The sequence below is a fragment of the Stenotrophomonas sp. 8(2023) genome, from assembly GCF_030345295.1.
Lineage (GTDB): Bacteria > Pseudomonadota > Gammaproteobacteria > Xanthomonadales > Xanthomonadaceae > Stenotrophomonas > Stenotrophomonas muris.
Genome location: NZ_CP128404.1, coordinates 2355438 through 2409891, shown reverse-complemented (window position 1 = coordinate 2409891; position 54454 = coordinate 2355438). Strand labels below are relative to the sequence as shown.

Below are 54454 nucleotides of genomic sequence, written 5' to 3'. Positions count from 1 at the left end.
ACGTCACCCGGGCTATATGGATCATCTACAGGAGGCTGCGCCGGTCGAACGGGCGTTGGGAATGCGGTGTTCTATCGATATGCCTGGGAAGTGCCAGAGCGCAGTGCGGTCTGCGCGCGCAATCCGCGTGCTACCACCGATTCCGTCGCGAACTATCTGCGATTCTCCATTGGCTATCACCTTGAAACCCCGAATCCGTTGCAGGCGCAGGATGGACAGTACAGCGGCAGCGTGACGTACACGGTTGGCAACGGGCAGCAGATCGACCTGGGGCAGGGTGACTATTCCGACTCGGAGCTGACACTGCAGCTGTTGTTGGACGTGGTCCACGACTTCAAGGTGCGTTTTGCAAGCGAGCGTCCAACCGTCAAGCTTGCCCCGGAAGGAGGCTGGGCACAGTGGAACGATCATGGCCTACCCCCGGCACGCCTCTATCAGGAGCTCCCTTTCTACCTGACTACGTCGATGGACTTCAGCATGAAGCTGCGCTGTGAGCACGACGCGGGCAATCGCTGCGGCATTCGCAATCAGACGCTTGGGCAGGTTGTACCGGTGGATGTGGACGTCACCTTGCCCGGCATGCGCAATCTGCGCGATGGGCGCCCGGCGCAGGACACACCGCTGTTACCCGACGACGCACAGGCGCCGCGCTTCACGCCGGATGGCTATCTGATGCAGCGGCGGTCGACCTTGCGGTTCACCGCAGGGCGGGACGCCGTAACAGAGATGCTGAAGGCGCCAGGCTCGCATTGGGAAGGCAACATGACCGTGGTGTTTGACGCCAACCCGTAGTCGCACGCAGGAGTGTGTTGCGGGGGTGCCGGCCAGCGGCCGGCACTACCCCAGGCGTTCAGAACCGGTCGGCAAAGGCATCCGTCGCCCGCACCAGCGCATCGACCGTGGCCGGCTCGTTGGCGCTGTGGCCGGAGGTCACCATCTCCAGGCGCGCTTCCGGCCAGGCCTTGGCCAGGTCCCAGGCGCTGCGCGGCGGGCAGATGATGTCGTAGCGCCCCTGCACGATCACGCCGGGCAGGTGGCGGATGCGATCGATGTTGCGCAGCAGCTGGTCCGGCTCCAGGAAGATGCCGTTGCGGAAGTAGTGCGCTTCAATACGGGCCTTCGCCAGCGTATCCAGCGGATCATCGGTGGATTCGGCATCCACGTCGTGCTGCAGGGTGGCCGCATTGTCTTCCCAGCCCAACCAGGCCTGCGCGGCTTCGATACGGGTTGCTTGATCCGGGCCATCCATGCGCGCCCAGTAGGCCGCGATCATGTCGCCACGCTCGGCTTCCGGGATATAAGCCTCGTAGCGGTCCCAGCGCTCCGGGAAGATCCAGCGCGCACCGCCATCGGCCTCGGCGAACCAGCGGTTCTCGATCTCACGACCGAGGAACACGCCACGCACGATCAGGCCGGTGGCGCGTTCCGGATGCGCCTGCGCGTAGGCCAGCGACAGCGTGGAGCCCCAGGAGCCGCCATAGACCAGCCAGCGCTCGATGCCCAGGTGCTCACGCACCTTTTCGATGTCCGCCACCAGGTCCTGCGTGGTGTTGTCGCGCAGCTCGCCGAACGGCGTGGAACGGCCGCTGCCGCGCTGGTCGATCAGCACGATGCGGTAGCGCGCCGGGTCGAAGAAGCGCCGATGGGTCGGCGAGATACCGGCGCCCGGGCCACCGTGCAGGTACACCACCGGAATGCCCTCCGGCGTGCCGCACTCTTCGATATGCAGCGTGTGCAGATCGCTCACCGGCAGGGCGAATTCGCGGTAGGGCTCGATGGCCGGGTACAGGGTGCGCATGGCGGGTGTCTCACAAGCAGGGGCGGCCAGCATAGCGCCGCCATCTACGGCTTGCAGTGGCGGGCTCCTGCGCGGCGCTGGAAATGCGCTGGCCGATGCGCATAAGCTTCCGCGATGCAAGCGACCACGACCGGGACGTCCACGTTCAACCTCAGCCTCGGCAGCGGCGCGCGCGAGCTGTTGAAGTGGATCGCGCTGCTGGCCATGACCGGCGACCACGTGGCCAAGGTGGTCTTCGGGGGCTACGTGCCGGTGGTCAGCGAACTGGGGCGTATCGCCTTCCCGCTGTTCGCGCTGGTGATGGCTTGCAACCTGGCCCAGCCGGGCGCCGACCTGCGCAAATCGATGCGCCGGCTCGCGCTATGGGGGCTGATCGCGCAGCCGTTGCACGCACTTGCGTTCGGTTCCTGGCTGCCGCTCAACATCCTGCTCGCCTTCACCCTGGCGGTGGTGGCCGTGCATGCGCTTGCGAACAATCGGCCTGTGCTGCTGTTGCTGGCTGCCGGCGTGCTGCCGATGTTCGTGGACTACCAGTGGGCCGGCGTTGGCGCCGTGCTGCTGGCTTGGATCGCGTTCCGGCATCGGGCGTGGTGGCCGCTGCTGGTCGCGCTTGCGGCGGTGTGCTGGGCCAACCACAACGGCTGGGCGGTGCTGGCCGTTCCGGTGGTGCTGCTGGCCGCGCGGGTGCCGTGGCAGCTGCCGCGCTGGCGCTGGCTGTTCTACGGCTACTACGTGGGGCATCTGGCGGTGCTGGCGTTGATTGCCCATCTGCTTGTGTAATGTCGGAACTGGCGTGTCGCGCGTCTTGAAAGCCGGATGCGGTCAAGGAACGCGTGGTGCCGATGCGGGTGGGGAACGCCGCCGTTGGCGTGGCGCAAGTTGTTGAATCTTCGGCTCGATTGTCGATATGCGACAATGCTGCCACTGCGTGAACGTTGCTGTCTTGGCACTTGGGTTGTTGGCGCCTGCCACCCCGTTGTGCACATGATGGGGTGCCACCGAAAAAGGGTGGCCGGGGCCTGGAAACCCCGTTGAGTAAGTGCTGTTTACGCTTGCCAGCCGGCGTCGCCTTGCGCGGCGTCGGCTGGCATTCCGTTCGCGTTCCATGGCGGGCGGTGCGTGGAGGTGGGCGCAAGCCCACCGCCCGGGTATAGCACTGACTCACGGGATTTCCAGCCACGCACCGTCCGCCGCCTTGATTGTTAAGGTTGGTGGTCCCGCATGCCTTGCACGGAGACCTGCCATGAACGCATCGGAGTTCCCCCATCAGCACGCCCCGGCCAATGCCGATGAAGGCCACGACATCCCGCCCGATCCCAACAACCTGACGGCCCTGCTGCATCGCATCGGGTTGGGCGCGGCTGCCGACGGCCAGCCCTGGCCCGAGCGCCATCAGCTGCCGGGCCGGTGCCTGGCGTTGGCCGACGCCGACGGTGCACTGGCCGGGCTGCGTATCGTGCAGGAGATCCTGCTGGCGGCCGAACGCGCCCGCCAGAATGGCGGCCCGGAACAGTACGTGGGCGATCGCGTAATGGAAGGGCTGAAGCTGGCGGCATTGGCGTTGACCAGCCACGCCATCTATCGCCTGCATCCGGAATGACACGTAGATCCACGCCATGCGTGGATGCCGTTCGCGGATTGCCCGACGTCCTGTAGAGCCGAGCCTATGCTCGGCTCAGCGGACGAAACGGAGCCGAGCATGGCTCGGCTCTACAGGGGTTCCACGCCAGCTTAGAAATCCATCGTTGCCGACACCAGCACCGTCCTCGGTGCACCCAGCGCCAGGCTCGACAACAACGGCATGCCCCAATACGACTTGTTGGTCACGTTGTTCACGCTGGCCCGCAGCGCAAGCGATCGACCCGCCACGGTGGTGCTGTAGCGCGCCCCCACGTCGAACAACGTACGCACCGGCACCGACAGGCTATTGTCGGCACTGATGTACTGCCTCGACATCGCCGTGGCATTGCCGGTCAGGGTCAGGCCCTGCAAGGTCGGCACATCCCATTCCACGCCCAGCTTGGCCTGCCGCTGCGCCACGGCGGTGGCGATGCGTCCTTCATTCACGCCACCGGCCGTGCGGGTCAGCTTCGGCTGTACGTAGGCCACGCCGCCGAGCAGGCGCACGCCATCCAGCGGTGCGCCGAAGAAGCCCCATTCCACGCCGCGGTTACGTTGCTCGCCGCCAAACGAGAAGATATTCGTGACCGGGTCGGTGTAGCTGTTCGGTCGCTTGATCTCGTACACGCTGAAGGTGTGCGCGAAGCTGCCCAGGTCCAGCTTCAGGCCCAGCTCCTTCTGCCTGGTGCGGAACGGTGCGAACACATCGCCGGCATTGGCGGCGGTCATCGGCGCGGTGGCGCCCTGGCTGAGGCCTTCGATGTAGTTGGTGTAGAGGGAGATCGTGTCGGTGGCTTTCACCAGCAGGGCCGCTGCCGGCGTGGTGGCGCTCTCGTCGTAGCGCGAGGTGCGTGCACCCGTGGACACGTTGAAGGTCTCGCTGACCACCTGCTGGCGGCGCACGCCCAGCGTCAGCTGCACGCGGTCATCGGCGAAGGCGAGGGTGTCGGCGAAGCCGAGGCTGTCCAGCGTCAGCTCGGTATGCGAGATGTGCGGCGCCATGAACGGCGCCGCCGGGCCCCACACTGGGTTGTACACATTGGTGGTCCAGTCCCAGCCGGGTACGCTGCGCCGGCCGTAGTCGTTCTGGGTGTGCTGGTAGTGGGTCACGTTGGCGGCCCACTGGTGGCCGACGTTGCCGGTGTGGAAGGAACCGCGCAGGCCGGCATCTGCGGACTGCTTCCTGATGTCGAAGGCGAGCTGGCCGATCACCGTGGTGAAGTTGCCGGCTGGATTGAGGATCTGCGCGCTGATCGAACCGTTGTAGCGGTAGTCGGTCCTGCTGGTGCCGTACGCGAGGTAGGCCATCACGCTATCGTTGACATCCAGTTCTCCGCGCACCATCGCGCCCTTGTCCTGGCTGTCCACGTAGGCCCAATCCGGGTTGATCAGCGTATCGCCGCGTGGCGGGCGCGGAATGGCCACGCCCGGTGCCAGGCCGACGCCACGCGCCGGGCCGTCAACGCGGTCGTCGGCGCTGTACAGATCGGCCGACAGCCGCATACGTTCGCCGCGCCAGTCCAGTGCCAGCGAACCGAGCTGTACCTTCTTGCGCTGCTTGCCGACGGCGCCGTCACCATCACGGTAGGCACCGTTGAAGCGGATGCCGAACTGCCTGTCGGCGCCGAGGCGACGGCCCATATCCACGTGAGTGCCGAACTGCGCATCGGAGGCGAAGTTGGCACTGACCCGCAGCAGCGGTTGCTCGCTTGCGCGCTTGGGCACCAGGTTGACGCTGCCACCGACCGAGCCGCCCGGCGGCATGCCGTTGAGCAGCGCAGACGGTCCCTTCAGCACCTCGATGCGCTCGAACATTTCCGGCGAGGTGCGGTAGTAGGGCGCCATGCCGCTGAGGCCATTGAACGTGGTGTCGCTGGTGTTGGAGGCAAAGCCGCGGATCGCGTAGTTCTCGCTCCAGGCACCGGTGACGCCGTTGCTGAACACCGTGGGGTCGGTGGCGGCAATGACGTCGGTCAGGTCCTTGGCCTGGCGATCGCGGATGAAGGACTCGGTGTAGCTGATCGTATTGAACGGCGTGTCCATGAAATCCTTGTCGCCGAGCAGGCCGACGCGGCTGCCGGCAGCCACTTGCCCGCCCGCATAGTCTGCAGTGACCCGGCGTTGTTCCTGCACCTGTACCGACGGAAGGGTGGACGGCGCGGCGTCGGCCAGCGCGGCGAACGAGGCCAGCAGCCCCAGCGCGAGGGCGGACACCCGGTAGCGCCGGACCATGCCCGGCGAATACATCAGGCCGGAGGATGCGGCGGCAGCGCGATGCTGTGCAGAAGTGAAGTTGAAAACGGTCATGCCAGAGTCCTGTGAATCGCAGGCGCGAGCGCGCCTGGCGCGCTGCCGACGGCAAGCACGGGGAAAGGGCGCAGCGCAGGGTTGTTGGCTGGGTGGGGACCTGGCGGGAGGTGAGCCATGGGCTCGGTTACGGGTGCGCGGCGGACGCGTTCCGAATTAGTTGAGTAAAGTAAACTAAATCAATCGAAGCGGACAAGAGGGTCCCTTTGCTGGCACCCTCAGCAGGGTATGGACGCGCACCGTAAGAGCAGGCACCGTATGAGCACGCACCCCGATCCAACGGCGCCGACCCGTGGCCGCCCGCCCACCATCACCCCGGAGCGTCTGGCCGACATCGGCATCCGCCTGGGCCTGCCCAACCTGACCATGGCCAACGTGGCCGCCGAACTGGCGGTGACCCAGGCAGCGCTGTACAAGCGCGTGGCCAACCTGGAGGCGTTGAAGCGTCTGGTGGCGGAGGCGGTGTTCCAGCGCTGGCAGATTCCGCGCGCGTCGGTCGACGCACCAGGTGGGCTGGAGGCCTATCTGATGGGGTTCGTGGAGTCGCTGTGCGAAGTGGTGAAGGCGCATCCCGGGCTACCGCCCTACCTGCTGCGGCGCACGGTGGCGACCGCGCCGATGCTGGAAAAGATCGCCTCGCACCAGGCGCACGTGGCCGAGGTGTTCGGCCTGCCGGTGGACAAGGCGCGCTGGCTGCTGGCCACGATCGCGTTCTACTGCATCGCCGGTGCCGACACCATCTACGCGATTGCGGATGACGAAGAAGGGCAGGTGATCACCGAGTTCAAGCAGGGCATGCGGGCCCTGGTGATCGGTTCGCTGGAGGTATCGCGGCTTCGGTAGATGCACGCCATGCGTGGATGATCGCGGCCGTTCACCATGACGCCAGCCAGGCGTGGCCTGGCTCTACTGGACGGATCGCGTAGTGTCGAGAATACAATGCGGCCATGCCTGCCACGCCCACTCTTGATGACCTTCGCCGCTACGCGGTGGCGCGCACCCTGTTCAAGCCGACCACGCTGCTGACCGCGATCCGGCGGTTGGGCTTCGTGCAGGCCGACCCGATCCGCGCACCCGCTCGCGCGCAGGACCTGACCCTGCGCCACCGGGTGAAGGACTACCGCGCGGGCGATCTTGAGCGCCGCTACACGCGTCTGCCGGTGGAAGAGGATTGCCTGGTGAACTACGGCTTCCTGCCGCGCGAGCATCTGGCGCTGATGCACCCACGGGTTTCCAAGCGCGAGTGGGATGCCGAGACCCATCGCCGTGCGGCCGACGTGCTGGCCTTTGTGCGCGAGCGTGGCAGCGTGCACCCGCGCGAGGTCGACCAGGCGTTCGCGCATGGGCGGGTGACCAACTACTGGGGCGGCACCAGCAACGCCAGCACGCATCTGCTGGATGGCATGCACTACCGCAGCCTGCTGCGGGTGCAACGGCGCGACAGCGGCACGCGCATCTATGCGGTGGCCGATCATGCCGAGCCCGACTCCAGCGAACAGGCGCAGATCGAACGTGCCGCCGCCCTGATCGACCTGGTGGTGCGCAAGTACGCGCCGCTGCCCTCGGCCAGCCTGACCTATCTGGTGCGCCTGCTGGGCTATGGCGCGCCGCACCTGGCCGAGCAGACCCGCAAGGCATTGGCGCTGGCCAAGCAGCAACTGGCCAGCTGCACGCTGGAAGGCACCACCTGGTACTGGCCGGCGGACGAGAATCCGCGCTCGCGCCGCCATGCACCGGATGAGCAGGTGCGCCTGCTGGCGCCGTTCGACCCGGTGGTGTGGGACCGCCGCCGCTTCGAGCTGTTGTGGGATTGGGTGTACAAGTTCGAGGCCTACACGCCTGCACCGAAACGCCAGTACGGCTACTACGCACTGCCGGTGTTGTGGCATGAGCAGGTGGTGGGCTGGGCCAACTTGAGCGTGCGCGAGGGTGAGTTGGTGTCGAGCGTGGGCTATGCCGGCAAGTCGCTGGCCCGCGACAAGGTATTTCGTGGCGCGCTGGACGACGAGCTGCAGCGCATGGCGGAGTTCCTGTAGCGCCAAGCGGCGCATGGGTATCTATCGATCCCGGTAGCCGCCAACCTGGGTTGGCGCTGGCTCCCATCGGTGCCCACCAAGGTGGGCAGCTACCAGAGCAACACCGCTCAGGCCTGGTAGCCACCAACCTGGGTTGGCGCTGGCTTCCATCGGTGCGCGCCAAGGTGGGCAGCTACCAGGGCAACACCGCTCAGGCCCGGTAGCCGCCCACCTTGGTTGGCGCTGGCTCCCATCGGTGCCCACCTTGGTTGACGCGGGCTTCCATCGGTGCCCACCAAGGTGGGCATCTACCAGAGCAACACCGCTCAGGCCCGGTAGCCGCCAACCGTGGTTGGCGCTGGCTTTCGTCGGTGCCCACCAAGGTGGGCAGCTATCAGAGCAACACCGCTCAGGCCTGGTAGCCGCCAACCGTGGTTGGCGCTGGCTTCCGTCGGTGCCCACCAGGGGGGCAGCTACCAGGGCAACACTGCTCAGGCCTGGTAGCCGCCAACCTTGGTTGGCGCTGGCTCCCGTCGGTGCGCGCCGAGGTGGGCAGCTACCAGAGCAACACCGCTCAGGCCCGGTAGCCGCCAACCTTGGTTGGCGCTGCTCTCGTCGGTGCCCACCAAGGTGGGCACCGACCGGTCAAGCGGCGCCCTTGTGGTCCGCATCGTCCATGCCGGGGCTGACGCGGCGGCCGATATCCTTCAGCCGCGCAAGCTGATCCACCATTGACGGCGCATCGTCCAGGCTGCCGACGAAGGTCCACAGGTAGGTCATCACCGCGTAGACGTGGCCCGGTGTAACGCCTTCACTGGTGGCAAGGCGACCGATGGTCAGCGCGAACAATGCCGCGGCAGCCAGGCCGATCACCACATAGGCGCCGGCCTCGCGGTCGGACAGCAGGATCCGCAGGCGCGACAGCGTGGTGTAGTGGCGGCGCAGCACCGAGGGGCTGACCCGGTCGACCAGCCGGATTTCGTGTTCCAGGCGGTTGTTCAGTCGGCCGTGCAACTGCTCGTTGCGGCGTGCGAACGAGGGCAGCACCAGCAGGGCGCCGAGCAGGGTGGCCAGGCCAGCGGCACCGACCATCGGCTCGATCGCCAGCAGCATGGCCACTGCACCGAACATCGATGCCAGCGCGGTGGCGATGATCGGCACGTGCTTTTCAAAGAAGTCGACGAACTCGCGGGCCAGCACCACGCGTGCCGCCGAAGTGGACGTCGCCTGGCCCAACCGGCGCTGCGCCTGCACCACGCTCACTGCCAGATCGGCATAGATGCGGGTGAAGGTGCGCGTATCCACCGCCCGACGGGCGGCACCCACCAGCCAGAACAGCAGTACCACGCCGGCATAGGAGATGGCATGGCCGATGTTGCCGCTGATGATCGCGTCTACCGCGAAGCCGGCGAACAACGGATAGGCCAGCAGCAGGGTGTTCTCCAGCGCCACCAGCGAGAACGTGCCGGTCAGCTGCCAGGGGTAGGTGCGCAGGATGGCCTTGAGCGTGGCGGCCGCATTCTGCTGGCCGATGCTGCCGGCGGCGGCCGCTGGATCGTAGGGGTGTTGCATGGGATGCCTGGGGGGTTCGGGGACAGGGCAGGGGACGGATGCCTGCCATCTGCCGGGTAGCGCCCAGTATCTGCAGCCCTTTGGAGCGGGCATGGAGGGATGATGGAGATTGCGTGGAGAAATCGGCGGCGTTCAGCCACGCGCGTGGTGCCCACCAAGGTGGGCTGCTACCAGGGCAGCGTCTACGGCCTCAACGGCGCACGTGCACCGGCCAGCGGATCTCGAACGAACTGCCGCCACGCTCGGTAGCTCGGCACTGCGCCGTTCCGTGATGGGCCACGGCAATCGCACGCACGACCGCCAGGCCGAGACCTGAGCCCCCACTCTGCCGTGAGCGCGACACATCGGTGCGCTGGAAGGCTTCGAAAATGCTGTCGCGCAGGTCGTCCGGCACGCCGGGGCCACCATCTTCCACGGCCACCGCGCAGTGCCCCTCAGCGAGGGTGACGCGCACCCGCAGCGGGCAGGGGATGGCATGGCGACGGGCGTTCTCCAGCAATGCCAGCACCGCCTGGCGGATGCGGGCCGGATCGCAGTCCGCCAGCGACGGCCGCGCGTCCAGGCTCACCGAGAAGCCACTTTCGGTCAGCGCCTCGGACATCGCCTCCACCACCGCCGCCACCTGCACGCTGACGTCGCTGCGTTGCAGGCGCAGATCCAGGTGGCCGCTCTCGGCCAGGCTGACCACGCGCAGGTCCTCGATGATGCGGGTCAGGCCCTCCAGCTGGGTGAGCATGCTGTTGAACTGCTCGGGGCCCGGCTCGAATACACCTTCGGCGATGCCTTGCAGGCGGCCACGCAGGATGGTCATCGGCGTGCGCAGTTCGTGTGCGATGGCCGCGTTCCAGAACACGCGGTTCTCGGACATCCGGCTGAGCCGCTCGGCCATGGAATTGAAGTCGTTGACCAGCGTGGCGGCCTCGGCCATCGAGGTGTCGCCGCCGCGCGCGCGCGCCTCCAGGCCACCGCTGGCCACGCGACGCAGGCTTGCGGCCACCGAATTCAACGGGGTGATGATGCGCCGGGTCAGGCGAGACGCGATCAGGGTGGCCAACGCCACCACCACGGTGGCGGTCAGGCCGATCCACAGCCACTCCAGCCCGGAGGGCATCATGGACTTCGGCTCGTCATACCAGCGCGGATAGAACACCTCCAGCAGGTAGTAGAACAGGTAGAAGCCGCTGATCGACAGCACCGTCGAACACAGCGAGGCCACGGTGATCGACAGGCTGATCTGGCGGCCGATGCTCTTGCCTTTCGCAGTCATCATTCAGTCCAGGAAGCGGTAGCCGACGCCACGGATGGTGGCGGGAATGCCGATCACGCCGACATCCTCGAGCTTGCGCCGCAGCTTGCTGACATGGCTGTCGACGGTGCGCTCCTGCGCATCGCCCTCGGGCAGGCAGGCGTGCAGCAGGTCCACCCGCGCATGCACCTGGCGCGGCGCGCGCGCCATGTGCACCAGCAGCCGGAATTCGGTGAGGGTGACGTTCAGTGCGTGCGCCTGCTCGCCGTTGCGGACCGTCACTTCGTGGCTGCGCAGGTCGATCTCGAACGGGCCCTGGCGGATCAGCCCGGTGGGTTCTTCGGCCACGCTGCGGGCACTGCGGCGCAGCACGGCCTGGATGCGTGCAACGATCTCAGCGGGATTGAATGGTTTGGCCACGTAGTCGTCAGCGCCCACACGCAGGCCGGTCAGCTTGTCCACGTCCTGGTCGAGCGCGGTGAGCATGATCACCGGCGTGTTGCCGCGACGCCGCAGTTCGCTCAGCACCTGCCAGCCATCCAGCTTGGGCATCTGCACATCCAGCAGTACCAGGTCCGGGCGCAGCTGGCGGTGGCTGGCAAGCGCCGCCTCACCGTCGGCGGCGCGTGCGCTGCGCAGGCCCGAACGGGCCAGGTAGGCACCGAGGATGTCGGCGATCTCGCCCTCATCTTCGGCAATCAGCACCAAGGGCGGCTGTCGGTTACGGAGTTGGTGTTTCATTGCGAGCGGCAGGTTCGAGGCCAAGGGCGGGCAGGGCGGGACAGGGACGGGGTCATCGTCGGCGTTCCCTGGCCTGCGCCTCTTCGTTGGCCGCCCAGGCCAGCGTGGCCAGCACCAGCGAGCGCTGCAGGCTGGGGTCCACCGAACCCGCGCCGCGCAGCTGCTGCAGCGTCAGGGTAGACACCGCGGCAGGCAGCGCGTTCCAGCGCGAGGCCATGGGGGTGGCGTTCACCCGGGCCTGCAGCCGCGAGGCCATGCCCACGATGGCGCGCAGGCGCACTGCCAGCAGGGCGGCGACCACGGCGGTGGCGGGCGCAAGCAGCAGATGCAGGTTGACGTTGGCGGCCGGAGGTGTTGCCGACCAGAACGCCAGGCCGATCAAGGCCAGCGATGCGAGCGACCCGGAGCGGCGGGTGCGTCCGGGCCCGTCACTGCGGAACCCCAGCAGGGCGGCGGCCCCGAAGCCGGCCAGCAACGGCAGTAGCGGATACGGTGCGACCCACATCCATGTGCTGGTCGATGCCAGCACCAGTGCGATCAACCACGGCGAAGGCGCACACCACGCCAGGTAGGCACGGCGCACATCGATGGGTGGCAGGTCCGGGTAGGAAAGGGGCACGGCAGGCTGGCAGTCGGCGAGGCCGCCGAGGCTAGCGACCGTTGATGGAGACTTGGTCGAGATTGTGTCGAGATTGCGTGGAGCCGCGCCATGGATTCAGCGGCCGACGCGGTCCCTGAACGGCGGTCGCGTCTCCATCCAATCTCCACAGCGGCTCCAAGAAACATCCACCTGGGGCTTCCAGACTGCGGCCCTGGCGGTCGCACCGGGCGACTGCACGCACCCCCGGAAGTTTCGATGAACAACCGCAGGACCTGGATCATTGCCGCAACGCTGGCCGTTCTTGCCGGCGGCGGTTGCTGGTGGGCGTTTGCCGATGGCGAGGATGCCGCGTTGATCACCGCACCGGCAAGGGTCGCCGGTCTGGAAAAGACCGTGCAGGCGGTCGGCCGGGTCAATCCGAAAGAACTGGTGGCCGTGGGCGCGCAGGTCTCCGGGCAGGTCACGCGCCTGCATGTGGTGCTGGGCCAGCACGTGCAGGCCGGCGACCTGATTGCCGAAGTGGATTCACAACCGCAGCGCATTGCCCTGCGCAGTGCCGAAGCCGCCGCCAACGCGCTGCGTGCGCAACATGCGGCCAGCCAGGCGCGCTACCGCCAGGCCCTTCGCACGTACGATCGCCAGTCGCAGCTGGTGGCGTCGCGGCTGGTCTCGCAGGAAGGCTTCGAAGCGGCACGTGTGGCGCGCGATGCGGCGCGCGCGGATGCCGCTGCGTTGCAGGCGCAGATCGACCAGGCGGTGACCCAGGTGGAAACCGCCCGCATCAACCTGGGCTACACCCGTATCGTGTCGCCGTCCGAGGGCTACATCGTGGCCATCGTCACCAAGGCGGGGCAGACGCTGAACTCGATGCAGACCACGCCGACCATCGTGATGCTGGCACAGATGGACACGATGACGGTGCGCGCCGAGATCGCCGAGGCTGACGTGGAACTGATCGCACCCGGCCAACCGTTGTGGTTCTCGACGCTGGGACCGAGCGGGCGCCGCTATGAATCGCACCTGCAGCAGCTTGAGCCAGCGCCGTCGTCGATTGCCGACGCGTCCAGCGGCAACAGCGGCGGATCGGCGCAGACGCCGAAAGCGGTGTACTACGCGGGGCTGTTCGACGTGGCCAATCCGGGCTTGATGCTGAAGCCTTCGATGACGGTGAAAGTGACGATCCAGCTGGCACGCGTGGCCAATGCACTGCAGGTGCCGCTGACCGCCCTGGGCGAGTCCGACGACAAGAACGGCAACGGCGCAACCGTGCGGGTGGTCGATGCGAAAGGCCGCGCCCACGAGCGCGCTGTGACTACCGGCCTGCGCACCGCCACCGCCGTGCAGATCCTCTCTGGCCTGGAAGCGGGCGAGAACGTGGTGGTCGGCCAGGCGGCCAGCGGTGGCGATGCCGAACCCACCAGCCTGCTGGGGATGTGAGCATGGCCGACGCACTGCTGGAATTGAAGGGCGTATCGCGCGCCTATCGCTCGGCCGCCGGCGAGGTGGTGGTGCTGAAGGAGGTCTCGTTGCGCATCGATGCCGGCGAGTTCATCGCCATCATCGGCCCCTCGGGTTCGGGCAAGTCCACGCTGATGAACATCCTGGGCTGCCTGGATCGGCCGACCGAAGGCAGCTACCGCGTGGAGGGGGCTGCGACCGAGCAGATGTCGCCTGACCAGCTGGCGCGCCTGCGCCGCGAGCACTTCGGCTTCATCTTCCAGCGCTACAACCTGATGGAGAACCTCAGTGCCACCGAGAACGTGGCCTTGCCCGCCGTCTATGCCGGGGTGGAGGCCGATGCGCGCACCACGCGTGCCCGCCTGCTGCTGGAAACGCTCGGCCTGGGCGAGCGGACCGCGAACCGGCCCAGCCAGTTGTCCGGCGGCCAGCAGCAGCGCGTCTCCATCGCACGCTCGCTGATGAACGGCGGCGCGATCGTGCTGGCCGATGAGCCGACCGGCGCGCTGGATCATGCCAGTGGCAGGCAGGTGATGGCCGAGCTCGAGCGCCTGCATGCGCAGGGCCATACCGTGATCCTGGTCACCCATGATGCGGCGATTGCTGCCCACGCGTCACGGGTGATCGAGATCGCCGATGGGCGTGTGGTGGCGGATCGCCAGGAGCGAGGCCCTTCGGTGCGGCAGCGTTCGGACGCACCGGCGCGCACATCCACGGCGGCTACCGAGCGGCGCGCCCGCATCGATGCCGTGCGCGAGGCGACGCGCATGGCAGTGCGTTCGATGCTGGCCCATCGCCTGCGCACCCTGCTGACCATGCTCGGCATCATCATCGGCGTGGCCGCGGTGGTGACCGTGGTTGCGCTGGGCAAAGGCGCGCAGGCGCAGGTCGAGGCGCAGATAAACGCGCTGGGCGCCAGCACGCTGGAGATCTTCCCGGGCGCCGATTTCGGTGACCCGCGCTCGGCGGAGATCGAGACGCTGGTGGTAGGCGATGCCGATCACCTGGCCGCCCTGAGTTACGTGGACAGTGTCAGCCCCAACCTCAGCGGTTCGGTAGCAGCACTGCAGGGCGGCCGACGAGCCAATACGCAGGTACTGGGCGCCGGTGCCGATCTGCCGCGCGTGCGCGGGCTGCGCCTGAGGGCCGGCCGGTTTTTCACCGATGCCGAGGTGGAGGCGCATCGGGCAGTGGGCGTGGTCGACCAGAAGGCAGCGAAGGCACTGTTCGCTGGCAACCCTATCGGCAGCACGGTGCTGCTGGGCGGCATGCCGGTCGAGGTGATCGGCGTGGTGGGTGCCAATGCATTCGCCGGTGGGGCCACGCCAACCGTCTACGTTCCCTATACGTCGGCTGCCTCCCGGCTGCTGGGCAGCCAGCGCCTGGAGAGCATCACCGTGCGCGTACGCGACAACGTACCCACCAATGCCGCCGAGGCCTCGCTGGGCGCCGAGCTGGAGCGCCTGCATGGTCGTCGCGATTTCTTCATCTACAACTCGGACCAGATCCGCAAGGCGGTGATGAAATCCAGCCAGACCATGGCGGCGCTGGTCTCGGCGATTGCGGCGGTGGCGCTGGTGGTCGGTGGCGTGGGCGTGATGAACATCATGCTGGTGTCGGTGAAGGAGCGCGTGCGCGAAATCGGTGTGCGGCTGGCAGTGGGGGCCCGGCAGGGCGACATCCTGCGCCAGTTCCTGATCGAGGCGGTGCTGATCTGCCTGTCCGGTGGCGTGCTGGGCGTACTGCTGGCCTTCGCCGTGGGTGCGCTGGCCAGCCTGCTGTCGCTGGGGGTGCCCTTCCTGTTCACGCCAGGGCCGGTGCTCGCCGCGCTGGCATGTTCGTCTGCGATCGGGCTCGGTTTCGGCTACTTCCCGGCACGCAACGCCGCACGGCTGGACCCGATCCAGGCATTGGCAGCGGAGTAGGGTCGCCCGCTGTGGCACCTTGAGCCGAGCCCACGCTCGGCTGCGCTCCGTTCGGCCGCGACGCACCCTGCGCTGCGCGCAGCGAGCCGAGCATGGGCTCGGCTCTACAGCGACTCAGCGCACCTTGCCCTTTATCGGCAGGCTGCCCGGCAGCTGCGAATAGCCGCTGTCACCCCAGTGCCGGGTGATGCGCTGGAAGAACAACGAGTTCGGCACGCGCAGCAGGCAACCGCGCGCGCCTTCGCCACGGTCACTCAGCGTGGTGTAGATCAGGTTGATGTCCACCACCTGGCCGCACAGGCCCGGCTTGTCCACGCTTTCCAGCACTTCGATCGTGTCGTTGATGCGGAAAGGGCGCGTAGCCACGATCAGGAACGAACAGAACAGGTTGGACAACACGCTCCACGCGGCAAAGAACGCCACCGCACCGACCGCCATGAACCCGGTCAGCGCGGTCCACAGCACCGAGCGCGAAACGCCCAGCCGCTCCAGTATCAGCAGCGCGGCCGCCAGATACAGCAGCAATGCACCGCCGCGGCGCAGGCCCACATGAAGCTCTGGAGCCAGCCTGCCGCGCTGCCGGGCCTGCACGAGCAGCCACGCCAGTGCACGCACCATCAGCCAGGCCACCCCGAGAATGACCAGCACCTCGGCCACCGGTACCACCACCAGCAGCCAATCCGCGATCCAGGCAGGCAGTCCGGCCATGGGCGGTCACAGCGTTGCCGCGCCGCCGGAAATGGTCAGCAAGGCACCGGAGGTATAACTGGCGCTGTCCGAAGCCAGCATCACGTAGGCCGAGGCCAGTTCCGCGGGCTGCCCGGGGCGGCCGAACGGCGTCTGCGAGCCGAATTGCTCGACCTCTTCGGCGGCCATGCCTGCCGGAATGAACGGTGTCCAGATCGGGCCGGGCAGCACGGCGTTGACGCGTATCTGGTGCTCGGCCAGCAGGCCCGCCAGCCCCAGCGTCAGGTTGGCGACGGCGCCCTTGGTCGCAGAGTACGGAAGGATGTTCGGGGTCGGTCGCTTCGAATTGACCGATGCGGTGTTGATGATCGCGCCGCCACCGCGCAGGTGTGGCACGCACAACCGCGTCAGATTGAACACGGCATGGACATTGGTATCGAACGTCCGCTTCCAGTCATCCAGGGTGATGTCGTCGAAGTGCTCGTAGTAGCGCTGGTAGGCCGCGTTGTTGACCAGGATGTCGAGACCGTCCAGCTCGCTGGCCACGCGGTCGACGAGCGAGCGCGCCTGCGCCGGGTCGCTGATGTCACAGGGCACCAGCACGGCCTTGCGCCCGGCCTGTTCGATCTGCTGCTGCACATGGCGGGCGTCGTCCTGCTCGCCATCAAGAAAGGCGATGGCGACGTCGGCACCCTCGCGCGCGAAAGCGATGGCCACCGCTGCGCCGATGCCGCTGTCACCGCCGGTGATCAGTGCCTTCTTGCCCTGCAGCAGGCCATGGCCGCGGTAGCTGTCCTCGCCGTGGTCCGGCCGCGGCTGCATCTGCGCGGTCTTGCCGGGGAAGGATTGCTGCTGCGCCGGGAAGGGCGGACGTGGGTAGTCGGGCAGGGCCATCGTCACTCTCCGAAAGGGAACCTGGCGGCAGTCTCGCTCGGAGCGGGTAAACGGCCGGAGGGCGCGGTGTCGTGGCAGCGTGGACGACTGCGCACGGTGCTTCACAACGGATGGGCGATCGTGGTCATGATGCTGTTGGCCGGCTGACGTGAATCCAGCCGCGTGTGCTGCACGATGATCGGCTGGTCGGATTCGATGAGGGTGGCGAAGCCGGTGCCGCGTGGTACCGGCGCCGGATCCTGCAGGTCGTTGAAGCGCAGGTGGCAGGTGCGTCGTGCTGGCACGGTGATCCGGTAGGGACCGACAGGATCGCGGTCCTCGAAGTAGAGGGTCAGCGTGACATGCGCGTCCTCGTTGCCCGCATTGAGGACGCAGCAGGTTTCGTGACTCTGCATCTCCGGCGACGGGCCGTTGCTCCAGGCTGGAATGTAGCCTTCGGCGATAGCCCAGCGTCGATGCCCGATGCAGGAAGTGTTCGTTTCCATGACGCCGTTTTAGCTGGAGGGGTGTTGCCATCGTGTCCAGTCCCCGCACGGAATCCGTGATGACCATCGGCTACCACGCATCGCATGAGCAGTTCCCGCCCGCCACCTTGCTGGGCCTGGCGCTGCGCGCCGAACAGGCGGGATTCGAGGCTTTGATGTGCTCGGACCATTTCCACCCGTGGACGACCGCGCAAGGGCAGTCCGGCCACAGCTGGGTATGGGCCGGCGCGCTGGCGGTGCAGAGCGCATTGACCCTGGGCATGGTGACCTGCCCGATGCTGCGCCAGCACCCGGCATTGGTGGCACAGGCAGCGGCGACGCTGGAGCAGTTGGCGCCGGGCCGGATCTGGCTGGCGCTGGGTACCGGCGAGGCCCTGAACGAGCGCGTCACCGGCCAGCCGTGGCCAGCCAAGCGCGAGCGGCAGAAGGCATTACGCGATGCGGCCGAGGTGATGCGGCGGCTGTGGGGCGGCGAGCAGGTCGACCACGACGGTGGCTTCCGGGTGCGCCAGGCACGGCTCTACAGTCGCCCGGCGCTTCCCCTGCCGCTGCTGGGGGCGGCCGTCACCGAGGAAACCGCACGCTGGATGGGGGCTGGGCCGATGGCCTGATCACCATCAGCCAGCCACTGGCGCAGTTGCGGCGTGTGGTGGCGGCGTTCGAGGACGGCGGCGGCAGGGGCAAGCCGATGTACCTGCAGGCCAAGCTCTCCTACGCGCGCGCCGAACAGGCGGCGCTGGAAGGCGCGATGGAGCAGTGGAGCGCCAACGTGCTGCCGCCGGAACTGGCCGAAGGCCTGGACCAGCCCGAACAGTTCGAAGCACAGGCCCGATCGGTCAGCGCCGAGGTGGTGCGCGAGCACGTGCATGTCTCGGCAGACCTGGGCCAGCATCGGGCCTGGCTGCAGGAGCTGCAGTCCCTGGGGTTCGATCGCATCTACCTGCACAACGTGAACCGCGAGCAGGAACGCTTCATCGACGACTTCGCCGAACACGTACTGCCTGCGCTGCGCACTCAGGCACCCTCGGCAGCCAGCCACGTATAGCCATGGCCCTGCAGGTAGCAGCGGCGACCCTGCAGTTTGGCGCCGTGGCCCACCAGCGTGTGCAGCGGGCCGTGCAGGGGTACGTCCACCTCAACCGGGTTGTCGCCGAAGTTGATCAGTGCCAGTGCCTGATGGGGTGCCTCACCGAAGCGGAGCATCAGCAGCGCGGGTGAGGGTGGGTCGAGCGTGTGTGGCCCCTGCTGCAGCACGGGATGGGCATTGCGTTGCTGCAGCAGCTCGCGCACCCGCAGCAGCAGTGAGTCCGGCATCGCGCGTTGCGCCTCGACATTCACCGTGCGGTAACCGTAGGGGCCGTCCGCCGGTGGCGCGCGCCAGGCATGCCGCGATTGGTCGGTGAACCCAGCCCCTGGGCCGTCATGCCAGTGCATCGGCATGCGCACGGCATTGCGTTCGGGCAGCTCCAGGCAATCACCGAGGCCGATCTCTTCGCCGTAGCGGATCACCGGCACCTGGCCCAGCGACAGCAGCGCCGCCCACGCCATCGCCTGCCATGCGATGGCGCCGTCCAGCATCGGTGCCAGCCGACGGCGGATGCCACGGCCATAGATGCGCATGCCACGCTCAGGAGCGAAGCGTTCCATCACCGCTTCGCGCTCATCCGGCTCCAGCTGCTCCAGGTCCAGTTCATCATTGTTGCGCAGCCAGGCAATGCGTGTGTCCGGCGGCGCGTGCGGGCCGTATTCGGCCATGACCCGGGCCACTTCGCTGGCATCGCCGCGTGCCAGTGCGAGGAAGAAATGATTGTTGAGGTGGAAATCGAGCAGGTGCGAAAGCCGCCGCCCCTGGCACAGGAAGTCACCGTAGCGGGACGCGCGGACATCCGCTTCGCCGATCAACGGCAGCCCTGGCTGCTGTGCGTCTGCCGTGGCGCGCATCGCCTCCAGCAGCCACAGCCCGTCGTCGCGCGGGTCCGCGTGGCGCGTGCGCTCGACCATGTACGGGACCGCGTCGACGCGGAAGCCGGCCACGCCGCGCTGCAGCCAGAACGTCATTACCTGCAGCAGTTCCTCGCGTACCGGCGCATGGGCCAGGTCGAGGTCTGGCTCGTGCCGGTAGAACATGTGCCGGTTGAACGCGCCGGCCTCGGCATCCCAGGTCCAGACAGAGGCCTCGATCGGCGGGAACATCGGCTGCAGGCCGTCGTCAGGCATGTGGTCGCTCCACAGGTACCAGCGGCGCCAGGCCGGGTCACCCTGCTGCGCGGCGACGAACCACGGGTGCGCGCTGGCGGTATGCTGCATCACCAGTTCGACGATGATGCCGATGCCACGTGCGTCGGCGGCATCGACCAGGCGCTGGAACGCGGCCTGGTCGCCCAGGCGTGGATCGATACGGTAGTGATCGGTGACATCGTAGCCACCATCGCGGCCGGCGTTGCAGTAGAACGGCAGCAGCCAGACATGGCTGATGCCAAGCCACTGCAGGTAGTCCAGCTTTTCCGTGATGCCATCCAGCGTGCCCCAGCCGCGGCCGTCGCTGTCGCGGAACAGGTAGGGGTCGATCTGGTAGATGGCGCGCAGCGGACGCACCGCCATGGGCTTCTCCGGCACTGTTCACGGGTGACCAGCCTGCTGTCGCGCGTGGCAGCGGTTCGTGAAACGAATGGCACCGCATCATGACGTGGCATCCACGGCCCGTGCATGCCCGGGCGCGCAGAGTGAATGCTCATTCCCGGCACCGAGGAGGCTTCCTGCATGGCCCGACGCAAGACGCTTCGTATTGCCACGTTCAACGTCAACGGCATCGGCACGCGCCTGCCACAGCTGCTGGACTGGCTGCACAGGGAATCGCCCGACGTGGTTGCCCTGCAGGAACTGAAGGCGACCGACGCCGCGTTTCCGGCTGCGTCATTGGAGGAGGCTGGGTACGGTGCGCTCTGGCAAGGTGAGGCGCGCTGGAACGGCGTGGCGTTGCTGGCTCGGGGGGCCACGCCGGTCGAGAGCCGCCGCCGATTGCCCGGCGAGCCCAGCGACACGCAGAGCCGCTACCTGGAGGCGGCGGTGCACGGGGTCATCGTGGGTGCCCTCTACCTGCCCAACGGCAACCCGCAGCCCGGGCCCAGGTTCGACTACAAGCTGCGCTGGATGGAACGCCTGATCCGGCACGCGCGCAGCCTGGTCGAACTGCCGCACCCGGCGCTGCTGCTGGGTGATTTCAACGTGATTCCCACCGAAGCCGACGTCTACGACCCCAAGGCCTGGCGCCGCGACGCGCTGTTCCAGCCCGAGGTTCGCGATGCCTTCGAGCGGCTGCTCGCGCAGGGTTGGACCGATGCGCTGCGGAAGGTGCACGGCGACGCCACGATCTACACCTTCTGGGACTATTTCCGCCAACATGCCGAGCGCGACCGTGGGCTGCGCATCGATCATCTGCTGTTGAATCCCGTACTGGCGGAGCGACTGAAGGACGCTGGCGTCGACCGTTGGGAGCGTCTGCAGGAAAAGGCCAGCGACCACGCGCCGACGTGGGTGACGGTGCGGGCGGCGTGATCAACGCACGGCGGGGCCTTCGCGCCGCTCGCGGCGCACGCGCGCGCGGGTCCGGTAGAGGCGGCTGTCCGCCTTCTGGATGGTGTCGGCCACAGGCTCACCGGCCGTGTTGATGGCTGCACCCATCGAGAAAGCGCTGGGCGACAGCGCAGCGTGGTCCTGGTACCAGTGCTCCAGTTCGCTCAACCGGCCATCCGCGGGCGCGACCAGTACCACCATGAATTCGTCGCCGCCCAGCCGCACCACCGTCTCCTCCTTGCCCAGCGGCGAGCGCAGGAAGGTGGCGAACTCGACCAGGACGGCGTCGCCGCGGCGGTGGCCCTGGGTGTCGTTGATGTGCTTGAAGTGGTCCAGATCGAACATCACGCAGGCCCAGCGCTCATCAATCAGTTCATCCAGCCGGTGCAGGTAACGCCGGTTGTAGCACTGCGTGAGCGGATCCTTGAAGGACATTTCGCGCAGCTGCTGCTCCTGCATCCTCAGCGCGGTGACGTCCTGTGCATGCCCCAGCACGTAGGGCGGGCTGGCCTCGCTGTCGAGCACGTTGTGGTACGCCCAGTAGTGGCGCGTACCGTCGGCGGCAATCAGCTCGATCACGCCAGCGTCGGTGTGGTTCGCCTGGATCCGAGCGAGGTAGGCCTTGAAGCCCTCGCGTTTTTCCGGTGGCATCAGGTCGCACAGGCTGCGCCCGACCATCTGGCTTTCCTCGAAGCCCAGCGACTGCACCGCCGCGGGATTCACCGAGGTCAATGTCCCGTCCAGCGTGTGGGTGCAGATCAGGCCCAGGCTGTAGTGGAACAGTCGCCGGTAGCGGGTCTCGCTCGCTTCCAGCGCGTCGAGCGCGGCTCGCTCGTCCGTGATGTCCTGGATCGCCCCGACCAGGCGCGGATGGCCGTCGACCTGTTGCCGGCTGCCGACCACCCGGGTCCAGATCGCGCGCCCGTCGGCGGTGGTCATTGGCAGCTGCACCTCCCAGGACGTGCCTTCGTCGATGCAACGCTGCACGGCCGCGCGGATGATGTTGCGGCTGTCTTCGCGATAGAACGACAGCGCGGTGTCGAGCGTCGGTTCAAAGTTGCTGCGCACGCCGTGCAACTGCTTGGTCTCGCGGGTCCAGCGCACTTCGTTGGTGACCAGGTCCATCTCCCAGCCGCCCACCCGGGCGGCGCGGTTGGTCCGCTCCAGGAAGTCTTCGCTGCGTTTCAGCTCGCGATGCAGCGCTTTCGCCTGGCCAACCTGCGCCATCAGGGTACTGCGCTGTTCCAGCACCTGGGTGGTGACCCGCGCCAGATGCACCATCAGTTCGCGCTGGGAGGGGGACAGCACGCCGGGCATCGGGTCGAGCAGGCACAGCGTGCCAATGCGTGCACCATGGGCCGAGCCCAGCGGGATGCCGGCGTAATGCCGGATGCGCGGCCCGGCGGTCACCAGGGGATTGGTCGAGAAGCGAGGGTCCTGGCGCGCGTCGGGTATCTCGAACAGCTCGTCGTGGCGGATCGCATGCGTGCAGAAGGAGATCTCGCGGGCCGTTCCGGTGACGCCCTCCAGCCCGATATTGGCCTTGAACCACTGCCGGTCTTCGGCCACCACGGTGATCAGTCCCATGGTCATGCCGGTCGCGGCGCGGGCGGCGGCGACGATGGCATCGAACACCGGCTCAGGGGGCGTATCCAGCAGGTGCAGTCGGTCGATTTCGAGCAGACGTTCGGCTTCGTCCATGGCGCTTTTCAGGGCTGGGTGGCGAGGGCGGTTGCGGCGGCTGGCTGGCGCTACGCTAGTGCGCACGGCGTTATGTATCGCCATGGCGGAGTGATGCCGATGTGAGGTGCCGCGCCCGCTCAGTGTTGCTGGAGCGATGCCTGCAGGGCGGTGGCCAGTGCGGCATCGCCGGATACCAGGTCCTGCCAGCGTAGCGTGATGCCCTTGCGTCGCCCCTTTTCGACCAGCTTGAGGCCTTCGGGGTCCACAGTGAGGGTATGGGGCCGGCCATCGATGTCCAGTTCGCGTCGCAGTGGTTTGTCGAGCGGGGTCATCATCGTTTCCTCGCAGGGGCGGGAGTACGCCGTGGCTGAATCGATACGTGACGATTGTCACGGATGTGCCAGCGCCAAGGGAAATCGACCGCGCGGGTGATGCCGATGCGTGGACCAATTACCGGGTCGGACGGAGGCGGGGTCCCATCGCTTGCGATCACGATGCCATGGCTGCCAGTAACCAGGTCGGCGCCGTCGAAACTGCGGTCCAGCCCGAATGCCTGCGAGAGCTTGCCGGGGCCGCTGGCCAGATCGTGATCCCGGCGCGCGGCGGGGCGCAGCTCGTGCATGCGCTCAAGGCCCGCCAGCGGCTCGACGGCCCGCAGCAGCACCGCCACGCCTTCACCGACCTCTCCGCAGACCACGTTGCTGCCCCAGTGCATGCCGTAGGTGAAGTAGACATACAGGTGGCCGGCCTCACCGAACATGCTGGCCGTGCGCGGCGTCTGCCCGCGATAGGAGTGCGCCGCCGGATCGACGCTGCCCGCGTACGCTTCGACTTCAACGATGCGACCCGTTCGGCCATCGTCACGGACCAGAAGTTTGTTGAGCAGCTCGGGCGCAACCTCGACGGGCGGGCGCCGGTAGAAGCTGCGCGGGAGGATCTGAAGAGAGGCGGGCAACCAATCCGGCACGGTAGAGGCAGGCTCGGGCAGATGTTGGTGGCACTGTGGCATTGGACTGGTGAAACGGGCGCAGACGCAGCGTCATTCCGGCGCGGACGGTGCCGCCAGCGTGGCGCGCCGGGCGGCGTAGACCTCGGGCGTCTGCGGCTTGATGAACAGTGCCACCAGCTCCGGATACTCGCGCTTTACCGCCGTTTCGATGCGGGTGATGCAGGCTTCAATCTGTGGGGTCTGCCGATCGTCCTCGAACTCGGCGCTGAGCATGGCCACGACCTGTTCCGGTCCCATCTGCATGGTGGTCACGCCGTTCGCGCGACGCAGGTCCGGATCGGTTTCGGCCACCGCCATGATCCGCTCGGCCACCGCAGGGTGGGCAGGCTCTCCAACCAGCAGGCCCTTGGTTTCACGGGCCAGGAGGAAGGCGGTTGCGGCCAGCACGCCGGCGATGCACAGCGACGCCACGCCATCAAGCACCGGCATATCCAGCACCTGCGCGGCCACCAGGCCGACCAACGCGAAGCCCAGCCCGAGCAACGCAGCGCTGTCTTCCAGCAGTACGGTGAAGGTGGAAGGATCCTTGCTGCGGCGGAAGGCTTCGAAGTAGCCAAGTCTGCCTTTGGTACGCCGGAACTCGCGCAGCGCCACCCACCAGGAGGCCCCCTCGAACAGGATGGAAATGCCCAGCACGCTGTAGCTCAACGCGTGGTTGGTAGCCGGCTCCGGCCGGCGGATGTGCTGGATGCCCTCGTACGCCGAGACGCCGGCGCCAGCGGCGAACACCAGCAGGGCGACGATGAAGCTCCAGAAGTACAGCTCGCGGCCATAGCCGAATGGATGTACCGGGTCTGGCGCCTTGCCGGCACGGCGCAGCCCGTACAGCAGCAGGAGTTCATTCAATGTGTCGACCAGCGAATGCACGCCCTCGCTGAGCATGGCCGAGCTGCCGGAGATGCCGGCAGCGATGAACTTTGCGATGGCAATGGCCAGGTTGCCCGCGAGGGCGGCATAGATGACCAGACGGGAACCGGTGGGAGCGGACATTTCGGCGGCGGGGCGGGGCGGACGCCTGATCTTCCCGATCAGCGCGTGCCCATTGCGTGCACGGCGCGATCAGTGCCCCTTGGGATTGAGGTACAAACGCGCCCCATCCGATTCACGGTAGCCCGTCCAGCGCCCACCGCCTGACGCGCGGAAGCGCCCGAACACGGTGTTGCTGGTGTCGGTGAGCAGCAGCTGGTTGCCCGACAGTACCCAACGGTTGGCCGAGAAGAAGCCATCCGGGCAGCCGGCGGGCACGTAGGCACTGTAGCCGCCGAACCACTCGATGTTCTTCAGCTCGATGGAGCAGGTGTTGCCGTTCTCCAGGCCCAGCGTCCAGCTGCCGAACAGATCGCTGTCGCGCACATCGCGGCCGCCACGGTGGCGGTCGTGGCCCCAGTCGTCGTTGTCGTCGTGGAAACCGAAGCCCACGTCGATCTCTTTGCTTTCGCTGCGTGACCCGGACTGCGAGCTGCCGCTGGTGGTGGTCTGGGTGGTCACCGCGCCACTGCTCTGGGTCCGGGTGCTGCTGGATTGCGTGGTCTGGTCGGTGTGGGTGGTCTGTTCGCCGAAGCCGAACGAGGCGTCCTGGGCCAGGGCGGGCAGGGCCAGGCAGCACAACGCGGACAGGCAGGTACGGGCGAGCACGGCAGCCATTGCAGCATCCTCGGAAGGGCGGACCGCGCGAGTATCGAACCGGTGGGGCGGGAGACGGTGTGAGGGTGTGCGCGGCGGCAGCCCAGCGAAGGGTAGTGTCGGCCGCTGGCCGGCTCCCACTTGGCGCCCAGAAACCGAAGGAATGCCGGCCAGCGGCCGGCACTACCCGCAGCCAGGCGGAGCCTGGCGCTACGGGTCGGGCTTTACCCGCACCACCCGTTTCCGGTACTCATACACATTGTCACCGCGGATACGCTTTTCCTCGGTGCCGGTAACCCGGCCTACCTGCTGGTCCGAGCCGGTGACCGGCTTGGCCTCGATGGCGGTCTCGTGCTCGAAGGAGTGCGATTTGTCGGTGTTGCGGTAATAGCGGTACAGCGCCCAGTACAGCGCGGTTGCGCCGGCCGGACCTGCCGCCAACAGCCAGAGGCCACTGTCGTCGCTCATGTCGATGCCACCAGGAAGGCAATTGCGAGGGCTTCAATGACGGTGCCGGTGGCCAGTGCCGCCAGCAGCATCTTCCATTGCTGCACAGGCACGCTGCCCATGGTTTCGCCGGTACGGCCGTTCACCGCGATGTAGTGCAGCATGCCGCCGTTCTTGCCGGGCTGGTGGTAGGAGTACAACCACACCGGCAGGTACATCGACACCCAGCGGGTGCCATGCACCTCCAGCTGCTCCTGTTCCCAGCGCACGCCACGGTTGTAGCGCTTCACCGAACCTTCCACCTGTGCGCGGGCGATCGACAGCAGCTGGTCTTCCAGACGCGGCCGCAGCTTTTCGACATCCAGGTTGCGCTTCTCCGAAGTGAAGCCGGCCAGGTACGAGGCGTTCCACTTCACCGCGTTCTTGGTGTCGAACGGCAGGATGGTGTTGATGATGTTGTTGGTATTGGCGCGGGTATCGAGATTCCCGCGCTCGGCCGAGGATTCCAGTGGCAGGTCATCGACCGTGAAGTCGACCTGGCGCTCGACCTGGTAGACGTCTGCGTCGTACAGGGTGCGCTTGTTCTTCTCGCTGCCCACGGTGTACTGCCGGGTCTGGATCTCACCCTTGCCGGCCACGGCCGCGCTGACATTGCTGTCGACGATCATGTAGGGCAGGAACACGCCCACCACGTTTTCCGGGGTGAACTGGTCCTTGAACGCCTTCAGCGCGAACATGCGGCGCTTGTCGACGAACTGGCGGATGCGCGCGACCGCATCGTCCTTCCTGATATGGAAGGGCAGCACTGCATCGGGCACCGCGCCATTGGCGATCTGCTCGTTGACGCCGAACACATGGCGGCACCAGTGGCAGCGCGCCGTCATCGTACTCTCGGTATTGACCGTGACTTCAGCGCCGCACCCGGTGCATTTGAACGTCATCAGTGCCGAGGTGTCGGCGTCGATGTCACGTGCGCCAGAGGCAATGACCGTACCGCGCAGCTGGTCGATGGCCTCGCCCAGGCCGAACTCTTCCTCGACGCGTGCGCCATGCCATTCGTGACGGCAGTACAGGCAGACCAGGATGTCGGTGCCGGCCTTGGGCCGGATGTCGGTGGCACCGCACTTCGGGCAGCGGTTGAGGCCGTCCTTCAGCTCGCTGGCCGACGTATCGATGGCCACCGGGTCGGGCGCTTCCACTTCATCACGGATGGCCTGTGGCAGTTTCGAGGTGTCCAGCGGGAAGCTGCCGGGCAGGGGAGGGACGTCCTGCGGCGAACCGGGCCCATCCAACGACGCCGCCGGCAAGGGCGGCGGCATCGCGGGCGCGGATCCGGGCAGCGGCGGCGGGCCGTTTCGGGGATCGGACATGTTCGTTGTGCGTCCTGCTGTTACAGGCCCAGTGCCTTGGCCTTCAGGGCGTCATAGTCGCCCTGGGTGATCAGGCCCAGATCCAGCATTTCCTTGGCCTTCTTCAGCTTGGCCACCGGGTCGTCGGCAGCCGGGGCGACCGGCTGCTGCATGCCGCCGACACCGAACATGCCCGAGGCCATGCCGACACCGACCAGGCCAGCCGCTCCGCCGTTCTCGCCGGCCGACTGGATGCCCTGGGCGACGCTGGCCTGCAGGTTGGAATTGCCGCGCGAACCCGACAGGGCATCGGCGCGCTGCACGGTCTTCAGCAGTTCGCGGGTGTTGGCGTCGTACTCGATCGAGACGATGGCGGTCTTGACGATGGCCAGGCCGCGGTCGGACTTCCACTGGTAGCCCTGCTCGACGGCGGCAGACAGGCTCTGTGCAAAGCCCAGCGAATCCTGCTGCAGCTTGGTGATGCGGTTGCCCTTGCCCGGGTCGTTCGTGTACAGGCTGAAGGCCGGGGCCAGCGAACCGACCACTTCATTGAACAGCTGGCTGGCGGCGGCGTTGTCCAGGTCGGTGAAGTCGAACACCTGGCCCGGCTGCAGGTAGCTGGCCGGCACGAAGTTCTTCACGAACAGGATCGGGTCGACGATCTTCAGCGTGTAGGAGCCGCGCGTGACCGCACCCACCTGGGTGTTGAGGAAGCCGTCGTCCCAGTAGATTTCCGACTGGGTACCGAAGCGGTTGTCCGGCAGTTCCTTCAGCGACACGAAATACGCCGCCTGCTGCGAACCCGGCTGGCCGCCGAACTTGAAGCGCTCCCAGCTCTGCTTGATGAACGTGCTGACCAGGCCGTCGCCGGCGAAGATCGACTGCGAGTTCAGATCGTCCGAACGCCACTCGTAGCCACCCGGTTCGGCGACGAACGCGGTGATCGCGCCGTCCTGGAACAGCAGCAGGCCGTAGCCCTCCGGCACGATGATCTTCGAGCCGTTGGTGATGATGTTGGACGAGCCGCTGGTATTGGAGCCGCGGCCGGCATTGGTGCCGCGCGGTACCGCCGCGAACAGGGCCGCCGTCGAGGGCAGGCCCGTGGGCACGGTGTAGAAGTCCTTCCACTGGTCGGCCAGCACACCACCCACCGCACCCTTCACCGCCTGTACCAGACCCATGTCCAACTCCCTGTGATTCGAGGGCAGGCACCATGCCTGCCGAGCTGGACTGACTATAGAGGAGCGGGATGGGCCGCCGCCACCGCCGCGCGCGCCTGCCATTCATCATGGCGCGACGGCGACGGCAGGCTTTCAGGCCATGCCGCGCGCGATCAGGGCATAGCCGATCATCAGTGCCAGGCACAGTGGCAGGGTGAGGAAGGAGGCGATCATCCAGCGCAGCGCCTTGCGCGAAGCCTCGGTGGCCGCGCCGATCTGGCCGCTGGCGACCAGTGACGTGCTGCGGTTGGCGTAGACGGTGGCGACGATGCCGAACGGCCAGAAGCCGGCGATGATGCTCAGGATGGCCCACATCAGGTAGTTCCTGGGGGGCACGGGTGGCGGGGTGCGGTCCATGCGGTCGATCTCCTTGATCGTGCTGCGGTCGGGAGCGCGAGTATGCCGACAGGCCAGGTGCAGCGGAAGGAATGCCACCCGTGCGTGGTGCGCAATCTTCTGCTGGTCGATGGGTCATTGATCGGGGGAGGCGGCGCGGCAGGCAGGCGCGGTGGCCTGCGGGCCTGGGCGAGCAGGCGGTGCAGCCGTCACGGCGGCGCAATACGTGCCCGTCCCTGGTTCGCTCAGACGCGTTGATCATCAGCGTGGATGGAATCCCGGCGCCTTGCCTTCACCTGCTTTGCAGTGCGCCGCGCACGGAAACGCGGGCGACAAATATCCGGCGCGGATATTCACGTCATTATCATGCTTATTTTCTGGAAACTCGTTTCCCATAATCCAGGGACGCGATGGCCGGAACACAGGGAGCGCCGCGTCACAGGAAGTGCCGCCCTGTGGCGCACGCCCCCGGCCTGGACGACGTCCGCCTTGCCGACCTCCAGCAGCGATGGCAGTTCCCGGCACTGCGGGAGCGGGCAGCGTGCACGGCACCAGCGGTGCGACCAGCGGGTACGGCATGCGGCGTGGACGTCGCAGCATCCCGCGATGATGCCGGAGGGCCTGCATCGCGAGATCGCCCGTTGCAGATGCATCGGGTCGCCATTCCAAAGGGGAGTTTCGATGCACAGGCAAGTCAGTGAGATGCTGCAGCGCGCTTATCGGCCCTATCCGTCATTGCCCGAGCTGCTGGGCGCGTTCGTGAAGGAGCTGTCCCAGCACAAGGTGATGCGGGGTGGCCAAGTGCGGTTGCGTGGTGCGGTGGCAGGGGCGGCTGCGGGGTTGCCAGCTGCGTCCGGGGAAGAGGTTTCCTTGCAGCGGGTTCCCATCCGCTATGGCGGCGAGGTGTTGGGTGAGCTGCACCTGGAAGGCGAGAAGGGCCGGCTGGATGGCAGTGCCCTGGCGCTGGGGGAGCAGTTTGCCCAGCGTTGCGCGCATCTGATCAAGCGCTACGAAGCCAAGGCCTGGGCCGAACAGGCATTGAGCCGGCCGCTGTTGCTGGTCGGCGCCGGCGAGGCGCTGAAGCAGATGGATGAATTCGTGGAGCGCGCGGCGGCCAGCCCGTTGCCGGTCCTGCTGCGCGGCGAGTTTGGTACCGAGAAGATGGAGCTGGCCGCCGCCCTGCACAGTGGCGGCCCTTCCCGGCAGGGCCCGTTTGTCGAAGTGAACTGTGTTCACCCGCTGGGCGAAGCCAGCGACTGGTTCGCGCGCGCGCAGGGCGGGACGCTGTACTTCCACGAAGTCGACGAACTGCCGGTGCCGCTGCAGGGGCAGCTGTCACATCGCATGCGTGGGCTGCCTGCCGCTCAAGCTGACGCGCTGGCGGCCGGCCCGATACGGGTGATCGCGTCGACCAGCGCGGACCTGGAACAACGGGTGAGAGAGAAGCAGTTCTCGCGCGCCCTGCTGGCCGGGCTGGAGTTCCTGACCGTGGATATTCCACCGCTGCGCGAACGGGTGGAGGACATCGGCGCGCTGGCGGCGCGTTCGCTGGAGCTGCATGGATTCAATCCCCGCGTGCTGGGCGACGATGTGCTGGAAGCCCTGTGCGCGCACGACTGGCCCGGCAATCTGCTGGAAATGGAGCGGGTGGTGGTCCGGCTGGCGGTGATGACCGGTGGCCGATGCATCCGTCGTGAGGATCTTGCACGCCACGCGCCGGATCTGGCTGCAGGCCACGTTGCCAGCGATGCCGGGCGCGCCCCGCAACGGCTGCCCGCGGTTGAGCAGACCGTCGGTCCTGCGCCCGCGCAGCCGGATACGCCGCGGGCAGCGCATGAAGGCCTGCACGACGGTCTGAAACGCGCCCTGGCCTACCTGAAGGACCATGCCGCAGAGCCGCTCACGCTGGGCGACCTTGCCCGTCAGGCCCATGTGAGCCAGTCACACCTGGGATTCCTGTTCCGCAGCGAGCTGGGCACGACGTTCAAGCTGCTGCTGCAGCAACTGCGCATCGAGCACGCCAAGCAGCTGCTGCGGGATGGGCAGCGCCTGCGCATTACCGATGTCGCACTGCAGGTCGGCTTCGGTGACCTGAGCCACTTCGAAAAGAGCTTCCGGCGCGCGGTAGGGGTCAGCCCGCGCAGCTACCGGCGAAGCCCGCACCAGTAAAAGCAACGCCCCGGTGCAGGCGCGGGCCTGCCCGGGGCGTTGGGATGGCAGATGCGGCGTCAGCGCGCGTTGGCTTCGGCAGCGCGCTGCACGGCCTGTTCGGCCGCTTCGTCCGCGCATCGCGCGGCCTCGGCGGCGGCCTCGACCGCGCGTTGCGAAACCTTCATCGCGGTGCGGATGCCTTCTTCACTGGCAGCCATTGCGGCGTCCGCCAGTTCCTGGGCGATCTCCATCGGGGTTCTGCCCGCCGGATGGGCGGGAGTGGGCTTGCCGGGAAGCGGGGTCGGGAAGGTCATCGTCGGTGCTCCTGCTGGGGATGAGGGGGGAACACCGTCACTGCGCTCCCCCAGGATGTGGCGCAATGCCGCCTGGGCATCGGCCAGGATCTTCTGCGCCTGTTGCCGGGCCGCCAGGCGTCCGGCAGCAACGGCCGCGCCGGCTGCCGAAGCAAAGGCCTCTGTTGCTGCCCGCACGCCATCGCCATCTGGCGCCGGAGCCGGGTTCACACTGCATCCTTCTGATAATCCACCCGCGCTTCATCGCCCAGGTGGCGGCGGGTTCGGCGGTAATCCTGCAGGGTGATCACATTGTCCTCCACCTGTATCAGCGCCTTCGCTCTGGAACCATCGATCGCGAACTGCACGCTGGCACCGTCCTGGCCGAGCCGGCCACGGGAAACCGGATGTTCGTTGAGGAATTCCTGCGCATCGCGCAGCTGCCACCGCGCGGCCTCGCGCAACCGGCTGTCATCCTGCAGCAGTTCGGGTTCGTCGTCGAAGCAGGCCGCCATCTGCTGGGCGGCCAGCGATATGCGGGCATAGCCGATCTGCCGGTGCGCGGCCAGGCTTGCGTCGATCGCCTCGCGCACCTGCTCTGGCGACGGCAACTGTGGCAGCTGCGGCCCGTCCAGGAAGCCGAACAGGATCGGCAGCACCTGCTGCAACGCACGGGTGGCACGCGTCAGCCGATGCTCGCGGCTGCCACCTCCTGCGCTCACCCGCTGGTAGAAGCGGAAGTAGTCGGCAAACTCGATGGGCCTGCGCGCGTGCAGCAGCGCGAAGCCGGCAGCGTCGGCCAGGTCGTCGCGCCCTGCGGCGGACATGCCCACCTCACCGGCCAGCTGGTGGAGCGCCACCGATTCGCGAAAGTCCAGCTGCTGCAGCAGGGGTGCATCGGCCGCGCCGATCGAAGCCAGGAACGCGCGCGAGGCGCCGAGCTCGGCGTTGGTCAGCAGCCGGTGTTTTTCCAGCACTCGCTGTGCCTCGATGTGCGACAGGCGTGTCTCGTCATCAAACTCCATGTTGCGCAGGGCACCGAGGTCGCTGGCACCAAGGCTGAGCAGCTTGACCGGGCCGATCTGCAACCCGGTGCGCGGCAACCATGTCATGCGCGAACCGTGCAGGCCCTGTTGCACCCCATCGAGCATCGTGCCCTCGTCGGAGAAGGCGTAGCGGTGCTCGTGCGATTCCATGGCCCACTTCAACCAGTGCTCGCCGCCGTCGATGAACTGAAGGACCTGCCTGCAGGATTGACTGATCAGGTTGGCCTGGGGGATGGAACGACCGGCAATGAAAATGCTCATGCGTGGATCTCCTGGCGGCCTCACTGGGCCGGAAATTCCTTGAGGACGGTCGCAGCGGCATTGCCGACGCGGTTGAAGTCGGCGGTGGCCCCCTGCATCATGTTCTGCGCCTGCGTGAGTACCCTCGCGTACTTTTCGTCCCCCGTCGCCAGGTACTGGGCCATGGCCACGCCGGCCGCGGTGGTCGCGATGGTTGAGACATTGCGCAGGGCGTCGGCGGCATCCTGTACGGCGATCGCCGCAGACTGGGCCACCGACTGGTAGGCCTTGCCGGCACCACTGGTCGTCACGACGGTCGCTGACATGGTGGCCGTCTGCACCTGGTTGATCACATCGATGATCTGGGCGTTGACGTTCCTCGGGTCCATACGGGCTCCTTGATGGGCGGGTGGGGCCGCAGGCGGCCTGCAGTCTGTCAGGCCCCGGCGTCAGCGTCGTCTGCCGGGGAAGGGGAAGGGGAAGGGGAGTCTGGCGCGGGATCCTGGGCGGGACCTGCGTCCGGATCCGGACCGGACGCGGGGCCGGGCGCAGGACCGGGCGCGGGCGCTGCCGCATTGCCTGCAAGCGTTTGGAGTGCATGCAGGCTGCTGGTAGCGGCCGCAGCGTCGGCAGTGGCACCGTGGGTCTGTGCCTGCAGGACGCTGATGGCGGTCTTTCCTTCTGCGGTGGCCGCGGCGATCACCGCCGCAGGCGAAGGGGGCGCCGGCACCGGGCCGGGCAGGGGGATGACCTGCGGTGGTGGCGGCGGAGGGGGTTCCGGAGCGGGTGGCGGCACCGGCCAGGGAGCGTTGATCATCTTCGCGCAGGTGGCGGTCACCGCTGCGTTGCTGACCATGCCTGCACCCTGCTGGCGCGCGACGGCGTTGTGCATGGCGGTGCCCAGCGTCTCCAGCATCACCATGTCCAGCATGCTGAAGGACTGCGCCGGACCCTGGGCCACCAGCAACGTCGAGGCGGCGCTGACGCTGTCGACGATCTGGCTGTTGACGGTGTTCTCACTGCTCATGACGGAACGGCTCCCTTCTGGATGATCAGGGCCAGGATCTGGGCCAGGCTTGCGCCGGCGGTCACCTGGCCGCGTTGCTGGTTGGCCACCGCGTTCTGCATTGCCAGGCCGAGGCTGTCGGCCATCGCCAGGTAGGTGGCGGACATCGCGAACGAGGGGGCAAGGGCGATCGCCACACCGGATCCGGCGCTGGTGGTTGCCAGCAGGTAGCCGGTGGCGGGCGATGCGGCCATCGATCAGGGGCCCGACGTGACGCCGCCCTGGGCGGGGGCGCGGTGGTTGGCGTCACGCCGGGCCGACACGTCAGCGCAGGCCCAGGATTTCGCGGGTGGCCACGCCGTTGGAGGCGGTGTCGATCGCATACAGCGTGGACACCCCCTGGGTGGTCGACGCCTGCATGGTCACGTAGGACTGCTGCTGGTTGTTGGTGGCGTTGTGCGCGGCGTTGGACAGCGCCTGGCTGGTGGCCACGAACAGGTTGCCCATTGCGATGGCCGGCGCATCGCCAAGCACCTTGGTGTTGACCTGCGAGACCGAATCGGTGATCTGGCTGTTGACGGCGGTGGGAAATGCCATGGTGGAAGCTCCTAGGGTGGACAGCACTACAGGAACGGAGATTGCCGGCACTCAATGGAATCAGCCGAGAATCTTCCGGGTGGCGGCGCCGGTGGCGCCGGTATCGACGGCGTAGAGCAGCGCGACGCCCATCGTGGTCGCGGCCTGCGCCGTGACATACATCTGCTGCTGGGCGAGCGTCGCGTTGTGGGCGGCATTGGCCAGCGCCTGCGCGGTGGCCTGGTACAGCGTGCCCATTGCCGTGGCAGGCGCCACGCCCAGCACCTGCAGGTTGGCCTGGCTGACCGAGTCGGTGATCTGGTCGTTGACGGCCGTGGGAAATGCCATGGCTCAGCTCCTTGCCTGCCGGCGCATCACGCGCCGAGGATCTGCTTGGTGGCCACGCCGGTGGTGGCGGTGTCGATCGAGTACAGCGTGGCCACGCCCATGGTGGTGGCCGCCTGCGCCGTCACATAGGACTGCTGCTGCGCATTGGTGGCGTTGTGGGCGGCGTTGGCCAGCGCCTGCGCAGTGGCCTGGTACAGATTGCCCATGGCCACGGCGGGCGCGTCGCCCAGCACCTTGGTGTTGGCCTGGGTGACCGAATCGGTGATCTGGTCGTTTACAGCGGTCGGGAATGCCATGTCGATCTCCTTGAGGTTGGCGGGTCAGCGATGGAACGACAGATCAGGAGCCCAGGCCGCGGACGCGGGTGCTGAGGATTTCCTTGCTCGCTACCGCCGTGGTGGCGGTATCGATCGAGTACAGAGTGGCCACGCCCATGGTGGTGGCCGACTGCGCGGTGACGTAGGACTGCTGCTGCGCGTTGGTGGCGTTGTGGGCGGCATTGGCCAGCGCCTGTGCGGTGGCCTGGTACAGATTGCCCACTGCCACGGCGGGCGCGTCGCCCAGCACCTTGGTGTTGGCCTGGGTGACCGAATCGGTGATCTGGTCGTTTACCGCGGTTGGAAATGCCATGTCCTGCTCCTGCGAAAGGGTGGAAGTGCGTGGTATCCAGTGTCACGGTGCGTTGCCTGCAGCGGCCTGGGCTTCACCGTGGGGCCAGAGTAGGAAATGGCGTCGCCGCCGGATTGGCGGAATCGACGGAGAATGCGGTGGGATCACCGTGAAGGTGCGGCGTGAATACGGCGGAACTGATGATCATCGCCGTCGTCGCCAGCGCTGGCGCTGGCGCGTTGCCCTGCAGCACACAGGGCCTGCGCGTGGGCAGCGCGATCCGGCGGCGACGGGCTGTGGGCCACGGCGTCGCCGGTTCGGGCGGGTCAGAGCATGTAAGGGATCTTGAACGCCAGCGTGAAGTCCGGCGCATCCGGGGTCAGCCCGATGCCCAGCAGGGTCACCAGCGTGGTGTGCTGGTTGAGCGCATACGTCACACCCAGATTCAGTGACGCCGCGTTGGCGTCGCTGCCAATCACTTTCATCCACTTCCCGCCCTGGAAACGGGTGGAAGCGCGGGCGCTGATGCGGTCGCTGAAGGACAGGCTGAGACTGGTGCGCTCGTTGAACGCAAAGGCCACGCCGGCGCCGAAGTAGACCGAGCCGCCGAGCTTCACGTCACCCGGGTTGACCGTGTCGGGGTTGCTGTCGATGTCACTGAAACCACGCGGGAACGAATGCACGTAGCCGAGGTTGGCGAACAGGATCGCCGGATCGGCTGTCTTGACCATCGACAGCCCGACGTTGGCCTGCCACACGCCATTGCCGGTCGGTTGTTCCTTGGGCACGGCGAAGCGGATGTAGTCATCGTCATCGCGCTCGATCACTTTCCAGTCCAGGCCGTAGGGCGCACGCCCGGTGGGCGCGGTCACTCCGGCGGTGAGTACGGCTTCCGGGCGCCAGCCGCGCTCGCCGAACAAGCGGTAATTCGCACTCAGGCCGATATCGCCCAGGCCGTTGCCATTGGTTTCTTCCTGCGCGATCGCGGCCGCCGCACCGCCGGCACCGCCCTTCTGGTAGACGGTGCGCCGCGCCAGGTATGGCACGTCCAGGTTGAGCGTCAGGTTCGGGCTGACGCCCCAGCGCGCGGCCAGATTGTAGGTGAGCGAATCGGACTCGACGTTCTCGATGGCGATGTTGCCGAGGAAGATCGCATCCAGCGCCAGGAAGCCATTGAGGGTGAGCTGCTTGCGGTCGTAGCGGGCGTAGGTGAGGCTGTTCTCGACGGTGAAGCGGCGCGAGAACAGCGCCGACTGCTGCTGTTTCACATCATCCACGCTGCGCCGCGATTCCTGCTTTGCCTGCTGCGCCTCGGCGGCACTGCTGGCATAGCCTTCGCTGCCCGGTGACGTCTGCAGGGGCGAGCCATGCTCGACGGGCGCAGCCGTAGACGGGGCCATCGGGCCAACCTTCCCACTCAGGCGCGCCTGCATCGCCTGCACCTGCATGTCCAGTTCGCGCAGCCGCCGCACTTCCTGCGCGTAGTTGGATTTGAGCTGCTCCAGCTGGTTGGCCAGCGCCTGCACGTCGGCGCCATCATCCGCCGCGGGTGGCGCGGCGAAGGCGGTGCCCGCCAGCGCCGCCAGCGCCAACGGGGTGATCCTCATCAGGGTGTGCATGTTCGTGTCCTGCGTTGTGGAACGCTTCCCCCAACGCCGTGCCGTGGTACTACCGGCCCGGCCCCATGCCGCGGTTCATCGCAATCGCCTGGGCCACGTTCTGGCTCAACGGCAGGTTGCCGCCCGCGGTATCCCGCACCAGCTCCAGCCGCAGCTGGTTGCTGGCGATCTGGCCGTCACCGGCCAGGGCGATGCCCTGGCCGACGCTGCCGTTGCGTATCCATTGCTGGACCAGGCCCTGGCCATCTACCTGCAACAGCAGGCGTGCCTGGTTGCCGTCGAGCACCGCGGAGGCCGAGACGCCTTCGGCCTGTGCGCTGATCGAATGGGCACCGTCACCCGGCAGGGCCGGCACCGCGCCATTGCTTACCACCAGCGTGGTCGCATTGCGGGCGACGTTGCCATCGCCGGCCACCTGCACGCTCTGCACCACGCCGCTGGCGTTGGCCAGGCCGCTGCTGTCGATGTGGCGACCCTGCGTGTCCGGCAGCGGCGCATCTGCGGCGGTGACGTGCACGCTGGGCTGGAAGCTCATTTTCGGGCTGCCCCCGCCGCGGAAGTCCATGCCCAGGGTCAACGCACCCTGCAACACGCTTCCGTTGCTGGCCTGCCACTGCGAGACCATCGTCACCCCGAACCAGGCGACAGTATTGCCGCCCACGGTGTAACGGCCCCGCATCAGGTTCAGTTCGGGATCCGGGATTTCCTTCAGGCCGCGCCCGGGCGCCGCGTCCGCCGCCTGCAGGGGCAGGGCGGGGCAGGCCAGCAGCAGGACCATCAACAGGCGGTGACGGAACATGGCGGAACCTCCTTCAGAACAGGTCGGCGTGGCTGAAGCCGAAGTCGACCAGTTCGGCATCGGTGATCGGCCCCTGTCGCGCGTAGAGCGCGCGGGCACTGGGCCGTTCGCTGGGTTGCAGCAGAACCGTGTTGCGATCGAAATCGCTGCCGATCACCACGAAGACGGCACGCGATGGCCACGCAGCGAGGAATTCAGGCAGCGCCAGGCTGCGGTTGCCGAGGATGGGATCAGCCACCTCGACCACACCGTCGCGCACCTGCTTGAGCACCACGAAGTGGCGGAAGCCACGCACGTCCATCAGCACAAGACCGGGAACGCGAAGCGTGCGCAGGCGTGTTTCATCGATACGATAGCCGCGCCCGCGCATGCCCAGCGATTCCACGTAGCGCTTGATGTCGAGCAGCGAGAAACCACGCTCGGCCACCAGTGCTGGATCGGACACCCCCATCATTCCTTCGATCACCGTCGCTTCGTCGGTCTGCAGGTGATAGGCATGGCGCAGGATGGTTGCCAGTGCGGCCGCCCCGCAGCTGTAATCGGTGTGCTGGCGCACCACGTTGCGGTAGCGCCGTTCCTGCATGCTTTCCACCTTCTGCTGCAGCAGTGCGCCATTGGGCAGCACGCCGGCGAAGCCGACGTCGCCCGCCCGCGCCGATGCACCGCCCAGCAACAGCAGGCAGGCCAGCAGGCATATCGAGAGACGGTGGCCGATCATCACGTTCTCCAGCAGCAGGAGGGAGCCCCTGCCCCAAGGGGGAGGAGGAACAGGGGCTCCCGGGAACCCGGCCATTGGCGGACGGCCGGGGTGGTGCTCTTACTCGCCGTTGCCGCCACCACCGCCGGTGCTGGGCTGGGCTACGGCCAGGGCCAGGCTGTTGGCCTGCAGGTTGCCGGTGCCCGCCGCCACGTTCACGCCGATGTTGCCGGAGGCGCCGGAGAAGGCACTGCCGGACAAGGCCGACGTGTTGGTGGCGTTGACGTTCACCCAGCGCGTGGTGCTGACCGTGCCGCTCAGGCTGGCGTACAGATCGGCCACGCCCAGTTCGACGAACTGGCTGGTGCCGCTTTCACGCGTATCGAAGCCCAGCCCGCCCACCCCCGGCCGGTTGGGGTTCATCGTGGCGTTCTGGATCTGGTTGTCCAAGTCGATGTGGCCGGTGCTGTTGCCACCCGGGTGCGGCAGTTCGCCATTCCAGGTGTCCAGATAGTAGTTCGCCATCTGGTAGGCGTTGCCGGTGCCGCGGTAGGTGCCCGCGCCATAGGCCAGGGTCAGGCCGCTGACACCGCCACGCATGCCGACCTGCACGGTATCCGTGTAGGACTGCACGAAGCCGGCGTTGCTGACCGTGTTGCCGGTGGAGACCTGGTTCGAACTGATGCTCGACTGCGCCACCGCCGTGGTTGCGACCGAGGCCGCGAGCGCGTTCTTCTGCTCGTTGTTGTTGCCCGAAGCAATGTTGACACCGATGTTGCCTGACGCACCGCCGAAGGCATTGCCACCGAGACCTGCGGCATTGGTGACGCCGGAGTTCATGGTCGCGTTGCCGAAGCCGGCCTGGTTGACGAACACCTCGGCGTCGGCCATGCCGAAGCTGAAGGACGCATCGGCAGCGGACAATGACGCGGCATTGTCCTGGGCGTTGTTGTCCCCCGATACCACGTTGAAGCCGAGGTTGCCGGAGGCGCCGGCACCCACGCTGTCACCGATGGAGGCACTGTTGGTGACCAGGCTGTTGCTGGTGGCGTTGCTGCTGATCGACTGGCGGTTGTCGATCACCGCAATGGCCGCCGAGTCGAGGTCGATGTCACCGGTAATGGTGGGGTCGCCGGAGAAATTGACGTCGGTGCTGAGGCGCAGGTCCTTCTCCAGGTTCACGTCGACGCCGTGGTTGTTCTTTTCCTTGCGCTCGTCGGCCTGGATGGTGCTGTGCTTCTGCACATTGACGTTGACGGTGCGGTTGCGTACGTCGTTGTCGGTGTGGTTGTGGGTGTCGTTGCGGGTTTCGCTGACGGTGTGGTTGTGGTTGATGTTCGCGTTGGCGTTCTGGTTGTCCCAGCCATTGGCCGCAGCGGCGGTCGAGGCAGTGGCAATCGCCATGGCGAGCATGGTCCGTTTGACGGTCGCTTTCATGGTGCCCTCTCTCTCATCGGGTGGTGCATCGGTTGGGTGGTTGTCACGGGCGGTCCTGCACGACCAGGCCCAGCACATTGGCCGTGTCGTTGCCGCTGCCCGCGATCTGATTGAGTTGCAGGACCCCGTCGAATCCCCGCAGCGCGGTGCTGGTGACACCGGCGCTGCGGGTGCCGGTCGCGACGCCGCGACCGGCGTCGTCCCGCCCCCCTGCCAACGCGGAACCTTCGGCGGCCAAGGCCGTATCGTCGGATTCGCGTATGCCCTGTCGAGCCAGCGTCGCGCTGACGACGTTGAGCGTCGTGTTGGCGATGCCGCTGGCCTGGTTGATGGATGCGATGCCGCTGGCACCGGCCAGCGCGTTGCCGTCGATGACGGCGGTGGCGTGCGCCGGTGCGCTCAGCACGCGGTTGCCGGCCCGCAGTTGCCGGTTGCCGATCGACACGTCGGCGCGTTCGCCGGTGGCGATGCCATGCAGGTTGGCCTGCAGGTTGAGGTCACCGGCCGCCTGGTTCACCGCGATGGCGCCGTTTGCACCCGCCAGGGCGTGACCGTCGATGCGGGCCACGTCGAGGTAGGCGAGCATGCCGCTGTAGTCGTCGGCCTGCGCCATCAACGGCGTGGCAAACAGGACCAGCAGCAGCCAACGTGCCCGCTTCACTTGCCACCTGCCGGGGCCGGGCCCTGCAACGGGAACTGGGCGAGCGCGCCGCGCACGGTATCGCCGATGCCGCGGGTGCTGTTCCCGACCGCGCCCAGTGGGCCACCCAGTGTGCCACCGAGGCTGCTGCCGAGCATGCCGTCACTGCTGCGTCCCAGCGTGCCGCCCAGGGCCTGCTGGGCGACCCGTTCGACGGTGGTGCCCGTGGGGGTCGCGGTCGCAGCCGTGTGCCCCGCCCCCATGCCGGCATAGTCCTCATCGCTCAGCTCGTCCATCGCGTTTGCCGGGGTACCCGCACCGAGCGCCGTCGCAATCTCGCGCTGTGGTTTCGGGTCGGCGATCAGCGCCATGCCCGGGGGCGCCATGCGATAGGCCGGCCGCGCGGCCACATCCCGCAACAGGACGATTTCGCCCGGTTGTGCCTTCACGCCCTGGCGGGCACCGGAGGCAGAGGCGCCCGCGGCGCCCGACAGCAGGGCCACGGCCAGCATTGCCAGCAGGCCGCGAATGGGGGTGATGCCGTCCATGCCGATCTCCCGTGATGGGTGCGGCGGAACCACGCATCAACCGTGCCAACCCTGAAAGTCTTGGCAGCCAGGGGGGCGGGCACTGGCAGGCGTGGGGCGTTGCTGCCATGTCGTTACAGCAGCGTGGGAAAAATGTTGGGATTGCGCAGCGCCAAGCGCCGCAGGGCAAGGCGGGCGCCCGACTGTCGCACGGGTGTTACAGGTGCCGCCGCGGACTGTAACGATGCCGCTTCAGCCAGTGCTTTCTTGACGCGCCGCTCATTGCGCCGCCGTTTAGCGCAGCGCTAGGATCCGCGCAACAAAGGCCGCCGCGGTGGCCGTAGAGGTCCCGGCGGAGGGGCGGCACGCCGGTGATTGCCTGACAGTCCGCCGACGGTGTCCGGATGCTGGGGGAAGCATGGCAGCGGTCCCGGAGGCTTCTGCGTCACGATGCGTGCTCTGGTTCGGCGAGCCGCTGGCGAACGAGCGCAGCGCGCTGGCAGCCGCAGGCTGGTACGTGCGTCGCATCCATCCCGACCCGGCGATGGCCATCGGCCTGCGCGGGCGCGACCGGCTGCTCGCCGTGCTGGATCTTCGCCATCTGGATGCGCCGGCCCTGCAATTGCTGGCGCCGTGGATCGAACAGCACGCGCATCTGACGTGGCTGGCGGTGCTGCCGCCTGGCGCAGGGCCCACGCCTGCCGCGTGGCTGCCCTTGTTGCAGCGTTGCATCTCGCGGTTCACGCTGCCTTTCGGCCTGCAGGACCTGGTGGCGGCGATGCGCCAGCAGTTCGACGCGGAGGATACGTCTGCCGACGAAGTGTGCAGCGGGCAGGGGCCGCGCGCATTGATCGGCGAGAGTCCTGCGCTGCATGCGGTGCGCACCGTACTGCACAAGTTCGCGCCGGTCGATCTGCCGGTGCTGGTCACCGGCGAGACCGGCACCGGCAAGGAGTTGGCTGCACATGCACTGCACGCGTTGTCCGGCCGTGCAGGCAAGCCGTTCATCGCGGTCAACTGCGGTGCCATCCCGGCCAACCTGGTGCAGTCGGAGCTGTTCGGCCACGAGCGTGGCTCGTTCACCGGTGCCGACAAGCGCCAGATCGGCGTATTCGAAGCGGCATCCGGCGGCACCGTGTTCCTCGACGAGGTGGGCGACCTGCCGGCCGAAGCGCAGACCAGCCTGTTGCGCGTGCTGCAGGAAGGTACGTTCGAGCGGGTCGGCAGCAGCCAGCCGCTGCGGGCGGACGTGCGTGTACTGGCTGCCACCCATGTGGAACTGGAGCACGCGGTGGCGCAGGGGCGGTTCCGCAGCGATCTCTACTATCGCCTCAACGTGCTGCGCCTGGTGATGCCACCGCTGCGCGAGCGCGGCGCTGATGTGCAGCTGCTGGCCGAGCATTTCCTGCGCTGCTTCCGCCTGCGCCACAGCGTGCGTGCACGTGGCTTTGCACCCGCTGCGCTGCAGGCGATGCGGCGTTTCGAATGGCCCGGCAACGTGCGCGAACTGCTGAACCGGGTGCAGCGGGCGGCGATCATGGCCGAAGGCGAGCTGATCAGCGAGCGTGACCTCGAACTGGGAGGGCCCGTGCATGCGCCGCCGGGGGCGATGCTGCACGATGCCCGCGGCCAGGCCGAACGTGATGTGCTGCTGCAGACGCTGCGGCAGACCGGCTACAACGTCTCCGAGTGCGCGCGGCAGATGCAGATCTCGCGGGTGACCGTGTATCGGCTGTGCCGCAAGCATCGGCTGGAGCTGCCGGCGCAGCGCTGATCAGCCGGCCGGCACGTGCTTGAACAGGCGCAATGGCGTGCCTGGAAGACGCTCGATCACGCCCTTGGCCTCCAGGTCCAGCTGCACGGCTTTCAGCCACCAACCGGCCGTGGCGCCTTGCGGAAACAGCGATGCGGGCAGGTGCGGCAACAGCGCCTGCTTCGCCTGCGCCACCGTCATCCCGGGAGGTTGCCTGGGCAAGGCACGCAGCAGGGCCGCGCGCATGGCCATGTACTTGGCGCGATCCACGCGCTGGATGTGCCCGGGCGTGGTGATGCTCTCGATCTCGATCCGCTCGGGCTCAGGCATGGCTGTCTCCCGTGATCTCGATGCGTGGGCTGCGGAAGCCCATGGAGATCCACGCCTTCAACAGCCGGGCGTGGAACCGCAGCGAGTGGGTCTTCAGGTTGGGCACGTCGCCGGGAAGGACAGACGCGTCGGGAAGATCGTTGACCATCGTCCGCATCTCCACGGCGGGGCGTATCGCGTCCGGCCACAACAGCCCATACAGGCTCAGCCAATGGCCACCGCTGAACTCCAGGAAGAGCGGCGTATTGCAGCAGCCCGCCACGACGCGGCGGCTGCCGGCCGTGCTGGACAACCGCCACGCGTGCAGCCGGGAATGCCCGGCATCGATGCGGACGCGATCCTTGCGCTGCATTACGAAATGCGTCTGGCCCTGAGGCCCCAGCACCTGCGGTACGCCGGGCATCGCCTGCATCCGGACGCCGGCCCTGCGGCAGCTGTCGCAGCAGCATTCGACGCTGGCGATGGGGCTGCCGGTGGTGGTCAGGCGGACCTGGCCGCAGGCGCAGGCAAGGGACTGTTGGGAAGGCATCTGCATTTTCTCCTGGGGTACTCAACCTCTCGACGAACGGGCGCGTGGGAAATCGACACCCACTGCCTTCAGGGCGGCATCATCCGGTAGCGGACGCGGTACAGGTCCAGTCCCTCACCACCGGCGCGTCGCGCCGAGTAGGTCAGCGTGTCGCGGCGCGAGCCATCCAGCATCGCGCCGTAGCTGTCGCCGCTGGGCGCGTTCACGGGCGATGGCAAGGCATGGCCTGCGTCATAGCGGCCTCCACGTTCGTAGGCAATGAACTGGCGCACCGGTGCGCTGCCGAAGTCCTGGGCGCGGGCAAATACCACCGTTCGGCCGTCGCCCAGGAAGGTGGCATCGAACTCCTGTGCTGCGGTATTGAGGTCTCCCGCCAGTGGCCGTGCCGGCTGCGCGACGCCGCCGATCATCGCCGCGCTGTAGAGGTCATGGCCGCCAGCACCGCCCGCACGATCGCTGGAGAACAACAGCGTACGACCGTCGGGCGAGAGCATCGGCGCGAACTCATCGGCCGCGCTGTTCACTGCGGGGCCAAGATTGACTGGCTCCCCGAATCGACCGTCGCTCCCCATGCTGACCCGATACAGATCGTCACCGCCCTGGCCGCCTGCGCGGTCCGAGCAGAAATACACGACGTGCCCATCCGCGGAAAATGCGGGATCGAAGTCGCGCCCCGGCGTGTTGAACGGCACTGGCGTGGCCGGCCGCCAGCGGTCACCTTCGCGGTGCGAGATCCAGATGTCGTAGCCCCCAGGCCCCCCCGGCCGGTTGCGGCTGAACCACAGGGCGGTATTGCCGTCCGGACTCAGGGTCAGCCGGATCTCGTCATGCTGTGTGGAGGCAATGCCGGGGGCGAAGCGCTCGGCGGGACCGATGATCCGCAGCACCACGGGCGGGGAGGGCACGGGCAATGCCGATGCCAGCAGCATCACGGCCAGCAGCGCCTTCATGCCTGTCGCTCGAAGTCGCTGACCCAGTTGGTTTCCCAACTGCGTCCACCATCGGCGGAGGCCGCCTGTTCCCAGCGCGCCGAACGCGGGGTGATGCGTGACCAGATCACCCGCGTCTGGATCGCCCGTCCCTCGTGCTGGTCCTCGCCGAAGAAGCGGCCGACACCGGCCTCGAATCCCCCACGCAGTGGCTCGCCGATCCGGGTCGGCGCGCGGCCATCCAGCCACCAGCTGAGCCAGTGCCGCTCGGCCGCATTCCAGGCGCGGATGCCCATGCCGCGCAGCGGTGCTCCACGCACGTCCAGCAGGTTGTCGCCCACGTTGCCGAATCCGCCCAGTACCGGCCAGTTGTGCAGGGTGCCGTTGAACGCGTCCCACGCATCGCTGCCTGCCAGCCGAGCGCGCAGGCGGCGATGGCGCACGTTCCAATGGCCCACCAGGAAATCAAAATCGCCCGGTGCATCCGGCAGCTTCGGAAGCGGAGTGGGGATCGCAGCAGTGCGCCGGAACCAGTTGCGCCAGTTCACTTCCCAGTGGGCACCGGCATCGTCGGAGAACGCCTGCTCCCACCACGGCTCATCGCCGTGGATGTCATGCCAGCGGAACCAGACCTCGATGGGGCGTCCCTTGAAGTCATCGCGACCACGGAAGCTGCCGCCATCGCCTGCGAAGGCGCCGCGCACGGGCGCTTCGATATGGGCAGGGGTGCGCCCATCGATCCACCAGATCGACCAGGTGGAAGACACCGGATCGAAGGCACGCACGCCCAGGCCCCTGTAGGGGCCCGAAGGCAGTGCCATGACGTTGTCATCGATGGTGCCGAGCCCGCCCAGGGTGAGCCAGACCGCGCTGGCGCCGGTGAAGGCGTCCCAGCGGGTATCGCCCACCAGGCGCTCCTTCAGGCGTTGGTGCCGGACCTGCCAGTTGCCCTGCAACCATTTCCAGTCTGCGCTGGGGCTGGCCAGGGCCCACCCGGAGGGCAGGGCGGTGGACGCTGCCGTGGCGGCCAGGGTGGCCAGGAACTGCCGTCGATCCATGTGCGTTATCCCGTGCCGGAGGTGCCTCCATCGTTGCGCGTGCGAGGGGGATTGACCACGCGGAAATCGGGGCTCAGGCTAAGCCACACTTATGGTGACCCAACGCCAGCTGCCATCGCTTGTCGCCATCCGCGCCTTCGAGGCGGCGGCACGGCTGGGCAGCTTCGCCCGCGCCGCCGAGGAGCTCGACACCAGTGCGGCATCGGTGAGTTACCACGTGCGCCGGCTGGAGGCCCAGACCGGGACCTGCCTGTTCCTGCGCCACGCCCAGCATGTGGAATTGACCGCCGCCGGTGCGAGCGTCGCAGTGGAGGCCACCCGGGCCTTCGACGCGCTGCGCGCCAGTTTCATGCGCGCCGCTGACATGGATGCGGCACGACTGCGCCTGTCCGTTCTACCGACGCTGGGCACCAGCTGGTTGACGCCGCGCCTGGGCAGTTTCCGCGCGCGCCATCCAAGCATCGTGCTGGAACTGGACCTGTCGGCAGAGCCGCAGGACCTGGCCGCCGGGCGTTTCGATGCCGCCATCCGCAACGGGCATGGTGCGTGGCCCGGGCTGCAGGCCACGCCCCTGTTCCCCAGCATTTTCACTCCGCTGTGCGCGCCAGCGCTGCTGCCGGCGGCAGACGGGCTCGGTCGGCGGGCGTTGGAGGTTCCACTGCTCGGCAGGCCTGACTGGTGGGCGCTGTGGTTTTCCGCACATGGTGCTGTTCCGCCACCGGACCCGGAGAGCTTCGTCACCCCCTTTGCGATGGAGCATCTGGATGTCGGTGCTGCCATTGCCGGGCAGGGCATCGCCATCGGCTCGCCGATCCTGTTCCAGGCAGAACTGGACAGTGGGCGCCTGGTGCAGGCACATCCCGGTGTGGCCAGCGACGGGCGTGGTTTCTGGTTCGTGGCACCGACGGCGCGCAGCCGCAGCACCAAGGTCATCGCATTCGGTGACTGGCTGGGCGAGCAGGCCGCGCAGGCCAGGCGTGCGTCGCGACATCATCTGGCACACGCGGTGACGCCATGAACCAGAGCCCGGAACTGTTGCGGCGCCTGCTGCGTGCCAAGGACCGGATGGACCACGCCAGTCACGAGGACTGGCCGGTGGCCCGCCTGGCCGAGGTCAGTGCGGTATCGCCTGCGCATTTCGCGCGTTCGTTCAAGCAGGCATTCGGCCTGCCGCCGCACCGCTACCTGCTCAGCCGCCGCATCGAACGGGCCGTGGCGATGCTGCGTGACACCGAGCTGCCGGTCACCGAGATCGCCGCGCAGACCGGCTGGAGCAGCCTGGGCACCTTCGGGCGCATCTTTCGTGACATCACCGGCGACAGCCCGGGCAATGTGCGCCAGCGCGAGCGCGCCGGCGAGGCGACGCCGGCCAGCGTGCCGGAATGCCACGCACGTGCCGCGCAGCGACCGGACCTGAACATCGCAGTTTTGGAGAAGCGCCGCCGCGAGGCGGTTGCTAGCGTGGATCCCACCTGAGGGAGGTCCCATGACAAACACTGTGAACACGGTCGGCCTGTATGTGCGCGACCAGGATGAGGCGCTCGCGTTCTACGTCGGCACGCTCGGCTTCGAAGTGCATACCGACGTGCGCAATGGCAGCTACCGCTGGCTGACGGTGCGCAGCCCCGGCCAGGACGGATTCCAGCTGGGCCTGTTCGTGCCCGGTCCGCCCACCCACGATGCGGCCACCGCGCAGGCGCTGCAGCAGCTGGTGGCCAAGGGCGCAATGCCGCCGCTGGTGCTGGCCGTGGATGACTGCCAGGCGCGCTACACGCAATGGCTGGCGCAGGGCGTGGAGTTCACCCAGGAGCCGGTCGAACGCTACGGCGCCATCGATGCGGGGTTCCGCGACCCGTCCGGCAATGGCTGGAAGATGATCGAAGCGCGCTCCGAAGCGAGGCGCCGTCAATGAGCCGCGGTGGCTGGGCGCGGCCCGTACATCGCTGGACCTCGATCGTCTTCACCCTGGCGGTGATCGCCAACTTCGTCGTCCGCGGGCTGGGGCAGGGCGAGCCTGCAGCGTGGATCACCTATTCGCCGCTGCCGCCACTGTTCCTGCAGCTGTTCACCGGCCTGTACCTGTTCGTGCTGCATTACGCCGGGGAACGCCGCGGCGCCGCACTGGGCGCTGCGGGCTGAGGCCGCCTCAGGCGGCTGCGTCGGCGGCGTAGGCCGCCAGCACTGCCGGCAGCTGCTCCATGCGCTGGAAGATCACCTTCGCGCCCGCAGCGCGCAGGGCCTCCGGCGTGCTGTGGTGCGGGCCGCCCTCGCTGAAACCAAACACGGTCGCACCTGCCGCGACGCCGGCGGTGGCGCCGGTCACGGTGTCTTCGATCACCGCGCAGCGCTTCGGGTCCACGCCCAGCGCTGCGGCGGCGGCCAGATAGACATCCGGGTGAGGCTTGGTGTTCGGCATGTCCTGGCCACTGAACACATGGGCACCGAAGGCATCAAGGATGCCGACCTTGCCCAGCTGCAGCTTCACCTTGAACAGGTCGGCACCGGAGGCGCAGGCAATCCGCCCGCCGGTGGCCGCGGCAATCGCACGCACGGCCTCGGGCGCCCCCTGGATCGCCTCAAGGTCCTGCTCCAGCGCACGGTTGCGCTGCTGGCGGAATTCCTCCAGCCATTGCTCGGTGAACGGCTTGCCGGTGCGCTCTGCGATCAGCCCGGCCAGATGAGCCACGGACTGGCCGAGGAAGACCTCGCCCGCCTGCGCCGGGGTCAGCGGCCAGCCGCGTGCGGTCAGCATTTCCGAGAGCACACGGGCCACCAGCGGCTCGGAATCGACCAGTACGCCGTCGCAGTCGAACAGCACGGCATCGAAGGGGAAACGGGACATCTACTACTCCGGGAACAGCCAAAGGGGCGACGTGCCCGCCATTTTCCCATAGCGGGTCGGGCGGGGCACGCGGGCCACAGGAACGCTAGACTGCCAGGTCAGCCCGCCCAGCGCCTGCACGGGAATACGCCTTGAACCGATTGCGATCATTCTTCAGTGCGTACCCCATCCAGTTCGCGATGGCCGCCAAGCTTTACGTGCTCTGCCTGTATCTGCCCGTAGCCCTCCGCCTGGTCGAATTCGGGCGCCGTCTGGGCCCGCCCGAGGCCTCACGTGAAATCGGCTACGCGCTGGCGGAGCTCGGTTTCAGGCTGAGTCTCTTCGCCGGAGCGGCGGTACTGGTGTCGATGCTGGTGTTCGGGCGTCGCGGCGCGCTGCGGATCCGCCACCCGGTGATCGCTTCGATCGCCTTTTTCGGGTTGCTCGTCGTGCTGGATCGCGCCATGCGCATTCCGATGGCGCAGTTGCCGTTTCCAGTCTACAGCGTCGCAGCCATCAGTCTGATGCCGCTTGCGCATGCACTGGTCCTCACGCTGCTGGCCTTGGTGCCGGCGCTGCTGATGCAGCGGCGCATTCCTGCCGAGGGCGGGCACCATCACCTCATCAGTGCCAGCATCGCCGGCGCGGTGACGCTGGTGGCCGGCAGCTGCCTGCTTCCCATCCTGGTGGCGCAGCTGCCGGTGGGATTCTCGCCCGGCGAGTTCATCATGCCCGTTGCCGACGGCGCCGCGCAGCTGCAGATTGCGAGCCTGATCCTGCTGGTGGCCTGCGCGCTGGCCACGTTTGCCGGCCTATGGGCCGGCGCGCCGTCGCCGGAACCCGCATCGACGGCGCGCACGATGGTGGTGTCGCTGATCCTGCTTGCCACGGCGCTGCTGATCATCCTGGCCAGCATGGTTTATCTTCTGCGAGCGCTGTCCGCTGGGGCGCCGACGACAGGTCGCGGGCTTGTCGTTGCCACCGTCGTCGGCGCCGCAGTGCAGTTCCTGCTGGCCAGAGTGCTGGCGTCACGATGGCTGCGCGCACAGGCATCGTGACGTTCCTCTGCCCCCCGATCAGCCCAGGTCACACCCGGCCGGCTGCGGCCAGGTGGTGGCCGGCAGCATGTTCTTCAGCGAGGCCGGCGCGTTGATCGCCACGTAACTGGCGCCCAGCAGTTCCTCCAGATCGGAAATCGTCACCAGGTAATTGTCCAGGCTGCCCAGGTTGGCCTCGTTGGGGATGATCCAGCTGATCGCCTTGGCGGTTCCGGTGTTCGGGTCGCGGGTGATGATCGTCTTCCAGAAGAACTCCGGCGTCGGAATGCCATGGCTGGCCAGGAAATAATCGTTGGCGGCATCGCCGTAGACCACGCCACCGTAGACGTCCACCGGCGCGATGTCGCGGTAGCACTCGGCCACGTTCTCGGCCTTCACCCAGATGCCCTGGTTGAAGCTGGACACCTGCGGCACGATGTTGGTCATGTAGTTGGCGCGACGGATGTAGGTCGCGTCGTAATCCATGTGGTTGGACGTGACCAGATGGCCACGGTCATAGCCGGATTTGATGCTGGCGTAGGACGCGGTGCTGGTCTGGCCCAGGCAACCGGCCGGCAGGTCCGGGTCCTTGTAGAAGCTGGACGGCCGTGCGGCCGAACCGGTATCGGCGGTGAGCGTGTACTCGTAGCGGGTGGCACTGTGGATGCCGCAGTCGTAGGTGAGCACGAAGCCGCCCTTGTTGAGGGTGACTACCTGGGCCTGGGCTGCGCCGGCAAAGGCGCTGAGGACGAAGGCAAAGACGAAGCTTGCAAGGCGCATTGCGATTCTCCAGCAAAGAGTTCAGGACGCAGCTGCCCGCCACGACCAGGCCCGGCCTGTGTCATGTGAAGGCGTTGCGGATACGGGTGATGCGGAGTGCAGTAGAGCGAGGCCGCGATGAGGAGGGCCCGGAGGGCCGCGCGGTGTCGCAAGCGTCACAAGCTGTCGTCTTTTGGTCAACGACGAGAACGCGAAGCTGTGACCGGGTGCAAGCACTGGTGATGTGTCAGATCACGCGGTCCGTGGCTGACATGCGTACGTGCTAAGCACCCTGCAGGTGTGAAGTGCATGCTGGACTGCGCATCCTCCGCGGCCCGGTTCCGCACCGATTGGCTCTACAAGGAAGCCTCTTGCCCAGCATCCGGCGCCAGGCAGGCGGCCCTGCTTTGCTCGCTCGAGTCCGCAATGACTGCCTCGCTGAAACCACTTCGGCTCAAGTACAGGCGATTCCACCGATCCAGGGCATCGCCGTCACGCGCCCAACAGGCGTAGCGTGTAATGGTCTCCAGATTGTCGATGGTCGGGTAGCGCTGTGCGATTTCGTCCAGCCCCTGGCGCATCAGCGGCCAATCGGGTGTCGCCGCGCGGAAGTGATCGGCCGAATACGCGGTGGCTGACCAGTACAGCCGTGCGTAGCGCATGGCCCGCTTTTTCTTCGGGATACTGGCCATCGAGCGCCGTGCGAAGGCTTCCATCTTCCGTGCGCTGCCGCCCCAGGCCGGCGTGAAGTGCTGCAGGGCAATGAAGTGCAGCGGCTCGTAGTCGGGGAAGGCCTTCGCTGCACGGTCGACGAGCGTCAGTAGTTCTTCGTCATCCGCGCCCTCGCGCAGCGCGATCAGCACGCTCATCTCGTGCCAGAACGGGTCGCCGCCGGCAACGCCCTCATGCGATTGCAGGTAGGCCTGCGAAGCCGCGTTGTACTCATGGAACTGAGCCCAGTCTTCGGCATTGACGGTGTTGGCGTAACCATTTCCGCGGTAGCTCCAGGCCAGGTTGAGCGGAATCCGTGCAGTCATCAGGTGGGCTGCCGGCGACTTTGGCGCATGCTGAACCCAGCGCGCCGCCCAGGCCGACCAGCGGTTCCAGGCCTCCACCTCCTGCCGCGCCGTGCCGATTGCACGCGACATGCAGAGGTAGAAACGGCCCAGCCGGGATTCGCCGGCGGCGTTGAGCTCGCCCGTGCGGAGGCGCGCGGCCATCGCGTCCAGTGCCGGAAAGTCGTCGTTGGACATCAACTGCGCGATTTCGCTGCAGTCATCCGTGACGTCGGGGTCCCGGGCCGCCACGGCTGAAGGGGCGAACAGACTGGCCACGCTCAAGAGCGTGCCGACGAAGAGCGTCCTGCGCATCGGGGGGGCATCCTTGCATTGATGGGAGCCTGCGGAGGACCGCAGTGCCGCGAAGCATACCAAGGTGCGCTTTGCGCCATGCTGCGTCGCAAGGTGCCAGCCACCATTCGCACTGGTACGGTCCGACCCGTTGCACCACCACCGACGGGGAGAGACGACGATGCGCAAGCTTTTGCTGCTGTTGATCCTGCTGACCGGCCTGGCGCCCACCGCCTGGGCCGCCACGGTCAAGACCACCCATCGCACCATTCCCAGCTGGGATGGCACGCCTCTCGGGGCCTTCGTCATCGAACCGCAGGATGCCGGCAGCGGGCGCTATCCGCTGCTGGTCATGCCCAGCAGCTGGGCGGTGCCCAGCGTGGAGTACGTGGGCGTGGCACAGTCGCTGGCGCAGCGCGGCTATGTGGTCATCAGCTACAGCTCGCGCGGCTTCTGGGAGTCAGGTGGCAGCATCGACATCGCCGGGCCCGCCACGGTCGAGGATGTCAGCGCGCTGATCGACTGGGCGCTGGACAACACCCGCGCCGATCCGGCCAGGATCGGGGTCTCGGGCATCTCCTATGGCGCCGGCACCAGCCTGCTGGCGGCGGCGCGCGACCCCCGCATCAAGGCCGTTGCCGCACTCAGTGGCTGGGCCGACCTGCAGGCGTCGCTGTACAGCCATGACACACCCAGCGCCCAGGGCATCGCCCTGCTGGTGGCGGCGGGTCTGGCCACCGGCCGCCCCGGCGCGGAGCTGGCCACCATCAACCGCAATGTGCTGGTCGGCAATTACCAGGGGGCGGTGGACTCGCTGCTGCCGGTGGCCGCACAGCGCAGCCCGGCCAGCAGCCTTGAAGAGATCAACGCCAACCAGCCGGCAGTATTCCTCGCCAATGCCTTCAATGACAGCCTGTTCCCGCCGGGGCAGCTGGTCGATTTCTTCAACCGCCTGAAGGGGCCCAAGCAGCTGCAGTTGCGCCACGGCGACCATGCCCTCAACGAGGCCTTCGGTGCGTTCGGCATTCCCAATGAGGTCTATGCCGCCGTGGGCGACTGGTTCGACCACTACCTGAAGGGCGTGGACAATGGCATCGATCGCCAGGCAGCGGTGCAGCTGAAGTCGCAGAAGGGCAGCTGGAGCCGCTATCCGGACTGGCAGGCCACCAATGCGGGCGCCGTCAGCTACGGCCTGACCGCACCCTCCGGTTTGTTGCTTCCCACCGGCGGCCTGGCGGAGAACGGTGGCGCTACCGGCTGGAGCTACCGCATCGGCAGCGGGCTGCTGACGGCTGCCAGTTCCGGCGTGGTGATGGCCTCCGGTGCACTGCAGATGATCAACCTGCCGCCCGGCGCCTATGTACCGTTCGTCGGCCGCAACGCCGCCGGCGTCTGGCAGGGCCCGATCTACTGGAGCGCACGTCGCCTGGATGGCGCACCGGAAGTGCGGGTGACGGTGACGCCCAGCCGCGCCAATACCACGCTGTATGCCTACCTGTATGCCGAAGACGCGCTGGGCAACGGCCAGCTGGTCAGCCACAAGCCCTACACCCTGCGCGGGGCCGCGCCCGGCCAGCCGAAAACAATCGATCTCCGCCTGGAAGCCAGCAGCTGGAACCTCCCGGCCGGCAGCCGCCTGACCCTGGTGGTCGATACCGTGGACCTGCGCTATGCAGGCATCAGCCAGCTGGGCGGTGCGGTGACCTTCAGCTCACCGGCCAACGCGCCTTCGGTGCTGAAGGTGCCCCTGCATTGACGTGGCGCCGCGCCCGTTGCGGCGGGCGCGGCACGACAGACCTGAAAGTTGCCAGACTGGAGCGCAATCCAGTCGAGAGGTGAATCGATGGCGCTCGCATCGTTGCTGGTCGGCGCGGTACTGGCAGCAGGCACCCAAGGCTGTGCCACAGATTGGCCAAGCACGCTGTTGATGGATCTGGAGGCTGCTGACGCGGCCCTGCGCGACAGCCATTCCGGGGTGGTTGACCCGCACAATCCCGGCTTCGTCTCCCAGATGGACGGCGCCCTCAGTGTCTACATGGATATCAGGCCTCAGCCATTGCCCAGTGGGCTGAGCCGGATTTCGGTGCCCATGAAGGTCTACCGCGGTCGCGGGCGCGGTTCGAACGAGCCCTACGTGCCGGATCGCCGCTACGCGGGGGACATGCGGGACACGCAGGCGCTGGAGGCATGGATCCTGGAGGGCAGGGACTGATCGGACCTGATCGGAACCCGCCGCCCGCGCTGCGCTGATGGAGGATCATTCCCCCTGTGGCAACAGCACCCGGATCATCTCGTGCTGCCTGGACAGATTCGCCCGTTGCACGAAACCCTGGACGATCGAGGCTGCCACCTTGCGCTGGTTGTCCATGTCCAGCAACGGTGCGATGGCCTGCCCGGAACCGTCGGGGCTGTCCCGGAACGGGCAACCGACCGGGCCAGCCGTGGTGAATGTCAGGATCGCCTTGGCCACGCGCGCCGACGGCGAACGCGGCGCATCGAAGATCACCAGCGTTCGCTCGTAACTGATACCCGTCGCACGTACGGTCGAGTGCAGGGAATCCTCGATGGTCATGTGCGCGCCGAGATCCTCGGCAAGCGCATTCAAGCAGTTGGCCGCCGTCGCCCTGCGCAGCGTTGCAGGATCGGTGCGGATGATCATCGCGCAGTCGGCGCCGGAGATCGGCACCTGGGTGACATCCAGGTAGGGGTTCTGTGCCAGCGTCCCGATCAACGCCAGATCGTCGCTGTAGCCACAGGATGCGGCAGATGTCTGCAGGCGTTGCAGCAGCGTTGCGACCCGCTGCGCGACCCACTGCCGCCCCTGCCGCAGGCGATGCGTGTGGGTGGCCGACAGGGCGCCGTGATCGAATCCCGAAGATGACGCCTGCATGCGCATTTTGACCTCACGCATGCAGGCATCGACCTGCTGCATGCAGTCCCTGTCATCGGCGAACACCGGCGCCGCCGAGATGCCATCGATCACCCTGCCGAACGTCGCCAGGTCGCCCTGCTGGTCGCGGTACCAGTCGTGGATGCGCTGCACATTGCGGCGACGCTTCTCCAGCTTGTCCGCACCCGGCCAGCCGGGATAGGCGGCGATCTCGCACAGCATGGTCAGGCCTTCCCACAGGTGGTACTCCATGCTGGGCAGGGGCAGCCGCCAGCGCTCTTCCGCGCCGGCATCCTCGGCAATCACCAGATGGTTGCGGATGATGTCCGACCACACTGTCACGGCCTCCACGGTATCGCGGCGCGGCGTGGTCACATCGATCAGTTCCATCAGGATCGGCCGCGGCGTCACCGGGTCGTCGC

General features: G+C 67.4%; 61 protein-coding genes (2 of these 61 only partly in view). 19 read left to right on the top strand and 42 right to left on the bottom strand.

The window, feature by feature from the left end:
* Positions 1-792, top strand: the 3' portion of a protein-coding gene (locus QP609_RS11360) for a hypothetical protein (protein WP_197621810.1). Its footprint begins 420 nt before the window's first position; 792 of the gene's 1212 nt are visible here — the last part of the coding sequence; its start codon lies off the left edge, out of view; its stop codon occupies positions 790-792.
* A 58-nt stretch (positions 793-850) separates the two neighbouring features.
* Here the strand turns inward: QP609_RS11360 and pip are convergent, their stop codons facing one another.
* The gene (pip, locus tag QP609_RS11355) at positions 851-1798 is read right to left on the bottom strand and encodes a prolyl aminopeptidase (protein WP_046430834.1); all 948 of its coding nucleotides are present in this window, start codon (positions 1796-1798) and stop codon (positions 851-853) included.
* A 114-nt stretch (positions 1799-1912) separates the two neighbouring features.
* Here pip and QP609_RS11350 point away from each other — a divergent pair, with 114 nt between their 5' ends.
* Both QP609_RS11350 and QP609_RS11345 read left to right on the top strand, forming a co-directional pair.
* The gene (locus QP609_RS11350) at positions 1913-2578 is read left to right on the top strand and encodes a TraX family protein (protein ID WP_014647286.1); all 666 of its coding nucleotides are present in this window, start codon (positions 1913-1915) and stop codon (positions 2576-2578) included.
* Between the two features lie 463 nt (positions 2579-3041).
* Positions 3042-3398, top strand: a complete 357-nt coding sequence (locus QP609_RS11345) for a hypothetical protein (RefSeq protein ID WP_014647285.1) — start codon at positions 3042-3044, stop codon at positions 3396-3398.
* A 131-nt stretch (positions 3399-3529) separates the two neighbouring features.
* Here QP609_RS11345 and QP609_RS11340 read toward each other — a convergent pair whose 3' ends face one another.
* Positions 3530-5725, bottom strand: coding sequence for a TonB-dependent siderophore receptor (locus QP609_RS11340; protein ID WP_289213774.1), 2196 nt, complete (start codon positions 5723-5725; stop codon positions 3530-3532).
* A 258-nt stretch (positions 5726-5983) separates the two neighbouring features.
* Here QP609_RS11340 and QP609_RS11335 point away from each other — a divergent pair, with 258 nt between their 5' ends.
* Positions 5984-6568 (top strand): TetR/AcrR family transcriptional regulator, encoded by a 585-nt coding sequence (locus QP609_RS11335; RefSeq protein ID WP_014647283.1) that lies wholly within the window; start codon positions 5984-5986, stop codon positions 6566-6568.
* Between the two features lie 104 nt (positions 6569-6672).
* Positions 6673-7761, top strand: coding sequence for a crosslink repair DNA glycosylase YcaQ family protein (locus QP609_RS11330; RefSeq protein WP_197621861.1), 1089 nt, complete (start codon positions 6673-6675; stop codon positions 7759-7761).
* 624 nt (positions 7762-8385) lie between these two features.
* Here the strand turns inward: QP609_RS11330 and QP609_RS11325 are convergent.
* The 4 genes from QP609_RS11325 to QP609_RS11310 all read right to left on the bottom strand — a co-directional run bounded on the left by QP609_RS11325 (position 8386) and on the right by QP609_RS11310 (position 11918).
* Entirely contained in the window at positions 8386-9312 is a 927-nt protein-coding gene (locus QP609_RS11325; RefSeq protein ID WP_289213773.1) for an ABC transporter six-transmembrane domain-containing protein, read from the bottom strand.
* 190 nt (positions 9313-9502) lie between these two features.
* Positions 9503-10579: an ATP-binding protein gene (locus QP609_RS11320; protein ID WP_197621307.1), complete on the bottom strand. Its 1077-nt coding sequence runs from the start codon at positions 10577-10579 to the stop codon at positions 9503-9505.
* A gap of 3 nt (positions 10580-10582) precedes the next feature.
* A complete protein-coding gene (locus QP609_RS11315; RefSeq protein ID WP_169411072.1) occupies positions 10583-11299 on the bottom strand; it encodes a response regulator in 717 nt (238 codons plus the stop codon).
* Positions 11300-11351: 52 nt separating this feature from the next.
* Positions 11352-11918 (bottom strand): hypothetical protein, encoded by a 567-nt coding sequence (locus tag QP609_RS11310; RefSeq protein WP_172601393.1) that lies wholly within the window; start codon positions 11916-11918, stop codon positions 11352-11354.
* 237 nt (positions 11919-12155) lie between these two features.
* Between QP609_RS11310 and QP609_RS11305 the strand changes: the two genes are divergently transcribed.
* Positions 12156-13337, top strand: a complete 1182-nt coding sequence (locus QP609_RS11305) for an efflux RND transporter periplasmic adaptor subunit (protein ID WP_164233117.1) — start codon at positions 12156-12158, stop codon at positions 13335-13337.
* A 2-nt stretch (positions 13338-13339) separates the two neighbouring features.
* The gene (locus tag QP609_RS11300; protein WP_197621308.1) at positions 13340-15283 is read left to right on the top strand and encodes a MacB family efflux pump subunit; all 1944 of its coding nucleotides are present in this window, start codon (positions 13340-13342) and stop codon (positions 15281-15283) included.
* 114 nt (positions 15284-15397) lie between these two features.
* On the opposite strand, the gene QP609_RS11295 is transcribed toward QP609_RS11300, so the two are convergent.
* From QP609_RS11295 to QP609_RS11285, 3 genes are all read right to left on the bottom strand, one after another.
* Positions 15398-15991 (bottom strand): mechanosensitive ion channel domain-containing protein, encoded by a 594-nt coding sequence (locus QP609_RS11295; protein ID WP_014647275.1) that lies wholly within the window; start codon positions 15989-15991, stop codon positions 15398-15400.
* 6 nt (positions 15992-15997) lie between these two features.
* Positions 15998-16864, bottom strand: a complete 867-nt coding sequence (locus tag QP609_RS11290; protein ID WP_012480369.1) for a glucose 1-dehydrogenase — start codon at positions 16862-16864, stop codon at positions 15998-16000.
* A 101-nt stretch (positions 16865-16965) separates the two neighbouring features.
* A complete protein-coding gene (locus tag QP609_RS11285; protein ID WP_014647273.1) occupies positions 16966-17349 on the bottom strand; it encodes a sensory rhodopsin transducer in 384 nt (127 codons plus the stop codon).
* Between the two features lie 59 nt (positions 17350-17408).
* Between QP609_RS11285 and QP609_RS11280 the strand changes: the two genes are divergently transcribed.
* Together QP609_RS11280 and QP609_RS11275 are read left to right on the top strand one after the other, a co-directional pair.
* Complete coding sequence (locus QP609_RS11280; protein WP_289213772.1) at positions 17409-17960, top strand: LLM class flavin-dependent oxidoreductase; 552 nt, start codon at positions 17409-17411, stop codon at positions 17958-17960.
* A gap of 38 nt (positions 17961-17998) precedes the next feature.
* Positions 17999-18394, top strand: coding sequence for a hypothetical protein (locus QP609_RS11275; protein ID WP_289213771.1), 396 nt, complete (start codon positions 17999-18001; stop codon positions 18392-18394).
* Here QP609_RS11275 and QP609_RS11270 read toward each other — a convergent pair.
* Positions 18364-19950 (bottom strand): alpha-amylase family glycosyl hydrolase, encoded by a 1587-nt coding sequence (locus QP609_RS11270; protein WP_197621310.1) that lies wholly within the window; start codon positions 19948-19950, stop codon positions 18364-18366. The two genes, QP609_RS11275 and QP609_RS11270, sit on opposite strands and share 31 nt — an antisense overlap.
* A gap of 159 nt (positions 19951-20109) precedes the next feature.
* On the opposite strand from QP609_RS11270, the gene QP609_RS11265 reads away from it, so the two are divergent.
* Positions 20110-20904: an exodeoxyribonuclease III gene (locus QP609_RS11265; RefSeq protein ID WP_197621311.1), complete on the top strand. Its 795-nt coding sequence runs from the start codon at positions 20110-20112 to the stop codon at positions 20902-20904.
* On the opposite strand, the gene QP609_RS11260 is transcribed toward QP609_RS11265, so the two are convergent.
* The 9 genes from QP609_RS11260 to QP609_RS11220 form a co-directional block, all read right to left on the bottom strand.
* Entirely contained in the window at positions 20905-22623 is a 1719-nt protein-coding gene (locus tag QP609_RS11260; RefSeq protein WP_046430822.1) for a PAS domain S-box protein, read from the bottom strand.
* A 119-nt stretch (positions 22624-22742) separates the two neighbouring features.
* Positions 22743-22937 carry a hypothetical protein gene (locus tag QP609_RS11255; RefSeq protein ID WP_014647268.1) on the bottom strand — a complete coding sequence of 65 codons (195 nt, stop codon included), beginning with the start codon at positions 22935-22937 and terminating at the stop codon, positions 22743-22745.
* Positions 22937-23572, bottom strand: coding sequence for a DNA-3-methyladenine glycosylase (locus QP609_RS11250; protein WP_053495022.1), 636 nt, complete (start codon positions 23570-23572; stop codon positions 22937-22939). The genes QP609_RS11255 and QP609_RS11250 overlap by 1 nt, the downstream gene beginning before the upstream one ends.
* Positions 23573-23644: 72 nt before the next feature.
* Positions 23645-24604, bottom strand: coding sequence for a cation diffusion facilitator family transporter (locus QP609_RS11245; RefSeq protein WP_197621314.1), 960 nt, complete (start codon positions 24602-24604; stop codon positions 23645-23647).
* A 69-nt stretch (positions 24605-24673) separates the two neighbouring features.
* Positions 24674-25258: an AprI/Inh family metalloprotease inhibitor gene (locus tag QP609_RS11240; protein WP_142234781.1), complete on the bottom strand. Its 585-nt coding sequence runs from the start codon at positions 25256-25258 to the stop codon at positions 24674-24676.
* A 189-nt stretch (positions 25259-25447) separates the two neighbouring features.
* Complete coding sequence (locus QP609_RS11235; RefSeq protein WP_014647264.1) at positions 25448-25705, bottom strand: hypothetical protein; 258 nt, start codon at positions 25703-25705, stop codon at positions 25448-25450.
* Entirely contained in the window at positions 25702-27054 is a 1353-nt protein-coding gene (locus QP609_RS11230) for a TFIIB-type zinc ribbon-containing protein (RefSeq protein WP_164165653.1), read from the bottom strand. Before QP609_RS11230 ends, QP609_RS11235 begins: the two co-directional genes overlap by 4 nt.
* 20 nt (positions 27055-27074) lie before the next feature.
* The gene (locus QP609_RS11225; RefSeq protein ID WP_014647262.1) at positions 27075-28214 is read right to left on the bottom strand and encodes an SPFH domain-containing protein; all 1140 of its coding nucleotides are present in this window, start codon (positions 28212-28214) and stop codon (positions 27075-27077) included.
* Positions 28215-28346: 132 nt separating this feature from the next.
* Positions 28347-28610 (bottom strand): CD225/dispanin family protein, encoded by a 264-nt coding sequence (locus tag QP609_RS11220; protein WP_041863485.1) that lies wholly within the window; start codon positions 28608-28610, stop codon positions 28347-28349.
* Positions 28611-29270: 660 nt separating this feature from the next.
* Here QP609_RS11220 and QP609_RS11215 point away from each other — a divergent pair.
* On the top strand, positions 29271-30758 hold the full coding sequence (locus QP609_RS11215) for an AraC family transcriptional regulator (protein ID WP_014647260.1): 1488 nt from the start codon (positions 29271-29273) through the stop codon (positions 30756-30758).
* Between the two features lie 59 nt (positions 30759-30817).
* Here the strand turns inward: QP609_RS11215 and QP609_RS11210 are convergent, their stop codons facing one another.
* The 15 genes from QP609_RS11210 to QP609_RS11140 form a co-directional block, all read right to left on the bottom strand.
* A complete protein-coding gene (locus tag QP609_RS11210; protein ID WP_032956529.1) occupies positions 30818-31054 on the bottom strand; it encodes a hypothetical protein in 237 nt (78 codons plus the stop codon).
* Between the two features lie 206 nt (positions 31055-31260).
* Positions 31261-32340, bottom strand: a complete 1080-nt coding sequence (locus tag QP609_RS11205; protein WP_169412697.1) for a hypothetical protein — start codon at positions 32338-32340, stop codon at positions 31261-31263.
* Positions 32341-32360: 20 nt separating this feature from the next.
* The gene (locus QP609_RS11200) at positions 32361-32708 is read right to left on the bottom strand and encodes a hypothetical protein (protein ID WP_014647257.1); all 348 of its coding nucleotides are present in this window, start codon (positions 32706-32708) and stop codon (positions 32361-32363) included.
* A 47-nt stretch (positions 32709-32755) separates the two neighbouring features.
* The gene (locus tag QP609_RS11195; protein ID WP_197621315.1) at positions 32756-33346 is read right to left on the bottom strand and encodes a RebB family R body protein; all 591 of its coding nucleotides are present in this window, start codon (positions 33344-33346) and stop codon (positions 32756-32758) included.
* A complete protein-coding gene (locus QP609_RS11190; protein WP_075076952.1) occupies positions 33343-33579 on the bottom strand; it encodes a RebB family R body protein in 237 nt (78 codons plus the stop codon). Before QP609_RS11190 ends, QP609_RS11195 begins: the two co-directional genes overlap by 4 nt.
* Positions 33580-33649: 70 nt before the next feature.
* Entirely contained in the window at positions 33650-33922 is a 273-nt protein-coding gene (locus QP609_RS11185; RefSeq protein WP_005416651.1) for a RebB family R body protein, read from the bottom strand.
* Between the two features lie 60 nt (positions 33923-33982).
* Positions 33983-34249, bottom strand: coding sequence for a RebB family R body protein (locus QP609_RS11180; RefSeq protein WP_006446865.1), 267 nt, complete (start codon positions 34247-34249; stop codon positions 33983-33985).
* A gap of 26 nt (positions 34250-34275) precedes the next feature.
* Positions 34276-34545, bottom strand: a complete 270-nt coding sequence (locus QP609_RS11175; protein ID WP_005416649.1) for a RebB family R body protein — start codon at positions 34543-34545, stop codon at positions 34276-34278.
* Between the two features lie 43 nt (positions 34546-34588).
* Positions 34589-34879, bottom strand: a complete 291-nt coding sequence (locus tag QP609_RS11170; protein ID WP_005416648.1) for a RebB family R body protein — start codon at positions 34877-34879, stop codon at positions 34589-34591.
* A 305-nt stretch (positions 34880-35184) separates the two neighbouring features.
* Positions 35185-36477: a transporter gene (locus QP609_RS11165; protein ID WP_197604642.1), complete on the bottom strand. Its 1293-nt coding sequence runs from the start codon at positions 36475-36477 to the stop codon at positions 35185-35187.
* Between the two features lie 49 nt (positions 36478-36526).
* Positions 36527-37276, bottom strand: a complete 750-nt coding sequence (locus QP609_RS11160) for a hypothetical protein (protein ID WP_197621316.1) — start codon at positions 37274-37276, stop codon at positions 36527-36529.
* Positions 37277-37289: 13 nt separating this feature from the next.
* Positions 37290-37994 carry a C39 family peptidase gene (locus QP609_RS11155; RefSeq protein ID WP_197621317.1) on the bottom strand — a complete coding sequence of 235 codons (705 nt, stop codon included), beginning with the start codon at positions 37992-37994 and terminating at the stop codon, positions 37290-37292.
* Positions 37995-38093: 99 nt separating this feature from the next.
* Entirely contained in the window at positions 38094-39410 is a 1317-nt protein-coding gene (locus QP609_RS11150) for an adhesin (RefSeq protein WP_142234777.1), read from the bottom strand.
* Between the two features lie 43 nt (positions 39411-39453).
* Positions 39454-40023 carry a hypothetical protein gene (locus QP609_RS11145; protein ID WP_142235010.1) on the bottom strand — a complete coding sequence of 190 codons (570 nt, stop codon included), beginning with the start codon at positions 40021-40023 and terminating at the stop codon, positions 39454-39456.
* Between the two features lie 44 nt (positions 40024-40067).
* A complete protein-coding gene (locus tag QP609_RS11140) occupies positions 40068-40598 on the bottom strand; it encodes a hypothetical protein (protein ID WP_142234776.1) in 531 nt (176 codons plus the stop codon).
* Positions 40599-40995: 397 nt separating this feature from the next.
* On the opposite strand from QP609_RS11140, the gene QP609_RS11135 reads away from it, so the two are divergent.
* Entirely contained in the window at positions 40996-42351 is a 1356-nt protein-coding gene (locus QP609_RS11135) for a sigma-54 dependent transcriptional regulator (protein WP_049439629.1), read from the top strand.
* Here QP609_RS11135 and QP609_RS11130 read toward each other — a convergent pair whose 3' ends face one another.
* The 4 genes from QP609_RS11130 to QP609_RS11115 form a co-directional block, all read right to left on the bottom strand.
* Positions 42352-42660, bottom strand: a complete 309-nt coding sequence (locus tag QP609_RS11130) for a hypothetical protein (RefSeq protein ID WP_014647247.1) — start codon at positions 42658-42660, stop codon at positions 42352-42354. It abuts the gene before it with no gap.
* The gene (locus QP609_RS11125) at positions 42653-43195 is read right to left on the bottom strand and encodes a hypothetical protein (RefSeq protein ID WP_041863476.1); all 543 of its coding nucleotides are present in this window, start codon (positions 43193-43195) and stop codon (positions 42653-42655) included. The genes QP609_RS11130 and QP609_RS11125 overlap by 8 nt, the downstream gene beginning before the upstream one ends.
* A 62-nt stretch (positions 43196-43257) precedes the next feature.
* On the bottom strand, positions 43258-44139 hold the full coding sequence (locus QP609_RS11120; RefSeq protein ID WP_197621318.1) for a PD40 domain-containing protein: 882 nt from the start codon (positions 44137-44139) through the stop codon (positions 43258-43260).
* Positions 44136-45176 carry a hypothetical protein gene (locus tag QP609_RS11115; RefSeq protein WP_197621319.1) on the bottom strand — a complete coding sequence of 347 codons (1041 nt, stop codon included), beginning with the start codon at positions 45174-45176 and terminating at the stop codon, positions 44136-44138. The genes QP609_RS11120 and QP609_RS11115 overlap by 4 nt, the downstream gene beginning before the upstream one ends.
* A 91-nt stretch (positions 45177-45267) precedes the next feature.
* On the opposite strand from QP609_RS11115, the gene QP609_RS11110 reads away from it, so the two are divergent.
* Genes QP609_RS11110 through QP609_RS11095 form a run of 4 tightly spaced genes read left to right on the top strand, consistent with a single transcriptional unit; the run spans position 45268 to position 47315 of the window.
* Positions 45268-46194, top strand: a complete 927-nt coding sequence (locus tag QP609_RS11110; protein ID WP_014647243.1) for a LysR substrate-binding domain-containing protein — start codon at positions 45268-45270, stop codon at positions 46192-46194.
* The gene (locus QP609_RS11105; protein ID WP_197621320.1) at positions 46191-46652 is read left to right on the top strand and encodes an AraC family transcriptional regulator; all 462 of its coding nucleotides are present in this window, start codon (positions 46191-46193) and stop codon (positions 46650-46652) included. The genes QP609_RS11110 and QP609_RS11105 overlap by 4 nt, the downstream gene beginning before the upstream one ends.
* 10 nt (positions 46653-46662) lie before the next feature.
* Positions 46663-47088: a VOC family protein gene (locus QP609_RS11100; protein WP_087922649.1), complete on the top strand. Its 426-nt coding sequence runs from the start codon at positions 46663-46665 to the stop codon at positions 47086-47088.
* Positions 47085-47315 (top strand): hypothetical protein, encoded by a 231-nt coding sequence (locus QP609_RS11095; protein ID WP_014647240.1) that lies wholly within the window; start codon positions 47085-47087, stop codon positions 47313-47315. The genes QP609_RS11100 and QP609_RS11095 overlap by 4 nt, the downstream gene beginning before the upstream one ends.
* 7 nt (positions 47316-47322) lie before the next feature.
* Here the strand turns inward: QP609_RS11095 and QP609_RS11090 are convergent, their stop codons facing one another.
* Complete coding sequence (locus QP609_RS11090; protein WP_014647239.1) at positions 47323-48018, bottom strand: HAD family phosphatase; 696 nt, start codon at positions 48016-48018, stop codon at positions 47323-47325.
* Between the two features lie 179 nt (positions 48019-48197).
* Here QP609_RS11090 and QP609_RS11085 point away from each other — a divergent pair, with 179 nt between their 5' ends.
* On the top strand, positions 48198-49055 hold the full coding sequence (locus QP609_RS11085; RefSeq protein ID WP_289213769.1) for a hypothetical protein: 858 nt from the start codon (positions 48198-48200) through the stop codon (positions 49053-49055).
* 18 nt (positions 49056-49073) lie between these two features.
* On the opposite strand, the gene QP609_RS11080 is transcribed toward QP609_RS11085, so the two are convergent.
* Positions 49074-49814 (bottom strand): DNA/RNA non-specific endonuclease, encoded by a 741-nt coding sequence (locus tag QP609_RS11080; RefSeq protein WP_134808896.1) that lies wholly within the window; start codon positions 49812-49814, stop codon positions 49074-49076.
* A gap of 335 nt (positions 49815-50149) precedes the next feature.
* Positions 50150-51163: a DUF4034 domain-containing protein gene (locus tag QP609_RS11075; RefSeq protein WP_134808895.1), complete on the bottom strand. Its 1014-nt coding sequence runs from the start codon at positions 51161-51163 to the stop codon at positions 50150-50152.
* A 160-nt stretch (positions 51164-51323) separates the two neighbouring features.
* Between QP609_RS11075 and QP609_RS11070 the strand changes: the two genes are divergently transcribed.
* Both QP609_RS11070 and QP609_RS11065 read left to right on the top strand, forming a co-directional pair.
* Positions 51324-52898 (top strand): CocE/NonD family hydrolase, encoded by a 1575-nt coding sequence (locus tag QP609_RS11070; protein WP_197621321.1) that lies wholly within the window; start codon positions 51324-51326, stop codon positions 52896-52898.
* An 87-nt stretch (positions 52899-52985) separates the two neighbouring features.
* Positions 52986-53354 (top strand): hypothetical protein, encoded by a 369-nt coding sequence (locus tag QP609_RS11065; protein ID WP_227863746.1) that lies wholly within the window; start codon positions 52986-52988, stop codon positions 53352-53354.
* A 45-nt stretch (positions 53355-53399) separates the two neighbouring features.
* Here QP609_RS11065 and QP609_RS11060 read toward each other — a convergent pair whose 3' ends face one another.
* Positions 53400-54454, bottom strand: partial view of a hypothetical protein gene (locus QP609_RS11060; protein ID WP_197621693.1) — the 3' portion only. The gene runs 793 nt beyond the window's last position; only the last 1055 of its 1848 coding nucleotides appear in the window; its start codon lies beyond the right edge, outside the window; the stop codon is at positions 53400-53402.

Excerpts from the sequence above, each read along its gene's own strand:
- pip (WP_046430834.1), bottom strand. The coding sequence starts at position 1,798 with ATGCGCACCCTGTACCCGGCCATCGAGCCCTACCGCGAATTCGCCCTG.
- QP609_RS11350 (WP_014647286.1), top strand. The coding sequence starts at position 1,913 with ATGCAAGCGACCACGACCGGGACGTCCACGTTCAACCTCAGCCTCGGC.
- QP609_RS11345 (WP_014647285.1), top strand. The coding sequence starts at position 3,042 with ATGAACGCATCGGAGTTCCCCCATCAGCACGCCCCGGCCAATGCCGAT.
- QP609_RS11340 (WP_289213774.1), bottom strand. The coding sequence starts at position 5,725 with ATGACCGTTTTCAACTTCACTTCTGCACAGCATCGCGCTGCCGCCGCA.
- QP609_RS11335 (WP_014647283.1), top strand. The coding sequence starts at position 5,984 with ATGAGCACGCACCCCGATCCAACGGCGCCGACCCGTGGCCGCCCGCCC.
- QP609_RS11330 (WP_197621861.1), top strand. The coding sequence starts at position 6,673 with ATGCCTGCCACGCCCACTCTTGATGACCTTCGCCGCTACGCGGTGGCG.
- QP609_RS11325 (WP_289213773.1), bottom strand. The coding sequence starts at position 9,312 with ATGCAACACCCCTACGATCCAGCGGCCGCCGCCGGCAGCATCGGCCAG.
- QP609_RS11320 (WP_197621307.1), bottom strand. The coding sequence starts at position 10,579 with ATGACTGCGAAAGGCAAGAGCATCGGCCGCCAGATCAGCCTGTCGATC.
- QP609_RS11315 (WP_169411072.1), bottom strand. The coding sequence starts at position 11,299 with ATGAAACACCAACTCCGTAACCGACAGCCGCCCTTGGTGCTGATTGCC.
- QP609_RS11305 (WP_164233117.1), top strand. The coding sequence starts at position 12,156 with ATGAACAACCGCAGGACCTGGATCATTGCCGCAACGCTGGCCGTTCTT.
- QP609_RS11300 (WP_197621308.1), top strand. The coding sequence starts at position 13,340 with ATGGCCGACGCACTGCTGGAATTGAAGGGCGTATCGCGCGCCTATCGC.
- QP609_RS11295 (WP_014647275.1), bottom strand. The coding sequence starts at position 15,991 with ATGGCCGGACTGCCTGCCTGGATCGCGGATTGGCTGCTGGTGGTGGTA.
- QP609_RS11290 (WP_012480369.1), bottom strand. The coding sequence starts at position 16,864 with ATGGCCCTGCCCGACTACCCACGTCCGCCCTTCCCGGCGCAGCAGCAA.
- QP609_RS11285 (WP_014647273.1), bottom strand. The coding sequence starts at position 17,349 with ATGGAAACGAACACTTCCTGCATCGGGCATCGACGCTGGGCTATCGCC.
- QP609_RS11280 (WP_289213772.1), top strand. The coding sequence starts at position 17,409 with ATGACCATCGGCTACCACGCATCGCATGAGCAGTTCCCGCCCGCCACC.
- QP609_RS11270 (WP_197621310.1), bottom strand. The coding sequence starts at position 19,950 with ATGGCGGTGCGTCCGCTGCGCGCCATCTACCAGATCGACCCCTACCTG.
- QP609_RS11265 (WP_197621311.1), top strand. The coding sequence starts at position 20,110 with ATGGCCCGACGCAAGACGCTTCGTATTGCCACGTTCAACGTCAACGGC.
- QP609_RS11260 (WP_046430822.1), bottom strand. The coding sequence starts at position 22,623 with ATGGACGAAGCCGAACGTCTGCTCGAAATCGACCGACTGCACCTGCTG.
- QP609_RS11255 (WP_014647268.1), bottom strand. The coding sequence starts at position 22,937 with ATGACCCCGCTCGACAAACCACTGCGACGCGAACTGGACATCGATGGC.
- QP609_RS11245 (WP_197621314.1), bottom strand. The coding sequence starts at position 24,604 with ATGTCCGCTCCCACCGGTTCCCGTCTGGTCATCTATGCCGCCCTCGCG.
- QP609_RS11240 (WP_142234781.1), bottom strand. The coding sequence starts at position 25,258 with ATGGCTGCCGTGCTCGCCCGTACCTGCCTGTCCGCGTTGTGCTGCCTG.
- QP609_RS11235 (WP_014647264.1), bottom strand. The coding sequence starts at position 25,705 with ATGAGCGACGACAGTGGCCTCTGGCTGTTGGCGGCAGGTCCGGCCGGC.
- QP609_RS11230 (WP_164165653.1), bottom strand. The coding sequence starts at position 27,054 with ATGTCCGATCCCCGAAACGGCCCGCCGCCGCTGCCCGGATCCGCGCCC.
- QP609_RS11225 (WP_014647262.1), bottom strand. The coding sequence starts at position 28,214 with ATGGGTCTGGTACAGGCGGTGAAGGGTGCGGTGGGTGGTGTGCTGGCC.
- QP609_RS11220 (WP_041863485.1), bottom strand. The coding sequence starts at position 28,610 with ATGGACCGCACCCCGCCACCCGTGCCCCCCAGGAACTACCTGATGTGG.
- QP609_RS11215 (WP_014647260.1), top strand. The coding sequence starts at position 29,271 with ATGCACAGGCAAGTCAGTGAGATGCTGCAGCGCGCTTATCGGCCCTAT.
- QP609_RS11210 (WP_032956529.1), bottom strand. The coding sequence starts at position 31,054 with ATGACCTTCCCGACCCCGCTTCCCGGCAAGCCCACTCCCGCCCATCCG.
- QP609_RS11205 (WP_169412697.1), bottom strand. The coding sequence starts at position 32,340 with ATGAGCATTTTCATTGCCGGTCGTTCCATCCCCCAGGCCAACCTGATC.
- QP609_RS11200 (WP_014647257.1), bottom strand. The coding sequence starts at position 32,708 with ATGGACCCGAGGAACGTCAACGCCCAGATCATCGATGTGATCAACCAG.
- QP609_RS11195 (WP_197621315.1), bottom strand. The coding sequence starts at position 33,346 with ATGAGCAGTGAGAACACCGTCAACAGCCAGATCGTCGACAGCGTCAGC.
- QP609_RS11190 (WP_075076952.1), bottom strand. The coding sequence starts at position 33,579 with ATGGCCGCATCGCCCGCCACCGGCTACCTGCTGGCAACCACCAGCGCC.
- QP609_RS11185 (WP_005416651.1), bottom strand. The coding sequence starts at position 33,922 with ATGGCATTTCCCACCGCCGTCAACAGCCAGATCACCGATTCGGTCTCG.
- QP609_RS11180 (WP_006446865.1), bottom strand. The coding sequence starts at position 34,249 with ATGGCATTTCCCACGGCCGTCAACGACCAGATCACCGACTCGGTCAGC.
- QP609_RS11175 (WP_005416649.1), bottom strand. The coding sequence starts at position 34,545 with ATGGCATTCCCGACCGCTGTAAACGACCAGATCACCGATTCGGTCACC.
- QP609_RS11170 (WP_005416648.1), bottom strand. The coding sequence starts at position 34,879 with ATGGCATTTCCAACCGCGGTAAACGACCAGATCACCGATTCGGTCACC.
- QP609_RS11165 (WP_197604642.1), bottom strand. The coding sequence starts at position 36,477 with ATGCACACCCTGATGAGGATCACCCCGTTGGCGCTGGCGGCGCTGGCG.
- QP609_RS11160 (WP_197621316.1), bottom strand. The coding sequence starts at position 37,276 with ATGTTCCGTCACCGCCTGTTGATGGTCCTGCTGCTGGCCTGCCCCGCC.
- QP609_RS11155 (WP_197621317.1), bottom strand. The coding sequence starts at position 37,994 with ATGATCGGCCACCGTCTCTCGATATGCCTGCTGGCCTGCCTGCTGTTG.
- QP609_RS11150 (WP_142234777.1), bottom strand. The coding sequence starts at position 39,410 with ATGAAAGCGACCGTCAAACGGACCATGCTCGCCATGGCGATTGCCACT.
- QP609_RS11145 (WP_142235010.1), bottom strand. The coding sequence starts at position 40,023 with ATGGCGCAGGCCGACGACTACAGCGGCATGCTCGCCTACCTCGACGTG.
- QP609_RS11140 (WP_142234776.1), bottom strand. The coding sequence starts at position 40,598 with ATGGACGGCATCACCCCCATTCGCGGCCTGCTGGCAATGCTGGCCGTG.
- QP609_RS11135 (WP_049439629.1), top strand. The coding sequence starts at position 40,996 with ATGGCAGCGGTCCCGGAGGCTTCTGCGTCACGATGCGTGCTCTGGTTC.
- QP609_RS11130 (WP_014647247.1), bottom strand. The coding sequence starts at position 42,660 with ATGCCTGAGCCCGAGCGGATCGAGATCGAGAGCATCACCACGCCCGGG.
- QP609_RS11125 (WP_041863476.1), bottom strand. The coding sequence starts at position 43,195 with ATGCAGATGCCTTCCCAACAGTCCCTTGCCTGCGCCTGCGGCCAGGTC.
- QP609_RS11120 (WP_197621318.1), bottom strand. The coding sequence starts at position 44,139 with ATGAAGGCGCTGCTGGCCGTGATGCTGCTGGCATCGGCATTGCCCGTG.
- QP609_RS11115 (WP_197621319.1), bottom strand. The coding sequence starts at position 45,176 with ATGGATCGACGGCAGTTCCTGGCCACCCTGGCCGCCACGGCAGCGTCC.
- QP609_RS11110 (WP_014647243.1), top strand. The coding sequence starts at position 45,268 with ATGGTGACCCAACGCCAGCTGCCATCGCTTGTCGCCATCCGCGCCTTC.
- QP609_RS11105 (WP_197621320.1), top strand. The coding sequence starts at position 46,191 with ATGAACCAGAGCCCGGAACTGTTGCGGCGCCTGCTGCGTGCCAAGGAC.
- QP609_RS11100 (WP_087922649.1), top strand. The coding sequence starts at position 46,663 with ATGACAAACACTGTGAACACGGTCGGCCTGTATGTGCGCGACCAGGAT.
- QP609_RS11095 (WP_014647240.1), top strand. The coding sequence starts at position 47,085 with ATGAGCCGCGGTGGCTGGGCGCGGCCCGTACATCGCTGGACCTCGATC.
- QP609_RS11090 (WP_014647239.1), bottom strand. The coding sequence starts at position 48,018 with ATGTCCCGTTTCCCCTTCGATGCCGTGCTGTTCGACTGCGACGGCGTA.
- QP609_RS11085 (WP_289213769.1), top strand. The coding sequence starts at position 48,198 with ATGGCCGCCAAGCTTTACGTGCTCTGCCTGTATCTGCCCGTAGCCCTC.
- QP609_RS11080 (WP_134808896.1), bottom strand. The coding sequence starts at position 49,814 with ATGCGCCTTGCAAGCTTCGTCTTTGCCTTCGTCCTCAGCGCCTTTGCC.
- QP609_RS11075 (WP_134808895.1), bottom strand. The coding sequence starts at position 51,163 with ATGCGCAGGACGCTCTTCGTCGGCACGCTCTTGAGCGTGGCCAGTCTG.
- QP609_RS11070 (WP_197621321.1), top strand. The coding sequence starts at position 51,324 with ATGCGCAAGCTTTTGCTGCTGTTGATCCTGCTGACCGGCCTGGCGCCC.
- QP609_RS11065 (WP_227863746.1), top strand. The coding sequence starts at position 52,986 with ATGGCGCTCGCATCGTTGCTGGTCGGCGCGGTACTGGCAGCAGGCACC.